This is a genomic window from Synergistaceae bacterium (assembly GCA_017443945.1).
Taxonomy (GTDB): Bacteria; Synergistota; Synergistia; order Synergistales; family Aminobacteriaceae; genus JAFUXM01.
In genome coordinates, this window is record JAFSXS010000009.1 from 1 (window position 1) to 45,570 (window position 45,570).

At 41.1% G+C, this 45,570-nt stretch carries 40 protein-coding genes, 1 tRNA gene and 1 pseudogene; 16 read left to right on the forward strand and 26 right to left on the reverse strand.

The window, feature by feature from the left end; all coding sequences use genetic code 11:
* A partial coding sequence (locus tag IJT21_00865) for an FAD-dependent oxidoreductase (GenBank protein ID MBQ7576797.1) occupies window positions 1–1,116 on the forward strand: 1,116 nt, incomplete at its 5' end.
* On the opposite strand, the gene pbpC is transcribed toward IJT21_00865, so the two are convergent.
* Window positions 1,113–3,326 carry a penicillin-binding protein 1C gene (gene pbpC / locus IJT21_00870; protein MBQ7576798.1) on the reverse strand — a complete coding sequence of 738 codons (2,214 nt, stop codon included), beginning with the start codon at window positions 3,324–3,326 and terminating at the stop codon, window positions 1,113–1,115. The two genes, IJT21_00865 and pbpC, sit on opposite strands and share 4 nt — an antisense overlap.
* Window positions 3,327–3,329: 3 nt before the next feature.
* The gene (locus IJT21_00875; protein MBQ7576799.1) at window positions 3,330–4,988 is read right to left on the reverse strand and encodes a Na/Pi cotransporter family protein; all 1,659 of its coding nucleotides are present in this window, start codon (window positions 4,986–4,988) and stop codon (window positions 3,330–3,332) included.
* A gap of 142 nt (window positions 4,989–5,130) precedes the next feature.
* Between IJT21_00875 and IJT21_00880 the strand changes: the two genes are divergently transcribed.
* The 3 genes from IJT21_00880 to IJT21_00890 all read left to right on the forward strand — a co-directional run bounded on the left by IJT21_00880 (window position 5,131) and on the right by IJT21_00890 (window position 7,979).
* The gene (locus IJT21_00880; GenBank protein MBQ7576800.1) at window positions 5,131–6,129 is read left to right on the forward strand and encodes a TRAP transporter substrate-binding protein; all 999 of its coding nucleotides are present in this window, start codon (window positions 5,131–5,133) and stop codon (window positions 6,127–6,129) included.
* Between the two features lie 71 nt (window positions 6,130–6,200).
* Window positions 6,201–6,695 carry a TRAP transporter small permease gene (locus tag IJT21_00885; GenBank protein MBQ7576801.1) on the forward strand — a complete coding sequence of 165 codons (495 nt, stop codon included), beginning with the start codon at window positions 6,201–6,203 and terminating at the stop codon, window positions 6,693–6,695.
* Window positions 6,696–7,979 (forward strand): TRAP transporter large permease, encoded by a 1,284-nt coding sequence (locus IJT21_00890; GenBank protein ID MBQ7576802.1) that lies wholly within the window; start codon window positions 6,696–6,698, stop codon window positions 7,977–7,979. It begins immediately after the preceding gene.
* A 59-nt stretch (window positions 7,980–8,038) separates the two neighbouring features.
* On the opposite strand, the gene IJT21_00895 is transcribed toward IJT21_00890, so the two are convergent.
* Genes IJT21_00895 through IJT21_00905 form a run of 3 tightly spaced genes read right to left on the reverse strand, consistent with a single transcriptional unit; the run spans window position 8,039 to window position 12,093 of the window.
* Window positions 8,039–9,721 (reverse strand): (2Fe-2S)-binding protein, encoded by a 1,683-nt coding sequence (locus IJT21_00895; protein ID MBQ7576803.1) that lies wholly within the window; start codon window positions 9,719–9,721, stop codon window positions 8,039–8,041.
* A 12-nt stretch (window positions 9,722–9,733) separates the two neighbouring features.
* Window positions 9,734–11,611, reverse strand: coding sequence for an NADH-quinone oxidoreductase subunit NuoF (locus IJT21_00900; protein MBQ7576804.1), 1,878 nt, complete (start codon window positions 11,609–11,611; stop codon window positions 9,734–9,736).
* Window positions 11,608–12,093, reverse strand: coding sequence for an NAD(P)H-dependent oxidoreductase subunit E (locus tag IJT21_00905; protein ID MBQ7576805.1), 486 nt, complete (start codon window positions 12,091–12,093; stop codon window positions 11,608–11,610). Before IJT21_00905 ends, IJT21_00900 begins: the two co-directional genes overlap by 4 nt.
* A 780-nt stretch (window positions 12,094–12,873) precedes the next feature.
* On the opposite strand from IJT21_00905, the gene def reads away from it, so the two are divergent.
* The 5 genes from def (at window position 12,874) to IJT21_00930 (ending at window position 17,917) form a co-directional block, all read left to right on the forward strand.
* Window positions 12,874–13,362: a peptide deformylase gene (gene def / locus IJT21_00910; GenBank protein ID MBQ7576806.1), complete on the forward strand. Its 489-nt coding sequence runs from the start codon at window positions 12,874–12,876 to the stop codon at window positions 13,360–13,362.
* Window positions 13,363–14,268 carry a methionyl-tRNA formyltransferase gene (gene fmt / locus IJT21_00915; GenBank protein ID MBQ7576807.1) on the forward strand — a complete coding sequence of 302 codons (906 nt, stop codon included), beginning with the start codon at window positions 13,363–13,365 and terminating at the stop codon, window positions 14,266–14,268.
* Between the two features lie 78 nt (window positions 14,269–14,346).
* Entirely contained in the window at window positions 14,347–14,940 is a 594-nt protein-coding gene (locus IJT21_00920; GenBank protein ID MBQ7576808.1) for an NUDIX hydrolase, read from the forward strand.
* Window positions 14,941–15,009: 69 nt separating this feature from the next.
* Window positions 15,010–17,169 carry a HAMP domain-containing protein gene (locus tag IJT21_00925; GenBank protein MBQ7576809.1) on the forward strand — a complete coding sequence of 720 codons (2,160 nt, stop codon included), beginning with the start codon at window positions 15,010–15,012 and terminating at the stop codon, window positions 17,167–17,169.
* 160 nt (window positions 17,170–17,329) lie between these two features.
* Window positions 17,330–17,917, forward strand: a complete 588-nt coding sequence (locus tag IJT21_00930; protein ID MBQ7576810.1) for a hypothetical protein — start codon at window positions 17,330–17,332, stop codon at window positions 17,915–17,917.
* 30 nt (window positions 17,918–17,947) lie between these two features.
* Here IJT21_00930 and IJT21_00935 read toward each other — a convergent pair whose 3' ends face one another.
* Complete coding sequence (locus IJT21_00935) at window positions 17,948–19,030, reverse strand: hypothetical protein (protein ID MBQ7576811.1); 1,083 nt, start codon at window positions 19,028–19,030, stop codon at window positions 17,948–17,950.
* Window positions 19,031–19,109: 79 nt separating this feature from the next.
* Between IJT21_00935 and IJT21_00940 the strand changes: the two genes are divergently transcribed.
* From IJT21_00940 to IJT21_00950, 3 genes are all read left to right on the forward strand, one after another.
* Window positions 19,110–19,182 (forward strand) — tRNA-Arg (locus IJT21_00940).
* A 224-nt stretch (window positions 19,183–19,406) separates the two neighbouring features.
* A complete protein-coding gene (locus tag IJT21_00945) occupies window positions 19,407–20,396 on the forward strand; it encodes a DUF362 domain-containing protein (GenBank protein ID MBQ7576812.1) in 990 nt (329 codons plus the stop codon).
* A complete protein-coding gene (locus tag IJT21_00950) occupies window positions 20,390–21,211 on the forward strand; it encodes an ADP-ribosylglycohydrolase family protein (protein ID MBQ7576813.1) in 822 nt (273 codons plus the stop codon). Before IJT21_00945 ends, IJT21_00950 begins: the two co-directional genes overlap by 7 nt.
* 95 nt (window positions 21,212–21,306) lie before the next feature.
* On the opposite strand, the gene IJT21_00955 is transcribed toward IJT21_00950, so the two are convergent.
* The 13 genes and pseudogenes from IJT21_00955 to IJT21_01015 form a co-directional block, all read right to left on the reverse strand.
* Complete coding sequence (locus tag IJT21_00955; protein MBQ7576814.1) at window positions 21,307–22,386, reverse strand: potassium channel protein; 1,080 nt, start codon at window positions 22,384–22,386, stop codon at window positions 21,307–21,309.
* A gap of 6 nt (window positions 22,387–22,392) precedes the next feature.
* Window positions 22,393–23,565 carry an RNA polymerase sigma factor RpoD gene (rpoD, locus tag IJT21_00960; protein MBQ7576815.1) on the reverse strand — a complete coding sequence of 391 codons (1,173 nt, stop codon included), beginning with the start codon at window positions 23,563–23,565 and terminating at the stop codon, window positions 22,393–22,395.
* Window positions 23,566–23,575: 10 nt separating this feature from the next.
* Window positions 23,576–24,262: a hypothetical protein gene (locus IJT21_00965; GenBank protein MBQ7576816.1), complete on the reverse strand. Its 687-nt coding sequence runs from the start codon at window positions 24,260–24,262 to the stop codon at window positions 23,576–23,578.
* A gap of 1 nt (window position 24,263) precedes the next feature.
* Window positions 24,264–25,199, reverse strand: a complete 936-nt coding sequence (locus IJT21_00970) for a chemotaxis protein CheV (GenBank protein ID MBQ7576817.1) — start codon at window positions 25,197–25,199, stop codon at window positions 24,264–24,266.
* Window positions 25,200–25,256: 57 nt separating this feature from the next.
* Window positions 25,257–27,065 (reverse strand): DUF262 domain-containing protein, encoded by a 1,809-nt coding sequence (locus IJT21_00975; GenBank protein MBQ7576818.1) that lies wholly within the window; start codon window positions 27,063–27,065, stop codon window positions 25,257–25,259.
* A gap of 3 nt (window positions 27,066–27,068) precedes the next feature.
* The gene (locus IJT21_00980) at window positions 27,069–29,180 is read right to left on the reverse strand and encodes a DUF262 domain-containing protein (protein MBQ7576819.1); all 2,112 of its coding nucleotides are present in this window, start codon (window positions 29,178–29,180) and stop codon (window positions 27,069–27,071) included.
* 376 nt (window positions 29,181–29,556) lie between these two features.
* Window positions 29,557–30,855 carry an aspartate kinase gene (locus IJT21_00985; protein MBQ7576820.1) on the reverse strand — a complete coding sequence of 433 codons (1,299 nt, stop codon included), beginning with the start codon at window positions 30,853–30,855 and terminating at the stop codon, window positions 29,557–29,559.
* Window positions 30,856–30,866: 11 nt separating this feature from the next.
* A complete protein-coding gene (locus IJT21_00990) occupies window positions 30,867–32,009 on the reverse strand; it encodes an amidohydrolase (GenBank protein ID MBQ7576821.1) in 1,143 nt (380 codons plus the stop codon).
* Between the two features lie 3 nt (window positions 32,010–32,012).
* Window positions 32,013–32,711, reverse strand: coding sequence for a 2,3,4,5-tetrahydropyridine-2,6-dicarboxylate N-acetyltransferase (gene dapD, locus IJT21_00995; protein MBQ7576822.1), 699 nt, complete (start codon window positions 32,709–32,711; stop codon window positions 32,013–32,015).
* Between the two features lie 150 nt (window positions 32,712–32,861).
* On the reverse strand, window positions 32,862–33,593 hold the full coding sequence (locus tag IJT21_01000; protein MBQ7576823.1) for a 4-hydroxy-tetrahydrodipicolinate reductase: 732 nt from the start codon (window positions 33,591–33,593) through the stop codon (window positions 32,862–32,864).
* A gap of 1 nt (window position 33,594) precedes the next feature.
* Window positions 33,595–34,473 carry a 4-hydroxy-tetrahydrodipicolinate synthase gene (locus IJT21_01005; GenBank protein MBQ7576824.1) on the reverse strand — a complete coding sequence of 293 codons (879 nt, stop codon included), beginning with the start codon at window positions 34,471–34,473 and terminating at the stop codon, window positions 33,595–33,597.
* A gap of 263 nt (window positions 34,474–34,736) precedes the next feature.
* A pseudogene (locus tag IJT21_01010) lies at window positions 34,737–34,898 on the reverse strand (type II toxin-antitoxin system RelB/DinJ family antitoxin).
* A gap of 16 nt (window positions 34,899–34,914) precedes the next feature.
* A complete protein-coding gene (locus tag IJT21_01015; GenBank protein MBQ7576825.1) occupies window positions 34,915–35,061 on the reverse strand; it encodes a hypothetical protein in 147 nt (48 codons plus the stop codon).
* 194 nt (window positions 35,062–35,255) lie between these two features.
* Between IJT21_01015 and IJT21_01020 the strand changes: the two genes are divergently transcribed.
* The 4 genes from IJT21_01020 (at window position 35,256) to ychF (ending at window position 41,453) form a co-directional block, all read left to right on the forward strand.
* Complete coding sequence (locus IJT21_01020) at window positions 35,256–37,730, forward strand: hypothetical protein (GenBank protein ID MBQ7576826.1); 2,475 nt, start codon at window positions 35,256–35,258, stop codon at window positions 37,728–37,730.
* A 121-nt stretch (window positions 37,731–37,851) separates the two neighbouring features.
* Complete coding sequence (locus tag IJT21_01025; protein ID MBQ7576827.1) at window positions 37,852–39,339, forward strand: potassium/proton antiporter; 1,488 nt, start codon at window positions 37,852–37,854, stop codon at window positions 39,337–39,339.
* A gap of 302 nt (window positions 39,340–39,641) precedes the next feature.
* Complete coding sequence (locus tag IJT21_01030) at window positions 39,642–40,340, forward strand: L,D-transpeptidase (protein ID MBQ7576828.1); 699 nt, start codon at window positions 39,642–39,644, stop codon at window positions 40,338–40,340.
* A 12-nt stretch (window positions 40,341–40,352) separates the two neighbouring features.
* Complete coding sequence (ychF, locus tag IJT21_01035; GenBank protein MBQ7576829.1) at window positions 40,353–41,453, forward strand: redox-regulated ATPase YchF; 1,101 nt, start codon at window positions 40,353–40,355, stop codon at window positions 41,451–41,453.
* Between the two features lie 37 nt (window positions 41,454–41,490).
* Here ychF and IJT21_01040 read toward each other — a convergent pair whose 3' ends face one another.
* The 7 genes from IJT21_01040 to IJT21_01070 form a co-directional block, all read right to left on the reverse strand.
* Window positions 41,491–41,652: a hypothetical protein gene (locus IJT21_01040; GenBank protein MBQ7576830.1), complete on the reverse strand. Its 162-nt coding sequence runs from the start codon at window positions 41,650–41,652 to the stop codon at window positions 41,491–41,493.
* A complete protein-coding gene (tsaD, locus tag IJT21_01045; protein MBQ7576831.1) occupies window positions 41,642–42,637 on the reverse strand; it encodes a tRNA (adenosine(37)-N6)-threonylcarbamoyltransferase complex transferase subunit TsaD in 996 nt (331 codons plus the stop codon). The genes IJT21_01040 and tsaD overlap by 11 nt, the downstream gene beginning before the upstream one ends.
* 2 nt (window positions 42,638–42,639) lie before the next feature.
* Window positions 42,640–42,816, reverse strand: coding sequence for a hypothetical protein (locus tag IJT21_01050; GenBank protein ID MBQ7576832.1), 177 nt, complete (start codon window positions 42,814–42,816; stop codon window positions 42,640–42,642).
* 6 nt (window positions 42,817–42,822) lie between these two features.
* Entirely contained in the window at window positions 42,823–43,962 is a 1,140-nt protein-coding gene (ispF, locus tag IJT21_01055; protein MBQ7576833.1) for a 2-C-methyl-D-erythritol 2,4-cyclodiphosphate synthase, read from the reverse strand.
* A complete protein-coding gene (gene recR / locus IJT21_01060) occupies window positions 43,959–44,564 on the reverse strand; it encodes a recombination protein RecR (GenBank protein MBQ7576834.1) in 606 nt (201 codons plus the stop codon). The genes ispF and recR overlap by 4 nt, the downstream gene beginning before the upstream one ends.
* Window position 44,565: 1 nt before the next feature.
* Window positions 44,566–44,877, reverse strand: coding sequence for a YbaB/EbfC family nucleoid-associated protein (locus tag IJT21_01065; GenBank protein MBQ7576835.1), 312 nt, complete (start codon window positions 44,875–44,877; stop codon window positions 44,566–44,568).
* A 294-nt stretch (window positions 44,878–45,171) separates the two neighbouring features.
* Window positions 45,172–45,570: hypothetical protein (locus tag IJT21_01070; protein ID MBQ7576836.1), on the reverse strand; the 399-nt coding region annotated here is incomplete at its 5' end.

Consider the following 45,570-nt stretch of genomic DNA (forward strand, 5'->3'; position numbering starts at 1 on the left):
CTTTTCAAAGAACATAAACTTATGGAGGCCGGAGAAATTCTTTTTAAGAATAATCCAATGTCCGCAGTTTGTTCGGAAGTCTGCAATCATGCAAAGCAATGCGCAGGACACTGCATAAGAGGCAAAAAAGACAGCCCTGTACATTTTTCTAGCATTGAAAATTATATTTCAGAAATGTATTTAGACAGAATGCCGAGTTTTAAGCCTGAAATTAAAAAAAATAAACATGCTGCTGTGATCGGTTCCGGCCCGGCTGGTATCACTGTAGCTGTGATTTTAACATTGCACGGCTACCCGGTTACTATTTTTGAATGGAAAAGCAAAATCGGCGGCGTTATGCAGTACGGCATTCCCGAATTTCGGCTTCCTAAAAGCCTTCTTGACCGTTATGAACAGAGACTTGAAGAAATGGGTATTCAAATCAGACTTAACGCAACGATCGGAAGTGTTTTAATGATTGATGATTTATTCAGGGACGGTTATGCTTCTGTTTTTGTCGGAACTGGTGCAGAAAGGCCGAGAACTTTGGGAATAAAGGGTGAAAGTTTGGGAAATGTCCATTACGCAATGAATTATCTTACCAATCCTAAGGCTCATCATTTAGGAAATAAAGTAGCAGTTATAGGGGTCGGCAATGCTGCTATGGATGTTGCGAGGACAGCTTTAAGAAACGGCACCAAAGAAGTTACGTTATATGCAATGGGAAAAGAAATCGCAGCAAGTTCAAGCGAGGTAGCCTACGCAAAATTAGACGGTGCAGAAATTGAAACGGGTATGCAGGTTCAAGAAATTACAGAACAGGGGCCGGTCTTCAAGCGCACAATTTACGGCGAAAATGATGAGATTATCGGCACTGAAGATGAATTAATCCCGACTGAAGCAGACTCTACTATTATTGCAATAAGTCAAGTTCCGCGCGGGAAATTAGTACGCACTACAAGCGGTTTAATGGCTGCTGAAAATGGACTCTTAATCGTCGACGAAAATTTTATGACAACAAAGCCGGGAGTCTTTGCTGCCGGTGATGTTGTAACAGGTGCAAAAACTGTAGTTCATGCAGTAGAAGGAGCAAAGAAAGCAGCTGCTCACATGATCGAGTACATGAAGACTCATTAAAACAATCTATCTGCTTGAGACCTTTTTCCGGGCGTGAAGACTTTTACATTAACAATTGCGCTTCGTCCGTCAGAGTCAGCAGCACTGATTATGTGTTCGCCGTCGGGTACGTCATGAAAAAATGTTGTCTCAGGCAATGACGTGCCTATATATTTCCCGTCAAGATACCACCAGACCCGTTTTACTGCTCCTTCTGTCTTCATTGGGATTTTGCGTTCAATGTCGAACGGTGCAATAAAATACGACGCTCCCGGAATAGGTGAAATTATCTTCAAATCTGAATGTCTTGTGATTACACTTTTTGAAGGGCTGAACTCTGCCGGCATTCTCACGATTGATTGACCCGATTTTATACTATGCATATCGCACGGAAGAGTTTTTGTTACGCCTTTAATGAACCATTCAAATTTTTTTACGGGACATAAGGCCGTCGGAGGTTTCCCAGAAAGTGAGCAGACCTCTTGCAAATATAAATCGTCGGGCTTATCGTACCATGTTGATTTAGGAGAGACAACGCGCAAAATTTTTACTGCAACAGGAGCAGAAGCCCTCGCACCAACAAGCCCCTCCCAAAAAGTTCCGTCGGGATTTCCTGCCCACACTACAACGGTGTAATCAGGAGTCCAAGCTGCTGCCCATGCGTCTCTAAGTCCGTAAGATGTGCCCGTTTTTAATGCGACTCTCCATTGACGGCCAAGAGTCCCCCGCGCAAATAAAGATAATTCGCCCTTGTGAGTCAAAATATCGCTTACAAGCCAGCAACCGGCCTCACTCGCAATTCTTTCACTTGTCTGCGTTGTATCCTGCAAAAATTTTAACTGTCTATGAATCCCAAGTGAAGCAATCGACGTAAAGGCTTCTAACTCTTCAAGCAATGTTACATCACATCCGCCCAAAATTAACGAGTCGCCGTAATAATAAGCAGACTGGGACAAATGACTCAATCCCGCAGAACGCATTAACGCAAGCACATTATCAGAACCGGCCGCACGCAAGACTCTAGCAGCAGGAGCATTCAAAGACTCAGACAACGCAGCCCGCGCCGTTACAGCCCCGTGATATTGCAAATCGAAATTTCTCGGTGCACGTCCGGAAAACGCCATAGAAGTATCAGCTAACAAAGTTGATGGCGATAATATTCCCTGTTCAATCGCTGACAAGTAAGCAAAAGGTTTCAGAGTCGACCCAGGCGAACGAGGAGCGCGCCCGCAATCAACCCATGAGGCCGAGTCAGCTTTGTAATTGAATCTTGCATTCCCTACCCATGCAGCTAAAGACGCAGATTTATTCTCGACAATTCCGGCAGCAATCGTTATATCTCTGGGAAAATCATTCAATGATTGACGCAAAATAGCTTCAAGTTTCGTTTGCAGCTCTAAATTTAATGAAGTCTCAAATTTTCTCGGTGCTCCTGGATTCTGTGATAAAACGAGTTCCGCAAAGTGCCAGGCTCTAGCAGGTAAATCAAATTTTCGGCGGGGTAATTCTTCAAGTTTTGCGCGTCTTGCCTCGTCGTGTGTGAAAACTTTTTTGCGTTCCATGAGGGTTATAATTTCGTTGCGCCGTTTTCTTGCTGATTCCGGTCTTGTGTCAGGTCTGTAGAGAGTCGGCCCCTTCAGCATTCCGATTAATAAACACGCTTCACCGGGTGAAATTTGTGATGCAGATTTCCCGAAATAAATCAAGCTCGCAGCCTGAACGCCTCTGATATTACCGCCGAAAGGAGCACGATTTAAGTAGCACTCTAAAATTTTTTGCTTTGAGAGTTCGCGCTCTAACTTCATGGCCATAATAAATTCTAAAATTTTTGTTGTCGGTGTACGTTTTCGGCCTTCTGATTCAGAAATTGCTAGTCTTATTACTTGACTCGTGATAGTTGACGCGCCTGAGACGACCCGACCCCTTGTAACGTCCTGAAAAACTGCCCGCAATAACGCAATAAAATCTACTCCCATATGATTATAAAATCTTCCGTCTTCAGCATTAACGGCCACTAATGGGAGCCATTTTCCCATTTCGCTTAATGGTATGGGGATCTGCCATTCTGACGCGGGCGAGAGTCTAACGTGAAATAATTTCCCGTTCACATCATAGAACGCAGGCGATGCAAAAATTGTTGTAACCCTTTCCGGATTCACGTCAATATTTCCCCATAAGAGAGCAAACGCGCTTAAACCTGCAATTATTACGAGCAATAGAAATTTTTTCATGTTTTATGCTTCTGAAGGTTTCTTTGTCTTGTCGAGCGATAAAATTTCCAGTGTGTAACCTGCTACATTATTGCTGTGATCGCCGATTCTTTCGAGATTGCTCAATAACGTTATGTAATTTACGCCTTTTTCGGGGTCGCATTCTCCCCTGTTTAAGCGTTCAATATGATTTTTGCGGTATTCTCGTTCTTGCTCGTCGATTCTTTTCTCGTAGTCGTAAATAACTTTCCAAGCCTTTGACGCGCTTTCTTCGCCGATTGACTCAAGTGATGTGCTGATTGCAAGAGTCGTAGTGTCGTACATGTCTCTAAATTCATTAATGGCTTCTTCTGATAAATAATTGTCCATGTAGTCGCAGCGTTCTATCAAATTTTCTGCTCTGTCGCCGATTCTTTCGAGGTCAAGCGATGCATTTACGTAACAGCCTAAAACGGTCGACACTTCGTCAGAGACTCCCTTTTGCCATATTTCAGACGCATAACTTGAAATCGCACGGGTTAATTTGTTTACGCTTTCTTCGTAGTTGTCAAATTTTTTGCGCCTGTCCTCTAGTTTAGCTGCGTCGAACTCAAAGAATGATTTACGAATCAAAGTAAACATTTTTTCGATAATTGCTCCCATGTGAACTAACTCATCTTTGACGGCTGTAACTGCGCTTGCTGACGAGATATTTATTAGCGTCGGGTCAAGATACATAACGTCTTCGGGCTTGTCTTCGGGTCTCAATGGGATAATTGCAGAAATTAATTTTGCGAGTAATTTCACGAACGGGAAAAATATAATTGTGTTGAGAACGTTAAAAATTGTATGAGCGTTTGCAATTTGTCTTGCTATGTCGGGTGAGCTCCAGATTATTATTTGCTTGTAAATCGGGACTGCCAACAAAAATATAACGCTTCCGATTAAATTAAATAAAACGTGTGCCATTGCTGCCTGTTTTGCGGGTCTTGTTGCATTTAGCGAGACAACTACAGCCGTTAAAGTCGTTCCTAAGTTATCGCCTAAAATTATCGGTATTGCTGCATCAAGAGTGATTAACCCCTGAGACGCAAGAGCCATCGTCAAACCGATTGTAGCCGCGCTTGATTGTATAAGAATCGTTAAGACCATTCCGGCAATTACACCTGTTATGGGATTCTGTCCGAGCATTAAGAGAACGTCTTTATATTGCGCTATTATGTGTGTTGCACCCTCGATAGTTTTCATTCCCATGAAAAGAAGTCCCAGACCTACAACGCCATTTGCAAAATATGAGAGTCTCTTTGTCCTGCTGCACATTGAGAGAACGACACCAACTGCTATTAAAGGAAGTGCGAAGGCCTCAATCTTGAACGCGATAATTTGTGCAGTTACAGTTGTTCCGATGTTAGCTCCCATTATTATGCCTATTGCTTGAGTGAGATTAAGGAGTCCTGTATTAACAAAGCTGACTGTCATTACTGTTGTGCCTGTGCTTGACTGAATCAAAACTGTTACGAGAATCCCGACAAATATTCCGCGTAAAGGAGTCTTTGTGAGAGTGCCTATTAACTGTCTCATTTTGTCGCCCGCGATAAATTGCAGAGCCTCACTCATGAGTCTTATTCCGTATAAGAACAACGCAACACCGCCGGCAATGCTAAAAAATGTCTGAATGTCCACGCTAAAAATATCCTCCTGCATAAAATATTTTCTTGCCTTAAGTATAACAGATCGAGATTAATTACTTATTGGCACTAATAAATTTGTTACAAAATGTTTTAGCATGATATACTTTACACAATTCCAAAAGTTTTTATATTTTATTAAGGGAGGAAAAATTTTTATGAAAAAGTCTTTAGCGTTTATTCTTATGAGTGCGCTTATGTTGTCGTGTGTCAGTGCGTTTGCTGCTGATTATGAAATGATCGTAGGACACGCACAACCCGAAGGCAACCCGCGTTATGTCTCAATGGAAAAATTTGCGGCAGATGTTGAAAGACTCACAGACGGACATGTGAAAGTTACTGTATTTGGTAATGGCCAGCTCGGTACAGAAAAAGAAATGCTTGAACAGGTCGTACAAGGAGTCGTTCAGGGTATGCGCGGCGGACAGTTTGACTTCAGCCCAAGATTGTTAATGTTTACACTTCCTTTCTTGACGAACACACGCGCAGAAGTTACAGCATTATTGAAGAGCGACCTTGCTAAAAAAGTTTGCGCAGAAGCTGAGAAAACAACCGGCACAGTGATTATTAATCTTTGCGATGCGGGCGGTTATCGTCAGTTCTCAACAAACAAGCACCCCATCAAGAAGCCGTCTGATCTCGAAGGACTCAAGATGCGCACAAATGGAATGAAAACTATCGATATGACATTTAGAGCATTGGGCGCAACAACTACTACAGTACCTTATGCTGATTTGTATATGGCACTCAAAACCGGTGTTGCTGATGGACAAGAAAATCCATGGGTCAACGTTGTCGGAATGAAATTCTATGAAGTGCAAAAATATTTTACCGGCGTAAATTATCAATTCCACCCAGATCCATTCTATGTAAACGCTGAGTGGTGGCATTCACTTCCCGAAGAATATCGTGCAGCAATCAGCAAAGCAGCTGAGGAAATGGGCGACTATAACGACGAACTCATCGATAAAAATTCAGAAGAAGCACGCCAGACAATTATAAAAAGCGGAGCAGAGGTTTATATGCCTACAGCTGACGAATTAAAAGCGTTCAAAGAAGCAGCTCAACCGGTTTATAAACAGGTAGTCGAAGAGGGAATTTGTACGCAGGCAGAACTTGAAGAGATTCTTGCGATAGTTGCGGGAGCAAATAAATAACTTTTATGCAGAAAATGAGCGGGCTTTTTTCGGGGCTCGCTTTTTGTTTGCGAAATGAGGGAAAATTTTTCATGAAGGATAATTTTTTAGAGAGAATTTATATCGGCATTGGTGCGGCGGCTATGGGATTGCTTGCCGGTCTTGTTATTTTTACGGTTATAGCGCGATATTGTTTTTCTCTGAGCTGGAAATCTGTATCAGAGTTCAATGTTACATTATTTGCTTTTACTACTTTCTGGGGGATGGGCGTTAATGTCTTGAAAGATGAGCATGTTAGCATAACTATCTTGTCAGATAAATTCAGTCCTGCTGTAAAACGCTGGTTGAGCATATTAAACGGGATCATAGTTTTTATAGTCGACTGCGTGTTTATAAATTATTCGTGGTTGTATGCTCAGAGAATGGGAAAGCAAATAAGTCAAGGGATGGAAATTCCAATGATATACATGTATGGGATCATGCCTGTATGCGGAATAATTTGCGCGTTATGCATAATAATAAAGATAATCCAGAATTATAAAGCTCCGTTATCAAAATTTGATGTGCAGGAAGGAGAAAATTTATAGATGGTAATTGTATTTTTACTGCTTGGCCTGATAGTTTTTGCTTTTCTCGGTGTGCCTCTAGCTTTCTCAATAGGTGCATCATGTATAACGTATTTGTCTGCGGTGCGTCCGATGTTCTTAACTATGATGCCGCAACGAATTTGGAACGGCGTATACAGTGAATTAATGATAGCTATGCCTCTTTTCATGTTGGCTGGAGAATTAATGAACACCGGCGGTATCACGAAAAGAATTATAAATTTCTGCATGGAGATTTTGAGACCCATACACGGCGGACTCGGTGAAGTTAATGTAGTTGGTTCCATGATATTTGGCGGTATTTCCGGTTCATCAGTTGCGGACACGTCTGCGCTTGGAAGTATCTTAATTCCTGCGATGGAGAAAGAAGGCTATCCTAAAAGCGCGTCAGCTGGTATAACTGTAGCTTCTTCTACAATGGGAATGATTATCCCGCCTTCTACGCCGATGGTTGTTTATGCGATGGTATCGGGAGCATCAATCGGAGCTTTATTCATGGCCGGAGCTGTTCCGGGTATATTAATCGGAATATCGCAAACTGTGTTAGTTTTCTGGTTTAGTGTTAAAAATGGCTGGCACCCGAAGCAAATTCCTTTCTCAGCAAAAAGATTTTGGAGCGCAATGTTTGCGGGGATTCCTGCGTTGTTAATGCCTGTATTTATAGTTTTGTGCGTTTCCGGCGGTATCTGCACAGCGAGTGAAAGTGCTGGAGTTGCTGTCCTTTATAGCTTGCTGGTCGGGTTCTTCTTATATCGCGAGCTTACGTTAAAAGATGTCTGGACTGCACTTAAGAAAACGTTAATAGCTTCATCATCGGTCATGTTAATTATCGGGTTCACGCAAATTTTCACATGGATATTAACGATTCAAAAAGTGCCTGAGATCGTAGCAAATTTCTTTATGAGCATGAATGTATCGCGCGTAGGAATCGCGTTAATGTTTGATGTGTTAATACTAATAATTGGAACGTTTATAGATGTAAGCCCGGCGATATTATTGCTTACTCCGATAATGCTTCCTGTTATGGAACATTTTGGAATCTCTGCGCTTCATTTTGGTGCAATGATGATAACGGGACTTGCTATCGGACTTGTAACGCCTCCTGTTGGTATGTGCCTTAACGCGTGCAACAAAATTAACCGTATGCCCGTAATAGATATTTTCAAGGGTGCAGCGCCTTATATCCTTTGCAATGTCATAGTGCTTATAGCGATAAGCATTTGGCCGGAACTCACTGCGTTTTTGCCGCGATTGTTGGGATATTAATTATTTATTGATGGGCAGCAAGATAATTGCGTCTAACTACCTTGCGCCCGCTAATAATTTTAATGGCTGTGAAGGAGTTCGTGCTCCCTGCCCTTGATTAATGTCTGATAAATTGCTAATGCTGTCGGGTTCTCGTTTGACTTCTTTATTTGAGTGTTTATGTCAGAGTCATAGAGTCCGCGTTTACGAGCTTCTTTCGTTCTGAATCCCGCGTGAGTAGGTTGACCGCCTCCCATAATGCAGCCTCGCCGACATGCCATTACTTCCACAAAATGGAAAAATTTTTCTCCATTCTTGATTTGTCTTAGCAACGAGTCAGCTTCAGCAAGTCCGCTCACAACAGCAGCTTTTATTTCATTGCCCTTATAGTTGAAGATAAATTCACGCAATGGGCCGGGACCTCTGACTCCGCTGTGCCGTAATTCTTCGATTGCAGAACGTTCCGAACCTTCGCAAAGTGTACGCAATGCAGCTTCCATAACACCGCCCGAATTTCCAAATATTACGCCGCCGCCTGATCCCATACCAAACGGCATATCAGCAGCTTCACTTTCGAGTCTGTCAAATTGAATACCTGCACGCTTAATCATCGTTATTAATTCTTCAGTCGTGAGGACGTAATCAACATTTTGTTTGCCGTCGCGCTTGAGATTTTCACGCAAAATTTCGGCCTTCTTTGCTGTACACGGCATTATACCGACAGAAAGAATTTTTTTGCCCTCGTTCTTGGCTGGATCTGCAAAATATTCACGCGCTACAGAGCCTAACATTTGAATCGGTGAATAACTTGTAGAAATATTCGGCACAAATTCCGGCCAGCGTTTTTCACAGAAACTAACCCACGCAGGACAACAAGACGTTAATAACGGGAACGGCCCGCCCTTCTCGAAAATTTCAAGAAATTCTTTGCTTTCCTCTAAAATTGTCATGTCAGCGCCGAAAGTCGTATCATAAACTTCATCAAAGCCGAGTCTATGAAGAGCAGCTACGATTTTGCCCATGACGTTTTCGCCTCTCTCGCCGCCGAATGCCTGACTGACTGCAACTCTCACAGCCGGAGCTACCTGCGCAAAAACTTTCACATTTGGATCCGATAACGCTTCCCAAACTGGTCTAATATTCGTGTTAATGCTTATTGCTCCCGTCGGACACACTACACGGCATTGACCGCAATTCACACAATCAGTCTTAGCAAGCGCTTTATCGAAGGCCGGTGCTACTGTTGCATATGTGCCTCTCTTTGTGAAATCAATAGCGTTTACTCCTTGAATGCCCTCACAGACTCTTACGCAGTCTCCGCAAAGAATGCATTTATTTGGATTCCTTATGATTGACGGCGAACTAAAGTCAATCGGGTGATCTCCTTTATGTGCAGGATATGAAACGCTTGCAACTCCGAGTCTATGAGCTAATTTCTGCAAATCGCAATCTCCGCTCTTAACGCATGAAGTACAGTCGCGGTCATGAGATGCAAGGAGTAATTCTATAATCATTCGTCTATAACGCACAAGGCGCGGGGTGTTCGTCTTAATGCTCATACCGTCGCGGGGACGTTCTGAACATGAAGCAAAAATTTTTCCTCGATCGTCTTCTACATTACAGAGTCGGCAAGCTCCATAAATTGATAACTCGGAATGATAGCACAACGTCGGCAAATCGATTCCGGCTTTCCTTATGACTGATAAAATATTAGGTTCGTCCGTAAATTCGACGGGGTAGCCGTCAATTTTCATAACTCCCATTGTTTACACCTCCTAAGCGACATAAATAGCCTTGAACGGGCAGGCAGCAATACACGCACCGCACTTGATACACTTGCTTTGATCGATTTCGTACGGAGTCTTAGGCGCACCGTGAATCGCTTGAACAGGACAGCCCCTCGCACACTTTGAGCAGGCCTTACACTTTGTTTTGTCGATAGTATATTGCTTTAGCTTCTGGCACACGTGAGCAGGACATTTTTTATTTTGTATGTGCTCGACGTATTCGTCAAGGAAATTATCAAGAGTGCTGACAACCGGTAAAGGCGCACTTTTTCCGAGACCGCACAACGCCGTATTAATAATCAAGTCCGAGAGCGTACGAAGTTTTTCGATATCCTCCATTTCGCCCTGGCCTGCAACAATTCTTTCGAGAATCTCAAGCATTCTGAGCGTACCTTCACGGCAGGGGACACATTTTCCGCAAGACTCTCTGTGAGTAAATTCCATGAAGAATCGTGCAACTTCTACCATGCAGGTGTCTTCATCCATTACAACAAGACCGCCCGAGCCGACTATTACGCCTAATTTTTTAACGTTGTCGAAGTCAAGAGGTTCGTCAAGCTGATTTTCCGTCAAGCAGCCACCTGAAGGCCCGCCGATTTGTACAGCTTTAAATTTTTTGTCGTTGCGAATCCCTCCGCCGATCTTGAAAATTATTTCTCGCGGTGTAATTCCAAATGGGACTTCGATTAATCCGGTATTCTTTACGCTTCCGGTTAGTGCAAATGCTTTAGTGCCGGGACTCTTTTCTGTGCCGAAACCTTTAAACCATTCTGCGCCGTTCGTGATTATCATGGGGACATTCGCAAAAGTTTCTACATTGTTTAATACTGTAGGTTTCTCAAATAATCCCTGCTCAACTGTTCGAGGCGGTTTGACTCTGGGCATTCCGCGCTTGCCTTCGATTGAAGCTGTTAATGCACTTCCTTCACCGCAGACAAAAGCTCCTGCACCCCTGTTAATGTGAAGAATGAAATCAAATCCCGAACCTAAAATATTTTCACCTAGCAAGCCAGCTTCTGTAGCCTGTTCAATAGCTCGCTGCAATCTCTTGACGGCCAAAGGATATTCTGCACGCACATAAATATAACCTTCGTGAGCTCCTACAGCATAAGCCGCTATAATCATGCCTTCAATCATTTTGTGAGGGTCGCCTTCCATGATTGAACGATCCATAAACGCGCCTGGGTCGCCTTCATCGCCGTTACAGACGACATAACGAACTTTTTCGGGCTGACGTGCGACTTGCTGCCATTTTTTACCAGCCGGGAAACCTCCGCCGCCTCGACCTCTTAGATTTGAGTCAAGAATTTTTTGTATGACTTCATCTTGTGTCATCGTGAATAGTGATTGAGCCAATGCTAAATATGCACCGCTTGCAATAGCTTCTTCGATGTGTTCTGCGTCAATGTGTCCGCAATTTTTGAGAACGACTCGAGTCTGTCCGGCGTAAAATGGTATTTCTTCCTGCTTGATATATTCTTTGCCGTCCATTTTGTAGAGGAGTCTATTAATAATTTCGCCGTTCTTGATAGTTTTCTCGTAAATTTCGTCGCAGTCTTCGGGCTTAACTTTCGTGTATAAGATTCCTTGAGGTTCAATTCTTACGAGCGGCCCCATTTCGCAAAATCCATGACAGCCTGTGCGTCGTACTCCTACAGGATGGCCGGCAGCTTCCGGGGCAAACTCTACAGAAATATTTTCATCATTGCCTGCAAGCTGATTAAAACGTTCTGCAATTTTCGCACTTCCTCCGGCCTGACAACCTGTACCAGCACAAATTAATACACGGCAGGGAGCGTTTTTTATTTTCTCGCTGAAAAGTTCATGAAATTTCTTTAACTCTTCAAAATTTTGGATTCTGTTCATGAGTTTGCAGCCTCCTCTTTTAATTCCTTTATGAGCTCCGTAGCTTTGTCTGGAGTCATTGCAGGGTGAACTTTGTCATTTACCATCATAGCAGGAGCAAGACCGCACGCACCTAAACAAGAGACAGTCTCAACAGTAAATAACATATCGTCGGTTGTGTGCTTCTTCTCAGAGAGTCCAAGATCTGAACGAAGACGCTCAAGCACCGGGACAGACTGCCGGACATGACATGCCGTACCATCACAGACTCTGATGATATATTTTCCCTTCGCCTCAAATGAAAATCTTTCATAGAAGCTCGCAACACTATAAGCCTTTGTCTCAGTGATTCCGATTTTGCCGGCAACATAAGATAAAAGCTCTACAGGAATATAATTCCAAGTCTCTTGAATCTCGTGGATAATTGGAATTAATGAACGTTCCTGCGCCGGATATTTGCTCAAAATTTCATCTGTCTTTGCGTAAAATGAATTATCTAGCACAAAAATTACCCCCCTTTAAAGTATCACTTCTATTTAGTTTGTTCACTTACGAACTATAATTGTATAGATTATAAATTATAAATTGCAAATAAAAAAATTTTTTTCCCCATTATGCTATAAGAGTCTATTCTAAATCACTATATACTTGAAAACACTTTCGGTGCCGGTAAAGTGTGCTGACTATAATATTACTAAGCTGTAAAAATGGCGGGCAAGGGTGCAGGAAAAAATATATTATTTATTGTCAAGTGCGTTAAAATCTTGCATTATTCTAATAATCATAAATTTTCGTGATAAAATATATTTACTCTCATAAAAAAGTTTTCGCACAAATAAAATTTTTTACTAATACTTCTACTAATACAAAAATGTTATTTCATTCACGCGGTAACAAAGACTCACAAATAAAAAATTTTTCGTAACGCATTAATTTTCACGCACAAAATTTTTCATTTATTTTCACTCTAAACTATGACAAAATATTTTTATTGAGCGTATATATTTAATTTGTTGTATGTCTGCGACCCGTTTTTATCGCGTTTTTTCTTCCGCCAGTAATTATAAATGCACGTTTCCGAAAGACTTTTATTATTACGCTGAAAAAATTTATTGCATGTACGAGGGGGACCCCCAAAGCCCGTCCCCCTTGCCCCCCTCCCCGCCCATGAGTCGCGCAAAAAATCTGTATCGGCCATAAGATATAATCACATAAAATTAATTTTCCGTGTAGAATTATATATATTTAATGGAGTGTGAATAAATTTGAGCGAAAACGAAAATATTTTAGAAATTTTGCATTACCCGAACGCGGCTTTATTGAAGAAGTCTGAACCTGTAGAAAATTTTGATGACGAACTCGAAAATTTAATCAAGTCATTATTTGCAACTATGCACGAATCTAACGGAGTCGGCCTCGCTGCACCTCAAGTCGGGATACTCAAAAAATTAGCTGTGATTGATTACGACGATAAAAAATTTGTGCTGATAAATCCTAAAATTTTAGAGAAACGAGGACTGCAGGACGACGAAGAAGGCTGCTTAAGTTTTCCCGGCATCTATGCACATGTAAACCGGCCTCAATGGGTAAAAATCGAAACTTTTGACTCTCACGGCGACAAACAAATTATCGAGGCTGAAGGCTACACCGCGCGGGCATTCCTTCACGAAATGGATCACTTAGAGGGCAAATTATTCATTGATTATCTCTCTAACATCAAGAAAAGCGCAATACGAAAAAAGGCTCTCAAGCACACGGGAGGACACTTTTAAATGTACTGGCTGATAGGAACGGGAAATTTTGCGGCGTTGTGTCTTGAAGGTCTTATAAAGCGCGGATTCAATTTCGACAAAATTATAACCGGACTCCCTACTAAATCAGGACGCAATAACAAGCAAAATCCTTCAGCAGTCGAGATAAAAGCAGCTTCACTCGGCCTAACTGTAACGCGAACAGGCAAATTAACGGACAACAGCGAATTAATTAACTCTCTCGCAAGTTCAAAGCCTGATATTATTTTCGTGATTGACTTCGGGCAAATTATAAGAGAGCCTTTTTTATCGCAAATGTGTCTTAACATTCATCCGTCATTATTGCCTGATTATAGAGGAGCAGCACCGATTCAACGCGCTTTACTTGACGGGAAAAATAAAACGGGAGTTACTCTTTTCCGGCTCGTTAGGGAAATGGACGCAGGAGAAATTTTATCGCAGTCAGAAATAAATATTTTACCCGAATATAACGCTTCTGATTTATATAATATTCTTGCTGAAATGGGCTGTGATTTGGCCGCAAAGATTTTAGAGTCAGATAAATTAACTTTCACGCCTCAGAACGAAAATTTTGCGACTTATGCACATAAACTTGAGAAAAACGAATTTGCGCTATCTTTTAACATGAAGGCAGAAAAATTTTTTAACACTGTCCGGGCTCTTGATATGTCGGGAGGGGCTTATGCAGTTATTCGAGATAAACGGGTTAAAATTTGGCGGTGCGGGATTGTCGAAAATTTGCGTGATTCAGTGCCGGGGAAAATTTTAGAGCTTGATAATAAACTCGTTATTTCATGTGCTGATAAAGCTGTATCACTGCTTAACGTACAGTCAGAGGGCCGCAAAATCTGCACTGGTCTTGAATGGGCGCGCGGAATGAGATTCAAGCAGGGCGATATTTTGTGATTCAGCAAATTACGTAAAATGCGATATAATTAATTTCAATATCATAATATTTTTACAAATAAGAGGGCAGGTGCTTCTATGCAGTTTACTTGGCCGGAAGGAAAAAAATTTTCATCTGGACAATCAAATATCGAAGAGGTATGCGTCAAGGCAAATAAACTCTTTGACGGAAAAATTTTAAATTTGCGCTGTGATGAAGTAAGGACTCCATCCGGGCGTATTGCCTCACGCGAAGTAGTCGAACACAAACCCGCCGTTGGTATGCTCGTAGTAACGAACCGCAAAAGCGTCTTGCTCGTGAAACAGTATAGATATGCTGTGCTCGAGGAGACTCTCGAAATTTGCGCCGGACTAATCGAACAAGGCGAATCCCCTGAACAATCAGCAGAACGCGAAATGCAGGAAGAATTAAACGTTAAGGCCAAGAGTCTTTATCGAATCGGAGATTTTTACGCCTCGCCGGGATTCTGCACGGAACTTTTTACGCTGTTTGTTGCTGAAGGACTCGAAGATTCTGCGCTGCCTCAAGACGATGACGAAAATGTTTCTGTCTGCGAGATAGCAATTAAAGATATTCCGGCAATGATTAAAAACGGGAAAATACGAGACTCGAAGACGTTTGCGGCGTTGTCGTGGCTTATGGCGAAGGAGGGGATTGCCCCTGAATTATAAAGCTGTAGTCGCGTCGTTGTAGTATTTGGGAATCAACAAAAATTTTTCAAACAGGAGAGATTTTATAATATGTTAAACAATTTCAAGATTACGGGGAAATTAACTATCGGTTTCGGGATCGTGCTGATTCTTTTCGGAGTCGCGGTCTTCTTCTCATGGACGAGCATTTCAGGCGTACAGTCTGACGTTGCTTATCTTCAAGTAGTTGTTGACAATACAGTAAAAATCGCTGTAGAACTCACTAACACAATCAGCTGGATACGAGCAGGAATAAGAGATTTGAAATTTTCTGAGAGCGACGAAGATATGGAACGCTTGAACGGATTCTTGACTACTTTGCGGACCTCGCTGGAAAAAGGCAAACAAATGTACGCCCAGAATCCGACTCTTAAGAGTTTAGCAAGCCTTGCAGAAATGGAAAATATAATCCGCAACACAGAGTCAACAATGGCCAAAGTATTCCAGATGATTCGCACAAAACGTAGTACAAGTGAAGTGTTAAATCAGGAAATTGACAAGATGACGAGCCTTTTATCAAACGTTATCGACATGCAGTATCAAATCACGCTGAACACTCTTAAATCAAATCTTGAGAGCGCAGACTTTGAGACAGATTTCCAGAGAATCAGATTGCTTGAAGATTTGCGTACAACTTTCGTGCAGGTTGCGAGAAAATACGCTATTGCAATGTACAGACGCGACGTAAAAATGATGAACGAAATCGTACAGCAGCTTGTCAACGGCGAAAATTCTTACAATAGATTCTATGAGCAGGCAAGATTTAAAGAAGTCAAAGATATTATGGCAGCAGGGCGCGGAACGTTCACGACACTGAAAAACGCTTTTGACGCTATACACAATTCATTTATCCAGACTGAACCGGCATTTGCAGCACTCTTAGCGGACGGACTCAACCTCGTAAATATTTCTAACAAAATTACAGACGACGGCACACAGAGAATCGTAGACCTTTCACAGGGTGCACATGATTCACTCGGCAGCACAATGACTCTTGTAATCTCACTTGCAGCAGCCGCAATCTTTATCGGTATCGGAATCGCGTTATACATCGCAAAATCAATTTCCAAACCTTTGGGCCGCGTTGTTGAACTCTGCGGAAATGCACGTGACGGCGATATGTCAATCACACGCGATGATTTTAATTATGTAGGCAAAGACGAACTCGGAGAACTCGGCGACGCATTGTCAGAAATGTTTGCAGCTCTCAGCACAGCAATCGGTGATATTCGCGGACTTGCAATCGACAGCCACGAGAAGGCCGGAGCAATGAAGGAAGATGCCGGCAAAAACTTAGATTACGCTAATAACGTGCGTTCAAGTGTTGCCAATGTCGTTAAGTTAATGGAGAATAACTCTTCATCACTTCAGGAGAGCAACGCAGGTACAGAAGAAATGTCAGCAGCTTCAATGACAAGTGCTCAAGCAGCAACGGACTGCGCAGAATTTATTTCTAACATGACAACAGTAACCGGAAATGCAGTCGACACAGTCAAAGAAGCAATCGCAAATATCGCAATCCTTCAGCGCAAGACCAAAGAGAGCGGCGTTAAACTTCAGGAACTCGTCGAGAGCGTCAACAAGATCACAGAGTTTGTCGGCGAAATTACTTCAATAGCTGACCAGACGAATTTATTAGCACTCAACGCAGCAATTGAGGCAGCCCGCGCAGGTGAAGCAGGACGAGGATTTGCAGTTGTCGCCGAGTCAGTACGTAAACTCGCAGAAGATTCAAGCCGTGCAGCAGAAAACGTTCGCAGCCTTATCGAGACATTGCAGACCAGTGCAAGCGAGACAAAGACTTCAAGTGATGAGACCAGCATTTTACTTGACGAGACAACAGAGAAAGCAAACGGCGCACAAGACTCACTCGCTGAAGCAATGAGCCAGATCGATAAAGCAAACGACAGAATCCAGAATATCGCAGCAGTCGCACAGGAGCAAGCAGCCTCAAGCCGTGAAATCGCAGCAGGAATCGACAACGTTACTAAGTCAACAACAGAAATTCTTGAGCACTTAGAGAGCATCAAAAACGACATGGACGAGACCGCCTCAATTGCAGAGAGAGCAGCACAGGGAGCAGTCGATCAAACAGGTTTAGTCGAGAGCATTACAGAAGCACTCTCAACATTTAAGATCGAGGACAACACAGCACCCGCAAAGAGCAGCTCATCACGTAAGGCACTCCCGGCAAAGGGCAAGAAGAAATAATTTATTAACGAATTTAATATTTCGGGGAGATTGTGATTTCACAGTCTCTCCATTTTTTTGTGCGAGAATATTTGCTGTAGAAGTTTCTTGCTGCGACCAACGGCACCGTTACAAAAAAGGTTTTGACTTTGATTTATATCATGAAAGGAGTTATTGACTCATGAAAAAATTTTTTTCTGCGATTATAATTTTATTGTGCTTGACTAGTTTTGCGTTTGCTGATATGCGCGTTGAAATGATTCGTTGGAAGTGTACGGACTGCGGGAAAGAGTTTTTGACGTTCAAAGGCGATTATTTGTTGGACAGTTTAAATTTTCGCGACGCAAGACACCAGCAATCTACACTTTTTCAGCTTGAGAACAGAAACAGGAATCTTGCAGGCTGTAAGGGGTCAAAGGTTCATAATTTCAAGCGTGCGGGCGATAAGTCGTACAGGCTCTCGGAGTTAGCGCGCAGACTTGATAAAATTGTTGCAATCAGGAACGGCGGATCTTTGCGGGTTAATCTTGTAGAATGGCGCTGCAAGTTGTGCGGAAAAACTTTTTATTCACTCGGCGAAAATTTGAATATAAAGCGTCCAGACAGACAGCGGGATAATCTTTTATCGTTTGGGAGTCGGCGTTCAATACCTCAATGCAGAGACAAGAATAACAATCACGCTCATGTATTCGAGAAAAGGAGATCCAGCAGCGCAAGAAGTTGGGAAATTTCGAAATTACTCGATAACATTTACTGGGTTAAAGATTAAGACCGGGTGTAATGCCCGATCTTTATAATTTTATGGTATGTTGAGAAATTTTTTTATCGCGGGTTTAACTCGTTTGGGGAATAATTTTCCGATTTGATGTCTCACACATATATAAAATAGAAAGCCTGCAAAAGCGTTTTTCAATAAATTTGCCCACATACCTGCAGGCCGTCTTCTTGCTTTCTTTATGTCTTGATAGAATATGTTGTGTATAAATTCGTCGTGATTCTTGCTAATTTGAAGAGTTTTTTCGCGCTGTTCGTCCGTTTGCCAAGGCTGAGTCACCATGTCAAGCCATTTTTCATTATCGTTATCGATTTCCTTGACTCGTTCTATTACTTCTTCAAATGAGTCATAATCAGCGCAGTTAATAAATGCTTTAGGGTTAATTAAGTCTGCTGCTGTCGGGTCTCCCCAGTAAATTGGCACTGTGTGAGCTTCAAGAGAGCTGATAATTTTTTCAGTCATGTAGCCTCTATATGCTGCGTTTTCCATTGCGATACTAAATTTATAGCCGCGCTTTAATTTTATGCTGAGTTGATACCAGTCGTTATTATGTCTAGTTGACTGAATGCCGGTATTATTTAAATGTGAGCCTAATGAGTCGACCCGTTTATATTCTGATAACATGTGAAAAAATGAGTCTCTAGCCTTTACCCCGTGTGAGTAAATAAAGTTACAGAATTTAGGCGAGTTCTCTAAAATTTTTCGGGCATCTCCGCGCGTTAAATTATTATTGAGAGTGTATATGCGATTGTCGATGTAACGTGATATTCTGTCGCCGCATTGAAGCTCGAAATTATATACGTTAGCATAATCAAATAAATTTAAATCAGGGTCAACGCACTCACCGCTGAAGAAAATAAATATGCTGTTTTCGCAGTGAGTGAGATAATATTTCAATTGTTTAGCTAATTTAGGAGAAACATAACAACCTTCTGTCGCTATGATATAATCGGGGTTTTTCTCGTCAATGACCATTCTTGAAATAATTTCAGGATCATTAATTCGTAAAATTTTTATTAGACTCTCTAGCCCCCTTGCCCATTTACACATAAACGCTACTTTTATTTTGTCAGGTAATAAGACAGGTTTGCGGCGATTAATTTCCAATGTCAATACCCTTTCACATAATTTTTTCGCATTATATCACAGCTGAAAATATCTGTAGTCATGATATAATTCACTCGTTGCGCTTGTAGCTCAGCGGATAGAGCGTCGGCCTCCGGAGCCGAAGGTCAGGAGTTCGAATCTCCTCAGGCGCGTTTATGATTCTCTCTTCAGGCGGGGAAAGGCTCGGCAAAAACGCGAGAAATTTCACATTAACTGCAAATTATCCATGTGAAAACATGCAGCGAGTCAGTAATTTATTTTACATGTTATCTATCATAAGGGGCAAAACGCGTAATTTTTCACTCACGGCACTATGTTATAATCAATACAAATTTTCACGTTTTATGAAATTTACACAATAGGAGGACAAATTTTCATGTTTCCAGCAAAAGACGGAAATATTTACGTTCCATATGAAAAACGTACAGGCGGAGAGTCAATTATTTATTTCACGCGCGATTTATCATCAGAGGGACTCAGAAAAATTTACGCGAAAATCTGCGGACACATCACAGGCAAAGTCGCAATTAAATTACACACAGGCGAACCTCACGGCCCTAATATTATCCCGCGAGAATGGGTTAAAGATTTAATCTCGCAAAATTTACCCGGCGCACACATAGTCGAGACAAACGCATATTACGAAGGCGGACGCTATACAACACCTCAGCACAGAGAAACTATAAAGACTAACGGCTGGACGTTCGCTCCTGTTGATATTATGGACGAAGACGGGACGGCAATGCTTCCGGTTAAGGGCGGTCATTATTTCACACAAATGTCTGTAGGCAAAAATTTATTAAATTATGACTCGTTATTAGTCCTCACACACTTCAAAGGGCACGTAATGGGCGGTTTCGGAGGCTCAAATAAAAATATCGGCATAGGCTGCGCAGACGGCAGAATCGGTAAAGCAATGATTCATACAACGCCAGGACAGTCAAATCAATGGGACATCGCCAACGAGGAATTAATGGAACGAATCAGCGAGTCAGCAAAGGCAACTGTTGACCATTTCGGGCAAAATATCGCGTTCATTAATGTAATGCGTAATATGTCAGTGTCCTGCGATTGTGAAGGTGTCGCCGCTGAACCTGTTGTAACGCCTAATGTAGGGATTCTTGCGTCTCTTGACATTGCTGCGATTGACACGGCTTCAGTTGATTTAGTCTACGCGCTGAAAGATTCTGACAAGGCAGCATTATTTGAACGTATGCAGTCTCGACACGGTTTCAGGCAGTTATCATACATGCATGAATTAGGAATGGGCAACGTTAAATATAAATTGCTTGACTCAGACAATAACGACTCTCAAATTTCGACTCATGACGCAGTAAAAGACGTTAAACCATTTAAATCATGTTAGGTGCAATCGTAGGCGATGTAGTAGGCAGCCGCTTTGAATTTGACCGAGAACGCAAAGTAGCCTACAGCAAAAAATATGAATTAGTCAGCGAGTATTGCTGCTTCACTGATGATACAGTAATGACTCTTGCTGTTTCTGACGCGATAATAAAGACTATGCCAAAGCGCGGAGATATTCCGGAAGAGTCAGTTTTTGAGGCTCAATTAACTAAATCAATGCGCGAATTTGCTCAAGTTCACCCTAATGCAGGCTACGGAGCAAAATTTATTCACTGGCTGTTCTCAAATAATCCCAAACCTTATAACAGCTGGGGAAATGGTTCAGCGATGAGAGTCTCTCCTGTTGCGTGGGCGTTTGACAGTTTAGAAGATGTCGAAAGATTTGCGGCTGTAAGTTCTCGAATCTCTCACAATAACCCCGAAGGAATCAGAGGCGCAAAAGCAACGGCAGCAGCAATTTTTTTAGCTCGTACAGGAAAAACAAAGCAGGAGATAAAATCTTATATTTCTGACAATTATTATTATGATCTGACTCGCACTCTTGATCAGATAAGGCCGCATTATTCACATGTTGAAGCCTGTCAAGTTACAGTCCCGGAGGCAATAACGGCATTTATTGAGGGTGAAAATTTTGAGGATTGCGCGCGCTGTGCTGTATCATTGAGCGGAGACTCAGACACTTTAACTGATATAACGTGTGCAATAGCTGAAGGTTTTTACGGGATTCCTGATGATATTAGCGAAATGGTCATGACAAAACTTGATGATTTCTTGACGGATAAATTATTAAAGTGGGAATCATGGCGAAATAATTAACTCTCTGTGCGGAATAATACCCTATACTCTATTATCTTCCACTATGTAGAAAAAATTTTCTCCTGACTCACAAGTACTGAATCAGGAGAATTTATTTACTTGCTTATTTCCGAGTAATTATCTTTCACTATGCATACTACTTTCATCGGAAGAGTTACAATTTTATCTAACGGCGGATTAACATTTGAGATCCATTCAGAGGCCGGGACTTTTTGGGGCGAGTCTGGCGGCGTTATTATTCCGATCGGGAGCGTTTCATTTGCTCTGAAGTGATCAAAGACTTCACCGACAGTTTTTCCCGCAAAATTTTCAGGAACATCAAACGAGGCGAAACTGTGTCCATCGTCAGCACTCGATAAAATATCGCGTATAAATGCCGAAATCCCTTCATTATGTGTACACATCGCAGCAATATTCGCAATCAAGCTGTCAGAATACAAAATATCATCAACATTTGCATAACGCGCGTAACGTTCATTTTCCGGATTATGAAGTTCCATAACTGTATACACGTTCGGTGCAATGGCCTCGACTGCTAAACCTGTTAAAATCGTGTGCGAGTCATCTTCTCCGAAATTGGGATCTCCTAATATTATCGCGCCTTGTGCCTTCTCGACTCCGCCTTTAATTAATGCTTCACGTTCTGACGGGTTGCCCTGCACAAAAAATATGTCTGAGTCTAAATCTTTCGGACGTTCTGACGCAATTAAAGCCATCTGACGGCCCGACGCTTTGAACTCCCGCACAACATAAGGCCCGCGACCATTCCAGCCGCAAATTAAAACGTGTCCCTCAAATTTACAATTATTAATGCCCATCATCTCCCCTAATAAAATTTTTATCCTGCTGTTAATGATTCTCTGCAGGACTTCAGCAAAGACTACACCGAACAACGCAACGCCGAAAATCGAGAGCAGAAAAACTATTATCCGCCCCCAAAATGTATGCGGCGATGTAGCAAATTCTCCCTGACCTATTAACGTAAATAAAACGCTCCACACTGAGTCCCAGAATGAACCCGTAAAATCTTTTTCCTTCCACCATACAAATAAAGCGCAGGAAAATAATAATGCCAGAAATAATATTAACGCACCCGATAATCTGTACTTAAATTTTTTCGAGAACGCTATACCCCTTTTCGCATTCTTCACGGTTTTAGTAAATTTCGTAGCCATTTTTCGTTAGTCCAGAAAATCTTTGAGTCTCTTGCTGGGCTGACGTAATTTCCTGAGTGCCTTAGCTTCTATCTGCCTGATTCTTTCGCGCGTTACGTTAAATTTTTTCCCGACCTCTTCAAGCGTGTACGAGTGCCCGTCTTCAAGCCCAAATCTATAATGCAGGACTTCACGTTCTCTGTCGGAAAGAGTATTTAACATGTCTTCTATTTGTTCATGTAATAAATGACCTGCTGCAGCCTCATCGGGACTCGGCAAGTCGTGATCTTCGATAAAATCACCAAGCTGGCTGTCTTCTTCCTCACCGATCGGAGTCTCAAGAGAAACGGGTAATTGTGAAATTCTGCGAATCTCTTCAACTTTTGACGGCTCAATATTCATTTTTTCTGCGATTTCTTCATCAGTAGGTTCGCGGCCTAATTCCTGAACGAGCAAACGCGAAATCCTGACCATTTTATTAATTGTCTCGACCATGTGAACAGGGACTCGAATCGTTCGCGCCTGATCTGCTATTGCACGCGTTATCGCCTGACGAATCCACCATGTAGCATAAGTACTGAATTTAAAGCCTCGCCGATAGTCAAATTTTTCTACAGCCCTTATTAAGCCAAGATTGCCTTCTTGAATCAAATCAAGAAATAACATCCCGCGCCCGATATATTTTTTTGCAATACTCACGACGAGACGCAAATTTGCATCAATTAATTTTTTCTTCGCTTCAATGTCGCCGTTTTCCATTTTTTGAGCGAGTTCGACCTCTTCAGCTGCCGTCAATAATGAAACTTTGCCGATCTCACGCAAATACATTCTAACAGGGTCAGTTAATGGGATGTCGTCGAGTTTTCCTATTTCGCTTTCAATTGCCGGGATAAATTCCTCGCGCGCTTCCTGTCCTGCTGGAATCTTTGTGATATTTGACTGGTCAGCGACATCGATTCCCATTTCCTGTAAATTCGTGAGAATGCTGTCAAGTGTGTTAGCGTCCCATGTCTCTAACGGTATATGACGTTCAATATCGCCGGGGGTTACATAACCTCTGCTGCGCCCCTCGTCAATTAAATCATCAACTCCGCCGGGAGTCTTATCTTCTGACAAATCAAGATCGCCGTCAACGTCAAAATTTTCGTTCTCTTCCGGTAAATCTACATCTTTATTTTTCTTCTTTTCGGCCAAGTTAATTAACACTCCTTTATTCTTGTGTGCGCATTACAGCACCTATAAACGGCGGGAAATCCATATTTGAACGATCGCCTACTATTTCGCGCGTACTGTCAAGCTCGAACTCATTTAGAATCTGACTCACTCTTAAATCAAACGGGTTATCGTCCTCCCACTGCATAAAGAATCTATCATAACCGAATTTCTCTGCAAAATATGAATCATTGCCCGAACCTAAAAATTTTTTTACCTCGTCCAATATCCGCGCCAGACCTCTAATATAATCATTGCAATTATAAAACGGGTCATCACTTGTTATAGCGATAACCTTTGTATTTCCCTGAAAAATTCCGTGACTCCATAATGAACACGAAGTAATGCCGGCAAAGAGTCCCCGCGCTGACTCTAACATCGCAAGAGATGCAGTTATACCGCGTTCGATTTTGTCAGAGTAACCTAGAATCATCAAGAATCCTAAATTTACTGCACTGTCAGGGTTGTACTTGAAAAAATTTTCGCGCGGAAGATTACCAACACAGCCGGTCGACGGTGAAGCCATGAAAAAAAACTCGCTCCCCAAATCCATGCACGAGGCTGAAATTTTTTGCAGATCCGAGTCATAGAATCTATTAACTGAAATCGGCTGATAATCCTTCCCAATGGGAAACCACTGCGAAATCTCTACATATAATTCAGCGTTCCAGAATGGCATTAACAAACTATACGGCAGCCTCCTCGCCTGAACGATTCTGTTTTTCGCGAATAACTTTCACGACGCATTCAACTAATAAAGTAATTTCGGGTTTGGTAACCTGATAATTTGCTCCGACCGACGCAGCTTTATTCTTTATGTCATTTGCCATAATCGACGAGAAAACTATAACGGGAATATTCTTTGTTTCGGGATTCTCTTTGATTCGGCGGGTAAGAGTCAAACCGTCTAATCTCGGCATTTCAACATCTGTAATCAACAAATCGCAATGTTCACCGGCTCCGACAATAGCGTCATATGCAACTTTACCATCAGGACAAATGTGCAAATCTGTGAATCCGCTCGCCATTAATGCGTCTTCAACCTGTTTGCGGATAAGCGGCGAATCTTCTGCGACAATAATATGATAATCGCCGGGATGTCCGACTCCTTCCATCATTGTTACTGCTTTGCCCGGATCTCCTGAATGCTGAATGACTAACTGCGGACTTATAGTCTGAACTATTGCTTCATAGTCGAGTAATAAAACATTTCTAGTGTCGCGCTTGATTACATATAGAATCCAGTCGCCTAAATATTTGCCTGTCATGCTTGCGTCTAAGTCTTCGGATTTGATTCGATAAATTCTTTCGACGGCATCAACGACAAAACCGAGTTTCACCTCGTTAAATTCTGCAATAATAACTTTGCTCTGTTCAATAGGCGTAACGGGAGGAATACCGAGAAAAATTCTTAAATCGACCATAGGCAAAACCTCGCCCCTAACTGAAGTAATGCCGATTAACGCGACAGGAGCGTCGGGAATAGAACGCACACCCGGCCAGCGCAAAATTTCTCTTGTTTTATCAACGTTGATTGCAAAAGACTGATCCCCTAACACAAATACGACTAACTGCCATTCATTTGTGCCTACTTCAGTCGTAACTTTTTTTACTTCCTGCATTTGTTATTAGGCCTCCGCAAAAAAATATGCTGACATGTGCGTATATCTTATCACATTTTATTCTTGAGCCGTTATAAGAATCTGGAAGCGCGATTTTTTCACACTGAATCGTGCAAATAATGAGTCTATAAATTTCATGATAGTTTTTGTGTCAATGCCCATTTCGATATATATTCCGTCTCGTATTTGTTTGGGATTCTGCAAAAGTTTTGAGTCAGCCGAGATATAAATTTTCTTGTCCTCCGTGAATGAATAACCTTTTTTCGCAATTTTCGCAAGTATAGTAGGCTTATCTTTGTCTAGCAGCTTCACGACTTCTAACAGCATTGAGGCATAATTATTTTGCTTGTAAATCTTATTGTCAAACATGAACGAGTCTAAATCTTTGCCTGTAACTTTTTCCGGAGCATTTGACAACGAGACTTTGATTATTTTTTCGGCTGCCTCCATTTTTTCAGGGCTGAATCTGCGGACTAAAATATTTGCGAGTCTCCGGCCCCGTTCTGTTATTTCTTTGACTGTCCAAGAGGTTTTATTAATCACGTCAGAATTTAATATTACAGCTTTTGAGCGCGATAAAATAATTTTTTTGTCGAGAAAGTTTTTATTTGCGAGTTCCAGATTATAGCCTGTCATTGTGAGATTGCCTAAAGTGTGGAGATATAATTTATGTTCAATGCTTGATATAACGCTCTGCCATTCAGGAGTCAGACTTTGCGGCATGATGTGTTCTATCGTTAAATTGTCGGTGCATAAAATTTCGCTTGAGTCGCCGTTTTCTATTTCCGTGAGCAAAAATTTGCATAGATTACTATCTAATAAATATATATCACTGGTCATTAACGCATTTGCAAACGTTGAGTCATCAGGAAGAACGAGCGATTTATTTATTGACTCGTAATAATTTTGCTTGTTCGCACGGCCATAGAGGGAAGCTAATTTATTATCGGGCAATTTGCAAATGATTCGGCGAATGACATAACAGAATATTAATTTTACTGTCTTAATGAGGGTCTGAGAGTCAATAATTTGATTCTCATAGTCATTAAAAACGTGCAGTAAAAACGGGTAACAAGATATTTGCTTGAGAGTCCGCAAAATTTCTAAATATTTCATGACTTCGGGCGGATAATTGCTGTCAGAGTCTTTATTTGTGAACACTTTATAAATTTCTGACAAGTGCGCTAATTCGTTGAGGAAATCAGAACGCGATAAATTTTTTGACTCGAATATTTTGACTAATTGCTTGTATAAATTTTCCCCGCTGACTTCATTTGACGTAATGAAAGTTATATAATGCGCGAAAAAAATATTTATGTCTGTCTGACTGTTAATTTTCTGCCAAACGCTTAATAATTCCTGCTGTTCGTCGATTAACAAAAAATTTCGTATTAAGTCAGCTTGTGAGAGATTCTGTCCCGTTGAGTTAATGCTCTCAAAAATTGCGTGGCGGTCGTCATTGCTGTCGAGTTCGATTTTTACGATTCTGATGAGATTCAGTGCTGCTAAAATTTTATCGGGCGAAATTTCTTGATTTATCCATTCTTGAACGCGTGTAAGACAAATTTTATAATTCTTGCTGGTGCTGGTGTCATTTATATTATTTGCGCAGTCATTAAGGGCCTTCACGAAAATTTTTATAGTCTCGAGTCGTTGATGGCCGTCGATAATTATATATTCATTTTCGCTGGTCTTAGCAAATATCATAGTGCCGAAAAAGTGTTCAGTGCCTGACGCGATAATTTTTGCGATGTCATCAAGAAGGCGCGCGCATTGTTCCTCGTTCCAAATGTAATTACGGTGATAAATAGGGACGCTGAAATTTGCATTATTAATTTCTGTGATTGTTATTGAGTCTGCTTTCATGTTTTATCGGGAAATATTGCCGGTCTTTACGAAAATATAAAATCGTGATTTACTGACATTATAGCGTTTAAATAGTGAGGCGATAAATTTCATTGTACTTTCTGCGCTTAAACCTGTATCAATAAATATTTTGTCTCGTATTTCCTTAGGGTTCGTCATAGAGTCAGAGCCGTATTTGATATAAATTTTTTCTCCTGATGTAAACGAATAATTTTTGCGCGCAAGTTCTTCAAGTATGGCGGAATTTTGTTCGTCTAAGAGCTTTACTACATCAACGAGCATATATGCAAAAGTGTTCTGCTTATATTCTTCACCGTCAAACACGAAAGAATACAAATTTTGCTTTGTTGCCATGCTTGAATCGTCATCAAGAGTAATTTTTGTGAGGTAGTCAAATTTTATATCAGGATCGTTAATTTTCTCCGTCTTGAATAATTGCATAACTATTTTTGCGAGTCTTTCTGCGCGTGATTTAATCTCGTTTACTGTCCATGAAGATTTATTTGTAACGTCAGAATTTAATTTTACGGCTTTAGTAGGGTTATCTTCACTTGTAAGCAGCTTTATTTTTTCCGCAAAACTTTTATTTGAGAGTTCCGAATTATAGCCGGTTATAGTGAGATTTCCGAGAGTGTGCAAAAATTTATCATGGTCTTCACTTGAAATAACGCGCCTCCATTCGGGAGAAAGATTTTGCGGCATAATATGTTCTATTGTCATATCATCGAAATTAAGAACTTCTTTAGAGCCGCCGTTTTCTATTTCGCGCAGAATAAATTTGCAAAGTGCGTTGCTGCTTCTACTGTATAAATCTTGATTCAGCAAAGAATCTCTAAATTTTTCATCACTGGGCATAGCGTCATTTGAGGATTGAATCGAGATAAATTTATTTATTGATTCATAATATTTTTGCTTGTTTCCCTGAATCTTGAACGCACGAGAATATAAAGCCGCGAAAAATCCCCGTAATGAATTGCTCGGAATCTTACAGACCAGCCGCCGCAAAATATAGCTGAATATAAATTTTACAGTTTTCGAGAGAGTCTCAGCGTCAATAATTTTTTTCTCGTAATCATCAAAAACGTGCAGCAAAAACGGGTAACAAGTAGTCTGCTTGAGAAATCTTAAATCATCAAGACATTTCATGACATCAGCCGGATATTTTTTCTTAGAGTCTTTATTCACAAATGCGCTGTAGATGCCTGACAAATTTTTTAGTTCTGCGAGTATTCCAAAACGTGTTAAATTTTTCTCGTCAAATAAATCTACAAACCGGCGGTATAAAATTTTCTTGTTGATTTCTTTTGCAGCCGAACCGCTTATAAACGTTATATAGTGCATGAAAAAATTATTTATGTCCTCGTCGGACTCGTCAGCGTTTAAATTGTGCTCGATTACCTGCCAGTTGTTAAATAAAATTTTCTGATTGCCGGGAGATTCCTTCATGAGCAAAAAATTTCGTATTAAATCAGCATTAGAGAGATTCAGCCCCGTTGAATTAAGACTCTCAAAAATTGCCTGCTGGTCGTCATCTCTGCCCATTTCTATAGCTACAACTTTGAGTTTCTTAACCGCAGCTAAAATTTTCGAGGGGAAATAATTACTATTAAGCCATTCTTGAACGCGTGCCAAACAAATTTGGTAATTCTTAAATATTCGCCCTGACTCGTTAATAATTTCGTGTTTATCGTCAAGTAAAGCCTCGAACTGTTCAAAATCTGAATTTGAAGACAGCAGCTTGATTCTATAATTCGGGCAATAACGGTTAAATAACATATCATTTATTTCGTAGCAAATGCTTTCGTCGCCGTTTTCTTTTCCTGAATCGTACAGAGCCTTCAAGAGGAGCATTATAGTTGTAATTCTCTGCTGGCCGTCGATTATTATATATTCAGTATCGATATTTTCGCTGCGTTCGCTTGAATTTAAATTTACGTACACCATTGTCCCGAAAAAGTGTTCGCGTTCTGAAGTCATAATTTTTTCGATGTCATCAAGCAGCATTTTGCACTGTTCTTCGTTCCAGCTGTAATTGCGCTGATAAACCGGAATCCGTAAAAGTATTTTATTGCGGTTTATTATACCTGTAACGAGTCCATTTTCGTGAGCTTCCATGTAAAAAATTTTCTCCCGTGATTTATTATTTATATATGCGGTTAGGATTATAGCAAAAAATTTTATGATTATTATCAATATTCTACAGAACATACAAAAAATTTATCGCCCCATTTAAACACGTCTGAAATAATTTGCGGCTCGAACATGCAAAATTTTTTATTATGAGTCTATGAATCATCGCGAAACTTTTTTTAACTGACTCATAAAACTTTATAGCCATTAAATAAAATTAATATTCTTGTAGTTGCAAATGTAGTTGTAAAATATCTATCCGTGAAATAAATTTTATCGTGAAGTGAATTACTCTTGCTGACTCATTATAGCACAAAAAATTTGCCTCCCATCATACAACGAGAGGCCGATAAATTATTTATTATTCTATCATTGACTTATAGAGCGCGTTAATTGCCTTCTTGTAGTCTGAGTCATCGATTCCTACAATAATATTTAACTCGTCGGAACCTTGATCGATCATTCTTATATTTATTCCCGCATTTGCAAGAGACGCAAAAATTTTCGCCGCAATCCCTTTAACGCCTGCCATACCTTCACCGACAATTGCAACAGCCGCTAAATTTTTCTCGATCGTGATAAAATCGGGTGCAAGTTCATTCTTAATTTCGCGCAGAATCTCATCACGCTTTGAGTCAAATAAATCACTGCTCACTATTACAGAAATCGTGTCTATTCCCGTCGGACAATGTTCAAAGGGTACGCCGTTTTTCGCGAAAATGTACAATAATTTTGCGCCGAATCCTGTTTCACCGTTCATCATACTTTTTTCGACTCTTATGCTGCAAAATCCTTTACGGCCTGCAATTCCTGTAACGGGTCTGCGAGTCATATCTTTTGGAAGTGAAGCAGCTATTAACGTGCCTTTGTCATCGGGTTTATTTGTGTTGCGGATATTTATGGGGATTCCTGCCTGCCTTACGGGAAAAACTGCGTCTTCATGCAAAACGCTTGCTCCCATGTAACTTAATTCGCGCAATTCAGTATATGTAATATAATCAATTACCCGCGGATTATTTACGATTCTGGGATCTGCGCTCAACATTCCTGAAACGTCCGTCCAATTTTCGTATAAATCAGCCTTTACCGCACGAGCAACAATCGAGCCCGTAATATCAGAACCTCCGCGCGAAAAAGTTTTTATACTTCCGTCGGGCATACTCCCATAAAAGCCGGGAATAACTGCGCACTTGAGAGACTTTAATTTTTCGCCCATAACGTAAAAAGTTTTTGACTCATCAAGAAGGCCGGACTCGTTGAAGAAAATTACTTCAGAAGCGTCCACGAACTCCCAGCCAAGAAAACGCGCAATAATCTTCGAGTTAATATATTCTCCCCGGCTCGCAAGATAATCACGGCTTGAAATATTTTGCTTGATTGCGTTAATTTCCGAGTCAATGTCAAAATTTATCGCTAAGTCTTTAATAATTGCTGCGTAACGTTCTGAAATCTGCGATAAAGTCCCGTTAAAGTCTTCAGAGTTCATAAATTGCGAATGAGCTTTATACAACAAGTCCGTAATCTTTATATCGTCCGTGAATCTTTTGCCGGGGGCAGAAGCTACGACATAACGCCGTGCAGGGTCATTTTTTATGATTGCAGCGACTTTCTTAATTTGTGAAGCGTCCGCTAATGAAGTCCCGCCGAATTTTGCTGTAATAGTATTCAAGTTTAAATCAGTCCCATATTAAAATTTGTTACGACGGCTGAATGTATTGCCGAAGCTGTTATTATTGCGTCATCTTTGGGCAAAAATTTATCACTGTGCAAAGGATAATCAGACTCTGCGCCAATGTGATAAAAGCAGCCCGTTTTTGCCATGATGAAACATCCGAAATCTTCGCTTATCATTGTAGGAGACTCAATAATTTTCACGTGTTCAGAGCCTAGAGTCTCACGAGCAATTTTTTCAACGAAAGAATTTAATTTGTCATTGTCATTAATTACACCGGGGGCACTGCTTATAATTTCGCATTCAGATTTTGCGCCGAACTTGGCCGGAATTTCCTGCGACAATTTTTTTACTTCATCGCACATTTTTTCGCGCTGGTCTACTCCGAACGTGCGGACGATTCCGAGTAATTCTGCCTCACCTGCTAAAATATTTCTGACTGTACCAGACTCAAATTTCCCGACTGTTACGACATGGCCGGGCTGATTCATCTTCAATAGCTCAATAACTAAATGCGAGGCTGCTTCTATTGCGTCAATGCCTTTATCTCTCTGCGCACCGTGAGAGCTTTTGCCGATAACATTAATATTAAACATTCCCGACGACGCGTAAAAATTTCCGTATTTAATGCCAATATCGCCAGCCTTCAAAGCCGGATCAACGTGAGCACCGAAAACTGCATCAACATTTTCAAGCGCGCCTAAATCAATCATTCGCTGAGCTCCGCCGTCGCCTTCTTCATCAGGTTGAAATAAAAACGTTACTGAACCAGATAAATTTTCGCGATTACGAGCTAATATCATTGCAGCACCTAATACGCCCGTCATATGAACATCATGACCGCATGCGTGCATAAATCCCGGATTCTGTGAGGCAAATTCGCAATTAGTTGACTCATTTATCGGAAGTGCGTCAATGTCAGTTCTTAACGCTGAATTTTTACCGGGGTGAACGCCTTCAAGTTTTGCAATTATTCCCGTGTTTAATACGCGTTTATGAGTTATTCCGGCTTCGTCTAAATAATGCTCGATTAAATCAGCCGTCTTAAATTCATGATTGCCTATTTCGGGAATCTTGTGAAATTCTTTGCGGATACCGAGTAATTTTGCCCGTAAATTTTCTGCTTCCTGTAAAAAATTCATGATTCAAATTTTCCTTAGTGAAGGCTCTAATGCAGTCTTGAGAGTCGTGTTAGAGTCTTTATCCTTTATTATTTTTGCAGGACAACCGGCGACGACTTTATTTGCGGGTACATCTTCAATTACTACAGCTCCGGCAGCAATAACGGCATTTTCTCCGACGTGAACGCCCTCGATTACAACAGCATTTGCACCGATTAAAACATTATCGTCAATTATTACGGGTTTTGCGCTTGCCGGTTCGATAACGCCTGCGAGTACTGCACCTGCTCCGACGTGGCAATTTTTCCCGACTGTTGCGCGTCCTCCGAGTACAGCTCCCATATCAATCATTGTGTTGTCGCCGATAACTGCACCGATGTTGATAATTGCTCCCATCATGATGACGGCGTTTTTTCCGATTGAGACATTATCGCGGATTATTGCGCCTGGTTCTATGCGGGCCTGAATATTTTTCATGTCTAATAATGGGATTGCGCTGTTTCTTGCTTGATTCTCGATTACAATATCAGAAATTTTTGACTCATTTGCTTTAATGACCGGCTCAAGTTCTGACCAGTCCCCGAAAATAATTTTATCGCCAGTCCCGAAAATTTTTGCGTTAGTGTGTGAGAAATCGATATTTTCATTCTCGCGCAAATAGATTTTAACGGGAGTAACCTTTTTAGAGTCGGCGATGAATTTAATAATTTCTTGTGCGTCCATAAATTAATCACCTGCTAGAAAATTTTTTAATTTCTTGTGAGTCCCCATTAATGGCGGGAAAAAATTTTTTGTGATTCCGTATGCGGGGACCCCAGAGCCCTCCCCGCACCCCCCCGCCCAGGAGTCGCGCGTTCAAAGTTTGCTGAACAATCATGAGATAAAATCTTTCATGCCGTAAAAGCCTGCTGACTGACTCACAAGCCATTTTGCCGCCGATAATGCACCGTTTGCAAATAATGCCCTGTTCTTAGCGTCGTGCTTTAACGTTATAGTCTCGAGTCCGTTCGAGAAAATTATTTCATGAGTCCCGACTTCAGAGCCATATCTTAATGAATGAATGCCGATCTCGTTTTTATCGCGTTTTCCGTTAGAGTGCCTGCCGATATTAAATGTGCTGTCCGGTTTGGAGTCTTTGATTCTTTGAGCGAGCATTAAAGCTGTACCGCTGGGAACGTCTAATTTCTGATTATGATGAGCTTCAATTAACTCAATATCGCAATCAGTAAAAATTTTCGCGACTCTCTCGGCCAAGTCAGCAACAAGAGCAACCCCAATTGACATATTAGGAGACATGAAGACGGGAATTTTTTTCGCGGCATCACGGATTAAATTTAATTCTTCGTCAGTGTGTCCGGTTGAAGCAATTAAAACGGGTAAATTACGACTCACGCAATATTTCACGAGTTCGGGCGCAGCTTTGTGATTCGAGAAATCTATAACGCAGTCTGCCGAGCCTTTGAAGTCTTCAAGTTTATTATATTTGCCGTCCTCATTTGTGAAAGCTACATCAACGAGAGCAGCAATATTTTCGCCTGCATTTACGGCCATGTCAGATAAAATTTTTCCCATTTTACCGCCGGCACCGTTAATAATTAATTTCATGCTAGATTAGCCCCTGTTCCTGCATTAAAGATTTCAAGTGCTGCCAGTGAGATTCTTCCATTGGTACGAGAGGGAGTCTTAAATGATTCCCGCAGAAATTCATAGCGGCCATAGCTGCTTTAACGGGAATGGGGTTAACTTCACAGAATAAAGCATTAATCAGCGGGAGTAATTGACACTGTAATTTTGCTGCGCCTTCTACGTCGCCCGCCCAGAATTTATTACAAATTTCCATAGTTAATTTAGGAGCAGGATTCGACAGCACAGAAATAACGCCCTTGCCGCCCATTGAAAGAATCGGGACAATTTGATCATCGTTGCCTGAATAAATGTCAAGTTTATCGCCGACTAAATGAAAAGTTTGCACGATTTTGCTGATATTTCCGTTAGCTTCCTTAATGCCTGCGATATTTGGGTGATCTGCTAATTTTGCGTAAGTCTCAGGCTCGATATTTACTCCTGTTCTTGATGGGACGTTATATAAAATTACGGGTTTTGTTGACGCGTCTGCAATGGCAGTATACATTTTTACAAGACCGTTTTGCGTTGTCTTATTATAGTAGGGAGTAACGAGAAGTAAAGCATCTGCCCCGGCATCACAACAATATTTTGAAAGCTGAATCGCGTATCTTGTATCGTTTGAACCTGTTGCAGCAATAATCGGACATTTTCCCGCGACTCTATCGACTGCAAATTTTACGACCTGTTTGTGTTCTGCGTCATCGAGTGTAGAGCCTTCACCGGTAGTGCCTGCAATTACAAGTGCGTTAATGCCTTGTTCGACCTGCCAATCAAGAACGCGCGCGAAAGAGTCATAATCGACTCCGTTATCATTCGTAGGAGTAATAAGAGCTGTAGCAACTCCCTTAAAAACTGTCATGATAAAATCTCTCCTTTATGTATTGCACAAAAAAACCGCCCTTATGAGTGAGCGGTCTCTATATGCGAAATATTAAAATATGCACAGTTCATCCGCTCAAGCATGGAAAAAATTACGTTTTATCTTGAGGAACGACGCACAGGAAGAATAATTTACATTTGCAAGAAACGCATTAATGAACGTAAACATAAAAATTTTTATCCTCCTGTCAGCATATGAATTTTCGTGAAATAATAAACGGGAAAATTTAATCTGTCAATGTTTTATTTCTCGTAATGAGTAGCGCATGAAGTAATTATATATGTTCTTTGTTTATATGCCGCTTCTAATGGGATTTCTTTAGAGCGTATGACCTGCCGCAAAAAAACATTTACAGCCGTCTGAATGTCAAAGCCAAACTCGTCAAGTAATTCTTTAGCCCGTGCTGCTAACGTTCATAATTTACACCTCTATTAAATCATGAATAATAATTTTGCCTTCTTTGGCCTGCTGTACACTGTGCAAAATGCGCTCAAGTGTTTCACCGCTAAAATATGAGTCATAATCATTGATGTTGTTATTGTCATTATAAATTTCGTCTGGACTCATGTTCTATTTCTCCTCAAAATAAAATTTATTTAATTATACATGACGTACGCTCGCTAATCATTATAGTTTTACACGTTCAACACTCATAATAAAATTTTTCAGCAAGATATTTATATAAATTACGTGCTATAATTCAAAAGGTTTTAGCGATAAAACTTTTTCACGCAAAATTTTTTATCAAGGAGGAATTTATTATGAACGTTCACAAAAAGTTTATAGCCTTTATTGTGTGTCTTGCTGTCTTGTCTAGTCTTCCGGCATTTGCTGACCATTATGCAACAACTGACATGACGTGGGCAGAATTTTATGCGGGCGAGGTTGGCGAGGCTTCATCAGATTTATTAGCTGATGGTCTCGACGCTGTATCAACTGCTACAACACGTTTTGTAACGAGATTCAATCAAACAATTTCGTCAAGTGATGAGTCAGGCTCGTTATATTCCGGTATAAAAGCTGTACAAGTCCGCATGTCAGACGATGTTTATTTATTATTGAGCAATGACTCGCGCTACACTTGGAGCAGCACAGAATTTGACGAATATAAAATCGTAAGCTCTGACGGTTCATTCGGAAAAACTATAACGGAGACTCTAGCGGTATCGGGAGCTTCTGTAACACTTTCAAGCGGTGCATCATCAAATCACGGAGATTATATTTTGAACGTAAACGGGCTTGACTTTGACGCACTTGGCCTGAAAACGGGCGATAGTTCAACAAGTTTTGATTATTATCTGGGTGCAGCGATCGAGACAACCGACGGGAAAATTTACGGACTCAGACCTCTTTATAATATCTGGGTGCGAACGAATCAGCTCGGATTTTCCGTAAAAGATTTCACAGAGCGCAACGGGACAATTTTAGACGCAGCTTATACGCAAAGTTTAGCAGGTGCAACAATCAGCAAGATTACATACATTCTCAAGGATCAGCCAGACCCTTATATAACCTGCAATATTTACGTGAGAGACTCAACGACAGCAACAGCAGCCCCCGATTATGAGTCAGGCTTCAAAGCGTTTGAGATCGAGAACGGCCAAGTTACAGCAAGAATTATCGTGAGTAATTCACCATCAGGCGCAAATTATAACAAAATAGCGTCTATCAGCTATGACGATCCTAACGGCCATCACGGGTGGAGCACTCTTAACGCAAATTATTACACGTATTCTAACGGTGTATTAATTATGAGCGGCGATATTGTTTCAGCAACTCACACATATAATGTAATTCTTGAGGACTCAAACGGTAAATTTGCAGACATCAGCACGAGATTTAACACTTTCGCGACTGATGCAACGAGTCTAATAATTTCCGATGATAATAACGCAGGTGCAGTAAATTTTTTGCTGACTCCTTCAGGAGTTTGTGATTCCGTCGACAACTTCATGAAGGAGTCTAATTTTGTTATAGCTTCAGATTATACCAGTCCGGACAAAAATTTTTCAGTTGTTTATGAGGGCGGAGAGAATCAAGTCAAGGGTTCAGGCTTCAGCTTTGATATCACGTTAAATAATGTACCGTCGGGAAAAATCGGCGTTGTAGGTTTCGGGAAAATATTTTATTTGACTCCAGACAACTGCGGATCGATGTATAATCATATTTATTCGTCAATTAATGCGCTCGAGACGTACCCCAGCGGCTTTAAAGGCGTGTTCGGAAAAATGTTTCGTGAAATGGGCTTAAAAGTTTGGTCGGTTCTCGATGACGGCTCTTTGCGTGATGTTACTGATTATGTAGGAGCGGGCGCAATGATTTCGGACGATAATAATATCATGATTTATTACGGCGTTATGCTTGCTGATCGTGAAATAACATCTAATGACGAGGGCAATACTTATTATTTCTCACCGGAAGGCGAGACCCTTTTAAGCGACGGAACAGCAGATAATCACTTGATAGCAGCTTATTATTTCGAAGTTCTTGACGAGGACGCGGGAGTCATTGATGAAGCAGATAATAAGGCCGGAATATCTTTTGAAGTCATGAAACCGGGATTTATTGCCTCAGCCGATAACGCAGCAAACGAGAAAAAATTAACTTGGATAATCGGAGACATGGCTTTGTCTGCAAGTTCGCAGTTAATTACTGGCAAAACGAATCAAATAGCAGGGGACAGCGGATTTTCTTTCTCTGTAGAAGTTGACTCAAGCACTATTTCAAGCGATTACACGCCTATAATAGGATTCAGCAAAATTTTTGAGTTCACAGCGTCAAATTTAGGAACCGACGATTTTAACGCGCTTAAGACCAGAGTTACCGAGCTTGTAAATAATTCCGGCAATTTTTACACGAGCGATTATACAGCTTTGACCGAGTCAGGAATAAGCGTGATGGCAAGTTATCCGGATTTAGGGATTCAAGATATTGATATTACCAACACAATGCAATTTGGATTATTTGTGTCGGGCGACGCTGTATTAATGAGTTACGGGGCTGTTGCAGTCGACAGAGCTTTAACCGGCAATGAAGGCGAATTATTAAATATCGGCTTTGAGCAGTGTCCGTTAATGAGTGATGGAATCGAGGACGAAATTATAACAGCTTCATGGTATATCACTCATGCAGGCACAGAAAATCTTCCAAGCAGTTCCAGCGGGTGTAATGCGTTCTCAAGTTCGATTATATTATTATTTGGATTAGCTCTCATTAAGTGCAATAAATCAAGATAAAATTTACTCCTCTTTCTTAAAATGGCTTCTCGTTTTTCACAGCGAGGAGTCATTTTTTTGTATTTATGCGATAATTAGCAGATTAGAAATTTATTTATTATGGAGGATGTTATTACAAACTATGTTTCAGACTATAGACCCGTTTTTAGTTGCAGGCTTGTTATTCTTTATGAGTCTTGTAGCCGGCACAATTTCAGAGAAATATAAGATTCCTTCACTGCTTTTGTTTCTTGCAATAGGAATGATAGCAGGCAGGGACGGACTCGGAGGCTTAAATTTTACTGACGCTGAGGCCGCAAACAACGTCGGTACATTTGCATTAGCTTTCATACTTTTTTCGGGCGGTTTCATGACTAAATTGTCAGATATAAAGCCTATAATCACTCAAGGTGTAGTACTCTCGACTCTGGGCGTATTAATAACAGCAGTAGTTGCGGCTATACCGATTGCAATGCTGCCTATGTTCTCATATAAAGACGCGTTTTTGTTGGGCTCGATAATTTCATCAACGGACGCAGCAGCAGTTTTCTCAATTTTACGCACACAAAAAGTAGGAGTCAAAGGCGTAGTCAAACCGTTATTAGAGTTCGAGTCCGGCAGTAATGACCCTATGGCAGTATTCTTAACGTTAACTGCTATGATATGGCTTACGACTCCTGATGTGCCATTAAACGAGCTTGCAATTAGATTCGTCGTTCAAATGCTTGCGGGCGGTTTAATGGGCGTGATAATGGGCCGTCTTGCGTGCTACATGATTCAGCGTCTGAAAGTTACGAACGAGGCATTATATCCGGTTTGGGGAATTGCAATTGTCTTAATAACGTTTGGACTCACCGAGACAGTTTACGGAAACGGCTATCTTGCTGTATACGTTTGCGGAATTACAATGGGCGAACGCGAGTTTTTGTACAAATACAGCCTGCAAAAATTTCATGAAGGTTTTGCGTGGCTCATGCAAATTATAATGTTCTTGGTGCTGGGTCTCTTAGTCAACCCTGCAGAAGTAATTGATATTTCTGTTATGAGCGTTGGATTATTAATTTCGTTCGCGTTAATGTTTGTTGCACGTCCTGTATCAGTTTTTGCCGGAACTCTTTTCAGCAAACAATTTAATTTCCGGGAAAAATTATTTATTTCTTGGACAGGTCTGCGCGGAGCAGTGCCTATTATTCTTGCTACTTACCCGTTGACTCACGGACATGAGCAGGCTTCTTATATGTTCAATGTAGTATTCTTTGTTGTATTGACGTCTGTATTGATTCAGGGGAAAACTTTAGCATTAGCAGCAAAATTATTAGGCATTGACGCACCAGTCAGAGAGTCGAAATCTTATCCGTTAGCTTTTGACAGGACACCAGGCACAGGCACGGAAGAAACCCGCGAAGTTGATTTAATGCCGGAATATAAGATTGTAGGGAAATGCGTTAAAGATTTGAGATTCCCTGAAGGCGTTACAATTTTGCTGATAAATAGAGATTCGAAATTTTTGATTCCTAAGGGCAACACGGAATTAAAAGCGGGCGACACACTTTTATTATTCGGTGAACGTGAAAAATTGCCGGACGTTGAAGAAAATTTAACGCAGATAAAAGACGATACAAATATTTAATTTCAGCAGCACAATTTTTTTGCAGGAAGGCGAGTCAGCAAAGTAAATGAAACTTTCTGATTCGCTTTTATTATTCGTGATAAAATTTGCGTGATAAATAGCATTATTGGCCGTTGATTTTTTTCGTGAGCGCGTTATTATTCATTTATAAATCATAAGCGAGGGATAAAAGTTTTATGCAAAGATTTCTTAATTTCTTGAAGGAGATAACTACACTTAAAACTGTATGGATCGATAAAGGACAGGGAAAATGGATCGTGAAAAAACGTATGCACCCGGTTTTACGCGGTTTTTTCTGGGTAATGGCCGTCTCTGTAGGTGTTGGAGCGTATATAAATTTTTCGTCAATCAACGAGATTCACAAAGCAAATGCACAGCCTGATCCGGTTATTTCTGCAAGAGTGCGCGAACCTGAAAAACTTGTAACTCTTCCCGTTACTCAACCAGTGCAGCCTGAGCCGGAAAAGCAGGAGACTATAGCAATCCCGTTAAAAGCTGCTCCAGGACCTGACCCCGTTTTGAAACCTGCAATAAAGAAGGGCGGCGACATTTTCGAGAGTCCGGAAAAATTATTAACGAGAAATAATAATAATGACTTCAGAATCGAGATAAACAAATCAAAATTTTTGCTGACTCTGTATAAAGGCGATGAAGTAGTAAAGCAATATTCAATAGCAATCGGCAGAAATCCCGGCGATAAACGAAAAGTCGGCGACAACAGGACTCCGACGGGAAATTTTAAAATTGTATCGATTGAGCCTTCTTCAACATGGAAACACGATTTCGGCGACGGCAAGGGCAAAATTTCAGGAGCTTACGGGCCGTGGTTCTTGAGACTCGATGCTAAAGGATGGAAGGGAATCGGCATTCACGGGACTCACGATCCTGACTCGCGCGGAACTATGGCAACAGAAGGCTGTATCAGACTCAGCAACGAAGATATCAGCGAACTTAGGCGATATGCTTATAGAAATATGCCCGTAACAATTCGGGAAAAATAGGGGGATATTATAATGCTTAAATGCGGAATAGTAGGTCTGCCGCTTTCGGGAAAATCTACAATTTTTAATGTCATCACTCGTGCAGGCGCGGAAGTCAAACCCTATGCAGGCGGAAAAACTGAACCGAATCGCGCATTAGTCAGCGTTCCTGATTCAAGATTTGATAAACTTGTTGAAATTTTTGCACCCAAGAGCGTTAAACCTGCTGACGTTGAATTTGTTGACTTGGCCGGACTCTCACGTGACGCAGGCAAGGGCGCAGGACTCGGAAACTCGTTTTTGTCGTTCGTATCAGAATCTGAAGCATTATTGCACGTAATTAGAGTCTTCAAGAATGACTCTGTGCCTCATCCGGAAAATTCGATTAACCCATTAAGAGACTGGCAGATTGTCGAGTCAGAATTAATTTATCGTGATTTAGGCGTTATAGGCGGCAGACTCTCAAGACTCGACGAGAAGAAAGCGAAGAAAAAATTAACTCCCGCTGAAGTGGCCGAACTCGATTTATTAAAGCAGCTGGAAGAACACTTAATGAATGAGAGACCTTTGCGCGAATTTGCATTAACTGACGAACAAAAGCGTTCATTATCGGGATTTGCTTTCTTGACTCTGAAGCCTGAATTAATAGTGTTAAATCTCGACGACTCACAGACGGGCGAAAAAATTCCGGAATTAGCAGAACTTGAGTCCGTCATGCAAGAAAAAAATCTTGACTCAGTGCGCGTTTATGGAGCTACAGAAATGGAACTTGAACAGCTTGACCCCGCTGACAGACTCGAATTTATGAAAGATTTAGCAATAACGGAACCGGGCAGAGACAGACTCATTCACGAGGCTTATAAATTGCTGGGGCTTATCTCATTCTTTACTAGCGGAGCCGATGAAGTCCGCGCATGGACATTAAAACAAGGTTCTAACGCGGTTGATGCTGCAGGGACGATACATTCAGATTTAGCGAGGGGATTTATACGCGCTCAAGTGGTCTCGTACGATGATTTTATCGCGAATAATGCTTCAATTGCACAATGCCGCGACAAAGGAGTGCTGCGACTCGAAGGCAAAGACTATATCGTGAAAGACGGCGACATGATAGAAATTAGATTTAACGTGTGATAATAAATCCCCCAGTCGTTAAAGGCCGGGGGAAAATTTATTTTATTGCCAACGCCATGTAATTCCCGTAAAATTCGCGTATTTCTATAATTCCCATTCCAAGCCAATTAAACAATTTTTCAAGACAATCACTGCTGAAAACGTGATGATGAAGACAAAAAATTTTTACTGCTATTAAAGTGCGTTGACTATAAATCATGAATCGACGGATCCGGCACAATTTCAGAATCTATAAATTTTTCCCGCATAAATGCATTATACCCCGCAGCAGCAATCATTACAGCATTATCCGTGCAACGTTGAATCTTAGGCAGCCACACACGAAAATTTTTCTGACTCGTTAAGGCCTCACGTAATGCACTGTTAGCAGAGACTCCGCCCGACGCAGAAATTTTATTTATCCCCGTGAGCTTGACTGCTAAATTTATTTTCGCGATTAATGCCTCAACAACTGCACGCTGAAACGAAGCGCACAAATCATTTATTGGCAGTGAGTCAGAATCAGCAAATTTTTTCACCTGCCATAATAAAGCAGTCTTCAACCCGCTGAAACTAAATTCTATCTTGTCAGAATGTTTTAACGGCACAGGAAAATCAAACGCTCTAGCATTCCCATTTTTAGCAAGTCTATCAATTTCGGGGCCTCCTGGATATGGCAGACCTAAAATTTTCGCGGCTTTGTCGTAGGCTTCTCCCGCTGCGTCGTCTCGAGTCTGTCCCAATAATTTATATTTCCCGAACGAGTCAACTTCTATAATTTCCGTGTGGCCTCCTGAAACTATCAGCGACAAAAACGGCGGTTCCAAATCCGAGTCAACTAACGGCGCAAATAAATGTCCCTCCAAATGATTCACGCCGATTAACGGAACTTGCCAAACCTGCGATAAAGCTCTTGCAGTCTGAACGCCAACTATTAACGATCCCATTAAGCCCGGCCCCCTGGTTACTGCGATGAGATTTAAATTTTTTCCCGAAATATTGCATTGACTCAAACATGAATCTATAAGCGGCAAAAGATTCTCTAAATGCTTTCTCGCTGCAAACTCAGGAATCACACCGCCAAATTTCGCATGATCGTTAATTTGACTCGATAAAAGCTCGCACAAAATTTCTTTATCGTCATTAATAATTGCGACTCCGGTATCGTCGCAGCTCGTTTCGATTCCAAGTGTAAGAAAGCTCATGATCACATAAACGCGCTGTCAGATACAAACGACGACCAATCACTATTTATAAAATCGTCGTAGGAGTCAAATAATGCAGGCTCAACAATATAATCATTGAATACATACTGCTCAAAGCCTTCTAATGCAAGCTCGCCAAACCATAATTTATTGTCGCATTCTCTATTGTGAGTGAACATAAGCATTTATAACGCCTCCCCATTTATATTTAAACGCGAAATTGTTGCTATTGCTTGACATGTCATTGAGAGTCCCCGCCCTGAGTCATCAAGTTTTTCTGCTGATTTAAATTTTAGATTCACCGGGAAAAACCGCGCAAGACTCTTTATTATTTCATCGCGGTACTTGTTCAATCTAGGCACTTGAGCGCATATAAACGAGTCAACAAATTCAACCTGCCAGCCCTGAGATTTTACGAGATTCAAGACTTCCCGCAAAAGTTCTATACTGTCAATATCTTTATATTTCGAGTCGCTCGCTGGAAATAAATTCCCAATGTCAGGCAGTCCCGCAGCACCTAGAATCGAGTCCATTATTGAATGAGTCAATAAATCCGCGTCAGAATGTCCGAGCAAACCCAAAGGCGAGTCAGGAATTAAGACCCCTCCAAGAATTAATTTGCGCTCAGGGACTAATTTATGAACGTCATAGCCGAGTCCCGTTCGAGTTATTCGCGAGTCATTAACTAAAGATTTTGCGATTCTCATATCGTCAGGACAGGTAATCTTGAAATTTAAACGTTCGCCGGTAACATAATTTAATTTGTCGGGATAAAATTTTAACCATGCTTCGGCCTCGTCTTTAGCGTCGGGAAAATTTTTTACTGCTTCTAATAATTTGACTCTTGGGAAACTTTGCGGTGTCTGAGTGATATACAAACCGTCTCTATTTACGCATGAAATAATTTTTTCATCAATGCGCTTCAATGCATCAGCAACCGGCAGAACTGGAACCGCTCCGAAAATATTATCAGTGTGAGTCATTAAGTCAATAAATAAATTTTTTGTCGCAAAGGGTCTAGCAGCGTCATGAACCAGCACAAAATCGCACTTGGCCTCGTTCAAGCCCGAACAAACCGACTCAGCTCTGGTTTTACCTCCTTTAGCGATTCTTAACGGGATTAAATTATTTTCCCATGAGACATTATAACCTTCAGGCAAAATTATAATTATTTCGCTTATGCCCGAATCTTTTAACTTTGCAGCTTTGTCCGCGCTCCATTGCCATAATTGTTTATTGCCGAGAGTCTCAAATTGTTTCTTAACGCCGCCCATTCTCGAACCTGAACCGCCGGCAGCAATAACGAACGAAAAATTTTTATTCATAATTCTATCTGCGTCCTTGCCTGTAAAGCTGTGTGAAGAGTGATTCTGTCAGCAAATGCAATATCACCGCCGACGGGAAGACCTGACGCAAGCCGGGTGATTCGCATATTTTTGCAGCCTTTGACACCCTTCAACGCTTCTAATAAAGTGTAATAGACCATATCGCTTTCAATTTTGGGATTAGTGGCCATGATAATTTCTTCTGGTTTGAGCGATTTTACGTGCTTGACGAAAAATTTTATGTCTTCGTCGGTTAAATCTTCGTCTTCTGATGTTCCCGGCTTAGTGTTCAAGACATGATAAAGCCCGTTATAGATTCCTGCATGTTCAAACGTTGAGAGGGCTTCAAAATCTTCGACGACGCAAAGAACTTTTTTATCACGCAACGGATCTGAGCAGATATTACACGGGTCTTTGTCTGAAATATTACCGCATTCACTGCAAGGGTGAAGACTTTTGCGCAATGTTGAGAGAGTCTCGCCCAAATGAGTCAAATATTCTTCTTTCTGCTGCAAGAGAAAAAATGCTATTCTTCGCGCGCCTTTACTGCCTATACCGGGTAATTTCTTTAATTCCTTTATGAGATTCTCGAATGCTTCCATATTAGAATCCCGGCATCATTGCACCGAGTGCGCCTGTAATGCTTCCCATTCGCTGATTCATAAGTTCGCGGCTTTTCTTGAGTCCCTCATTTACTGCCGAAATAATTAAATCTTCGAGCATATCTTTATCATCAGGGTTAATGACTTCGGGATCTATTTTTATTGCGGTAATATCGCCCTGTCCCGTAAAAGTTGCTGTTACCATTCCGCCGCCGACGGATGCTTCTACAGTTTCGTGCGCTAAATTTTCCTGAATCTGCATCATTTGAGTCTGCATTTGTCTAGCTTGCTTCATAATATTATTTATCTTCATGATAAAAATTTCTCTCCTGTTAATTATATTTGCGTCAGATTCTATCACGAATATAATCAACAAATTTAATTTATCGCGCGAATATAGACTCTCTTCAATGCAATTTATAACAGCAAAGTCAAAATCAAAATCTTTTTGCAACCGGGGCCGGTTGCGCGTCATCAGCTGCTCCTGTTGGTCGCAGCAAAAACACGTTTGGCAAGAACATGAAAAGTTTTTAGGATCTACGCAAAATTTTTCGCACGGTCTCGAATATTCCTAAACGTTTTAAAGGCTCTGCTATAATCACATGCATTAACAGCGTGAACTAATCCCGAAAATTAGTATTTGAATATGAAATTGTAGTGCGTATAAACGGGAAAAGCATTCATCAAATGTGTTGCATTCCATAATAGAGCCTCGTACGCGAAAATCTCCCGCATAACTAATTTCGCCGGTTTTATTCCATTTATGCAAAATATTTGTGAAGACTCCGAACTCATCGAATTTAACGCCGGCGACTCCTAAAATATCATGCTGGCCGATCTGCTCAAGATATGATAAAAACTTTGCGAGCGTATCATGTTCATTCAGTAAAATATCTTGATGTGAGAAAATTACATATTTTGTGCGGATTTGACTCAACACTGAATTATAAGCACTTGCACACGACGAAAAATTTTTATTGCCGACGTTATTAATGCCGATTAAGTC

Bases quoted from the DNA above. Each gene is read 5' to 3' on its own strand.
- IJT21_01020 (MBQ7576826.1), top strand. From the start codon at position 35,256: ATGAACGTTCACAAAAAGTTTATAGCCTTTATTGTGTGTCTTGCTGTC.
- IJT21_00950 (MBQ7576813.1), top strand. From the start codon at position 20,390: ATGTTAGGTGCAATCGTAGGCGATGTAGTAGGCAGCCGCTTTGAATTT.
- IJT21_00970 (MBQ7576817.1), bottom strand. From the start codon at position 25,199: ATGCAGGAAGTAAAAAAAGTTACGACTGAAGTAGGCACAAATGAATGG.
- tsaD (MBQ7576831.1), bottom strand. From the start codon at position 42,637: ATGAGCTTTCTTACACTTGGAATCGAAACGAGCTGCGACGATACCGGA.
- IJT21_00945 (MBQ7576812.1), top strand. From the start codon at position 19,407: ATGTTTCCAGCAAAAGACGGAAATATTTACGTTCCATATGAAAAACGT.
- IJT21_01065 (MBQ7576835.1), bottom strand. From the start codon at position 44,877: ATGAAGATAAATAATATTATGAAGCAAGCTAGACAAATGCAGACTCAA.
- IJT21_01030 (MBQ7576828.1), top strand. From the start codon at position 39,642: ATGGCCGTCTCTGTAGGTGTTGGAGCGTATATAAATTTTTCGTCAATC.
- IJT21_00955 (MBQ7576814.1), bottom strand. From the start codon at position 22,386: ATGGCTACGAAATTTACTAAAACCGTGAAGAATGCGAAAAGGGGTATA.
- dapD (MBQ7576822.1), bottom strand. From the start codon at position 32,711: ATGGACGCACAAGAAATTATTAAATTCATCGCCGACTCTAAAAAGGTT.
- IJT21_00895 (MBQ7576803.1), bottom strand. From the start codon at position 9,721: ATGGGAGTTATGAAAATTGACGGCTACCCCGTCGAATTTACGGACGAA.
- IJT21_00920 (MBQ7576808.1), top strand. From the start codon at position 14,347: ATGCAGTTTACTTGGCCGGAAGGAAAAAAATTTTCATCTGGACAATCA.
- ychF (MBQ7576829.1), top strand. From the start codon at position 40,353: ATGCTTAAATGCGGAATAGTAGGTCTGCCGCTTTCGGGAAAATCTACA.
- IJT21_01005 (MBQ7576824.1), bottom strand. From the start codon at position 34,473: ATGACAGTTTTTAAGGGAGTTGCTACAGCTCTTATTACTCCTACGAAT.
- IJT21_01000 (MBQ7576823.1), bottom strand. From the start codon at position 33,593: ATGAAATTAATTATTAACGGTGCCGGCGGTAAAATGGGAAAAATTTTA.
- IJT21_00990 (MBQ7576821.1), bottom strand. From the start codon at position 32,009: ATGAATTTTTTACAGGAAGCAGAAAATTTACGGGCAAAATTACTCGGT.
- IJT21_00925 (MBQ7576809.1), top strand. From the start codon at position 15,010: ATGTTAAACAATTTCAAGATTACGGGGAAATTAACTATCGGTTTCGGG.
- IJT21_00880 (MBQ7576800.1), top strand. From the start codon at position 5,131: ATGAAAAAGTCTTTAGCGTTTATTCTTATGAGTGCGCTTATGTTGTCG.
- ispF (MBQ7576833.1), bottom strand. From the start codon at position 43,962: ATGAATAAAAATTTTTCGTTCGTTATTGCTGCCGGCGGTTCAGGTTCG.
- IJT21_00980 (MBQ7576819.1), bottom strand. From the start codon at position 29,180: ATGGAAGCTCACGAAAATGGACTCGTTACAGGTATAATAAACCGCAAT.
- IJT21_00900 (MBQ7576804.1), bottom strand. From the start codon at position 11,611: ATGAACAGAATCCAAAATTTTGAAGAGTTAAAGAAATTTCATGAACTT.
- IJT21_00875 (MBQ7576799.1), bottom strand. From the start codon at position 4,988: ATGCAGGAGGATATTTTTAGCGTGGACATTCAGACATTTTTTAGCATT.
- pbpC (MBQ7576798.1), bottom strand. From the start codon at position 3,326: ATGAAAAAATTTCTATTGCTCGTAATAATTGCAGGTTTAAGCGCGTTT.
- fmt (MBQ7576807.1), top strand. From the start codon at position 13,363: ATGTACTGGCTGATAGGAACGGGAAATTTTGCGGCGTTGTGTCTTGAA.
- IJT21_00975 (MBQ7576818.1), bottom strand. From the start codon at position 27,065: ATGAAAGCAGACTCAATAACAATCACAGAAATTAATAATGCAAATTTC.
- IJT21_00890 (MBQ7576802.1), top strand. From the start codon at position 6,696: ATGGTAATTGTATTTTTACTGCTTGGCCTGATAGTTTTTGCTTTTCTC.
- IJT21_00885 (MBQ7576801.1), top strand. From the start codon at position 6,201: ATGAAGGATAATTTTTTAGAGAGAATTTATATCGGCATTGGTGCGGCG.
- IJT21_01040 (MBQ7576830.1), bottom strand. From the start codon at position 41,652: ATGATTTATAGTCAACGCACTTTAATAGCAGTAAAAATTTTTTGTCTT.
- IJT21_01025 (MBQ7576827.1), top strand. From the start codon at position 37,852: ATGTTTCAGACTATAGACCCGTTTTTAGTTGCAGGCTTGTTATTCTTT.
- IJT21_01015 (MBQ7576825.1), bottom strand. From the start codon at position 35,061: ATGAGTCCAGACGAAATTTATAATGACAATAACAACATCAATGATTAT.
- IJT21_00930 (MBQ7576810.1), top strand. From the start codon at position 17,330: ATGAAAAAATTTTTTTCTGCGATTATAATTTTATTGTGCTTGACTAGT.
- IJT21_01050 (MBQ7576832.1), bottom strand. From the start codon at position 42,816: ATGTTCACTCACAATAGAGAATGCGACAATAAATTATGGTTTGGCGAG.
- recR (MBQ7576834.1), bottom strand. From the start codon at position 44,564: ATGGAAGCATTCGAGAATCTCATAAAGGAATTAAAGAAATTACCCGGT.